At 41.8% G+C, this 57,437-nt stretch carries 57 protein-coding genes, 2 pseudogenes and 1 riboswitch (1 of these 60 running past the window's edge); of the genes and pseudogenes, 43 read left to right on the top strand and 16 right to left on the bottom strand.

What is annotated here, in order from left to right:
* Nucleotides 1-1,766, top strand: partial view of an MMPL family transporter gene (locus AAHB12_RS20080; protein ID WP_342046727.1) — the 3' portion only. Its footprint begins 433 nt before the window's first position; the window shows 1,766 of its 2,199 coding nt (coding positions 434-2,199); its start codon lies beyond the left edge, outside the window; it ends in the stop codon at nt 1,764-1,766.
* Between the two features lie 272 nt (nt 1,767-2,038).
* A complete protein-coding gene (locus AAHB12_RS20075; protein WP_342046711.1) occupies nt 2,039-2,470 on the top strand; it encodes a histidinol dehydrogenase in 432 nt (143 codons plus the stop codon).
* 558 nt (nt 2,471-3,028) lie between these two features.
* Here the strand turns inward: AAHB12_RS20075 and AAHB12_RS20070 are convergent.
* Nucleotides 3,029-3,646: a YitT family protein gene (locus AAHB12_RS20070; RefSeq protein ID WP_246040221.1), complete on the bottom strand. Its 618-nt coding sequence runs from the start codon at nt 3,644-3,646 to the stop codon at nt 3,029-3,031.
* 530 nt (nt 3,647-4,176) lie between these two features.
* Here AAHB12_RS20070 and adhE point away from each other — a divergent pair.
* The 4 genes from adhE (at nt 4,177) to AAHB12_RS20050 (ending at nt 8,954) form a co-directional block, all read left to right on the top strand.
* On the top strand, nt 4,177-6,780 hold the full coding sequence (gene adhE / locus AAHB12_RS20065; RefSeq protein ID WP_342046709.1) for a bifunctional acetaldehyde-CoA/alcohol dehydrogenase: 2,604 nt from the start codon (nt 4,177-4,179) through the stop codon (nt 6,778-6,780).
* A 121-nt stretch (nt 6,781-6,901) separates the two neighbouring features.
* Nucleotides 6,902-7,240, top strand: a complete 339-nt coding sequence (locus AAHB12_RS20060) for a YmaF family protein (protein ID WP_342046707.1) — start codon at nt 6,902-6,904, stop codon at nt 7,238-7,240.
* A gap of 103 nt (nt 7,241-7,343) precedes the next feature.
* Nucleotides 7,344-8,240, top strand: coding sequence for an RluA family pseudouridine synthase (locus tag AAHB12_RS20055; RefSeq protein WP_342046705.1), 897 nt, complete (start codon nt 7,344-7,346; stop codon nt 8,238-8,240).
* A gap of 87 nt (nt 8,241-8,327) precedes the next feature.
* On the top strand, nt 8,328-8,954 hold the full coding sequence (locus AAHB12_RS20050) for a DUF1648 domain-containing protein (protein ID WP_342046703.1): 627 nt from the start codon (nt 8,328-8,330) through the stop codon (nt 8,952-8,954).
* Nucleotides 8,955-9,059: 105 nt separating this feature from the next.
* Here the strand turns inward: AAHB12_RS20050 and AAHB12_RS20045 are convergent, their stop codons facing one another.
* The gene (locus AAHB12_RS20045) at nt 9,060-9,911 is read right to left on the bottom strand and encodes a CAP domain-containing protein (protein WP_246040222.1); all 852 of its coding nucleotides are present in this window, start codon (nt 9,909-9,911) and stop codon (nt 9,060-9,062) included.
* A gap of 220 nt (nt 9,912-10,131) precedes the next feature.
* Nucleotides 10,132-10,998, bottom strand: a complete 867-nt coding sequence (locus tag AAHB12_RS20040; RefSeq protein ID WP_342046701.1) for a CAP domain-containing protein — start codon at nt 10,996-10,998, stop codon at nt 10,132-10,134.
* A gap of 662 nt (nt 10,999-11,660) precedes the next feature.
* Here AAHB12_RS20040 and AAHB12_RS20035 point away from each other — a divergent pair.
* The 7 genes from AAHB12_RS20035 (at nt 11,661) to AAHB12_RS20005 (ending at nt 18,631) form a co-directional block, all read left to right on the top strand.
* Entirely contained in the window at nt 11,661-12,620 is a 960-nt protein-coding gene (locus AAHB12_RS20035; RefSeq protein ID WP_342046699.1) for a YncE family protein, read from the top strand.
* Nucleotides 12,620-13,288, top strand: coding sequence for a response regulator transcription factor (locus AAHB12_RS20030; protein WP_129727973.1), 669 nt, complete (start codon nt 12,620-12,622; stop codon nt 13,286-13,288). Before AAHB12_RS20035 ends, AAHB12_RS20030 begins: the two co-directional genes overlap by 1 nt.
* 2 nt (nt 13,289-13,290) lie before the next feature.
* A complete protein-coding gene (locus AAHB12_RS20025; protein WP_342046697.1) occupies nt 13,291-14,679 on the top strand; it encodes a sensor histidine kinase in 1,389 nt (462 codons plus the stop codon).
* 203 nt (nt 14,680-14,882) lie between these two features.
* Nucleotides 14,883-15,575 carry a FadR/GntR family transcriptional regulator gene (locus tag AAHB12_RS20020; RefSeq protein WP_342046724.1) on the top strand — a complete coding sequence of 231 codons (693 nt, stop codon included), beginning with the start codon at nt 14,883-14,885 and terminating at the stop codon, nt 15,573-15,575.
* 187 nt (nt 15,576-15,762) lie between these two features.
* A complete protein-coding gene (locus AAHB12_RS20015; protein ID WP_342046696.1) occupies nt 15,763-16,479 on the top strand; it encodes a (Fe-S)-binding protein in 717 nt (238 codons plus the stop codon).
* 14 nt (nt 16,480-16,493) lie between these two features.
* A complete protein-coding gene (locus AAHB12_RS20010; protein ID WP_342046695.1) occupies nt 16,494-17,918 on the top strand; it encodes a LutB/LldF family L-lactate oxidation iron-sulfur protein in 1,425 nt (474 codons plus the stop codon).
* The gene (locus AAHB12_RS20005) at nt 17,918-18,631 is read left to right on the top strand and encodes a LutC/YkgG family protein (protein WP_129727977.1); all 714 of its coding nucleotides are present in this window, start codon (nt 17,918-17,920) and stop codon (nt 18,629-18,631) included. Before AAHB12_RS20010 ends, AAHB12_RS20005 begins: the two co-directional genes overlap by 1 nt.
* Nucleotides 18,632-18,781: 150 nt before the next feature.
* Here AAHB12_RS20005 and AAHB12_RS20000 read toward each other — a convergent pair whose 3' ends face one another.
* The gene (locus AAHB12_RS20000; RefSeq protein WP_342046693.1) at nt 18,782-20,482 is read right to left on the bottom strand and encodes a pyruvate oxidase; all 1,701 of its coding nucleotides are present in this window, start codon (nt 20,480-20,482) and stop codon (nt 18,782-18,784) included.
* Nucleotides 20,483-20,677: 195 nt separating this feature from the next.
* On the opposite strand from AAHB12_RS20000, the gene AAHB12_RS19995 reads away from it, so the two are divergent.
* Nucleotides 20,678-21,430, top strand: coding sequence for a prepilin peptidase (locus AAHB12_RS19995; RefSeq protein ID WP_342046691.1), 753 nt, complete (start codon nt 20,678-20,680; stop codon nt 21,428-21,430).
* A 284-nt stretch (nt 21,431-21,714) separates the two neighbouring features.
* On the opposite strand, the gene AAHB12_RS19990 is transcribed toward AAHB12_RS19995, so the two are convergent.
* From AAHB12_RS19990 to phaQ, 4 genes are all read right to left on the bottom strand, one after another.
* Nucleotides 21,715-21,900, bottom strand: coding sequence for an alpha/beta-type small acid-soluble spore protein (locus AAHB12_RS19990; protein ID WP_129727980.1), 186 nt, complete (start codon nt 21,898-21,900; stop codon nt 21,715-21,717).
* Nucleotides 21,901-22,052: 152 nt separating this feature from the next.
* Nucleotides 22,053-22,496, bottom strand: coding sequence for a MaoC family dehydratase (locus AAHB12_RS19985; protein WP_129727981.1), 444 nt, complete (start codon nt 22,494-22,496; stop codon nt 22,053-22,055).
* Nucleotides 22,497-22,595: 99 nt separating this feature from the next.
* On the bottom strand, nt 22,596-23,120 hold the full coding sequence (phaP, locus tag AAHB12_RS19980; RefSeq protein ID WP_129727982.1) for a polyhydroxyalkanoic acid inclusion protein PhaP: 525 nt from the start codon (nt 23,118-23,120) through the stop codon (nt 22,596-22,598).
* A 42-nt stretch (nt 23,121-23,162) separates the two neighbouring features.
* Nucleotides 23,163-23,612, bottom strand: coding sequence for a poly-beta-hydroxybutyrate-responsive repressor (phaQ, locus tag AAHB12_RS19975; protein ID WP_129727983.1), 450 nt, complete (start codon nt 23,610-23,612; stop codon nt 23,163-23,165).
* Nucleotides 23,613-23,856: 244 nt separating this feature from the next.
* Here phaQ and phaR point away from each other — a divergent pair, with 244 nt between their 5' ends.
* The 3 genes from phaR to phaC all read left to right on the top strand — a co-directional run bounded on the left by phaR (nt 23,857) and on the right by phaC (nt 26,260).
* On the top strand, nt 23,857-24,312 hold the full coding sequence (phaR, locus tag AAHB12_RS19970) for a polyhydroxyalkanoic acid synthase subunit PhaR (RefSeq protein WP_129727984.1): 456 nt from the start codon (nt 23,857-23,859) through the stop codon (nt 24,310-24,312).
* A 52-nt stretch (nt 24,313-24,364) separates the two neighbouring features.
* The gene (locus AAHB12_RS19965) at nt 24,365-25,108 is read left to right on the top strand and encodes a 3-oxoacyl-ACP reductase (protein WP_129727985.1); all 744 of its coding nucleotides are present in this window, start codon (nt 24,365-24,367) and stop codon (nt 25,106-25,108) included.
* Nucleotides 25,109-25,174: 66 nt separating this feature from the next.
* Complete coding sequence (gene phaC, locus AAHB12_RS19960) at nt 25,175-26,260, top strand: class III poly(R)-hydroxyalkanoic acid synthase subunit PhaC (protein ID WP_129727986.1); 1,086 nt, start codon at nt 25,175-25,177, stop codon at nt 26,258-26,260.
* A gap of 39 nt (nt 26,261-26,299) precedes the next feature.
* On the opposite strand, the gene AAHB12_RS19955 is transcribed toward phaC, so the two are convergent.
* Complete coding sequence (locus tag AAHB12_RS19955; protein ID WP_342046689.1) at nt 26,300-26,644, bottom strand: DUF3905 domain-containing protein; 345 nt, start codon at nt 26,642-26,644, stop codon at nt 26,300-26,302.
* 132 nt (nt 26,645-26,776) lie between these two features.
* On the opposite strand from AAHB12_RS19955, the gene AAHB12_RS19950 reads away from it, so the two are divergent.
* A complete protein-coding gene (locus tag AAHB12_RS19950; protein WP_165350754.1) occupies nt 26,777-26,944 on the top strand; it encodes a hypothetical protein in 168 nt (55 codons plus the stop codon).
* Nucleotides 26,945-27,048: 104 nt separating this feature from the next.
* Here the strand turns inward: AAHB12_RS19950 and AAHB12_RS19945 are convergent, their stop codons facing one another.
* Both AAHB12_RS19945 and AAHB12_RS19940 read right to left on the bottom strand, forming a co-directional pair.
* Nucleotides 27,049-27,270: an NINE protein gene (locus AAHB12_RS19945; RefSeq protein ID WP_165350755.1), complete on the bottom strand. Its 222-nt coding sequence runs from the start codon at nt 27,268-27,270 to the stop codon at nt 27,049-27,051.
* 192 nt (nt 27,271-27,462) lie between these two features.
* Nucleotides 27,463-29,229, bottom strand: coding sequence for a B12-binding domain-containing radical SAM protein (locus tag AAHB12_RS19940; protein WP_342046687.1), 1,767 nt, complete (start codon nt 29,227-29,229; stop codon nt 27,463-27,465).
* Nucleotides 29,230-29,389: 160 nt separating this feature from the next.
* Between AAHB12_RS19940 and AAHB12_RS19935 the strand changes: the two genes are divergently transcribed.
* The gene (locus AAHB12_RS19935; RefSeq protein ID WP_281278888.1) at nt 29,390-29,524 is read left to right on the top strand and encodes a hypothetical protein; all 135 of its coding nucleotides are present in this window, start codon (nt 29,390-29,392) and stop codon (nt 29,522-29,524) included.
* A 283-nt stretch (nt 29,525-29,807) separates the two neighbouring features.
* Complete coding sequence (locus tag AAHB12_RS19930; protein ID WP_342046685.1) at nt 29,808-30,437, top strand: class II aldolase/adducin family protein; 630 nt, start codon at nt 29,808-29,810, stop codon at nt 30,435-30,437.
* Between the two features lie 212 nt (nt 30,438-30,649).
* Here the strand turns inward: AAHB12_RS19930 and AAHB12_RS19925 are convergent, their stop codons facing one another.
* The gene (locus tag AAHB12_RS19925; RefSeq protein WP_129727991.1) at nt 30,650-31,411 is read right to left on the bottom strand and encodes a divergent polysaccharide deacetylase family protein; all 762 of its coding nucleotides are present in this window, start codon (nt 31,409-31,411) and stop codon (nt 30,650-30,652) included.
* Nucleotides 31,412-31,751: 340 nt separating this feature from the next.
* Here AAHB12_RS19925 and AAHB12_RS19920 point away from each other — a divergent pair, with 340 nt between their 5' ends.
* From AAHB12_RS19920 to queF, 6 genes are all read left to right on the top strand, one after another.
* Entirely contained in the window at nt 31,752-32,015 is a 264-nt protein-coding gene (locus AAHB12_RS19920) for a Spo0E family sporulation regulatory protein-aspartic acid phosphatase (protein ID WP_410776948.1), read from the top strand.
* 591 nt (nt 32,016-32,606) lie between these two features.
* The gene (locus tag AAHB12_RS19915) at nt 32,607-32,729 is read left to right on the top strand and encodes a DUF6254 family protein (RefSeq protein ID WP_246040226.1); all 123 of its coding nucleotides are present in this window, start codon (nt 32,607-32,609) and stop codon (nt 32,727-32,729) included.
* Between the two features lie 355 nt (nt 32,730-33,084).
* A riboswitch (PreQ1 riboswitch) is annotated at nt 33,085-33,128 on the top strand.
* 98 nt (nt 33,129-33,226) lie between these two features.
* Nucleotides 33,227-33,889 carry a 7-cyano-7-deazaguanine synthase QueC gene (queC, locus tag AAHB12_RS19910; RefSeq protein WP_342046683.1) on the top strand — a complete coding sequence of 221 codons (663 nt, stop codon included), beginning with the start codon at nt 33,227-33,229 and terminating at the stop codon, nt 33,887-33,889.
* The gene (gene queD, locus AAHB12_RS19905; protein WP_342046681.1) at nt 33,889-34,380 is read left to right on the top strand and encodes a 6-carboxytetrahydropterin synthase QueD; all 492 of its coding nucleotides are present in this window, start codon (nt 33,889-33,891) and stop codon (nt 34,378-34,380) included. Before queC ends, queD begins: the two co-directional genes overlap by 1 nt.
* A complete protein-coding gene (gene queE / locus AAHB12_RS19900; RefSeq protein ID WP_342046679.1) occupies nt 34,373-35,089 on the top strand; it encodes a 7-carboxy-7-deazaguanine synthase QueE in 717 nt (238 codons plus the stop codon). The genes queD and queE overlap by 8 nt, the downstream gene beginning before the upstream one ends.
* Nucleotides 35,090-35,108: 19 nt before the next feature.
* Nucleotides 35,109-35,606, top strand: coding sequence for a preQ(1) synthase (gene queF / locus AAHB12_RS19895; RefSeq protein WP_129727996.1), 498 nt, complete (start codon nt 35,109-35,111; stop codon nt 35,604-35,606).
* A 115-nt stretch (nt 35,607-35,721) separates the two neighbouring features.
* Here queF and AAHB12_RS19890 read toward each other — a convergent pair whose 3' ends face one another.
* A complete protein-coding gene (locus AAHB12_RS19890) occupies nt 35,722-35,907 on the bottom strand; it encodes a YkvS family protein (protein ID WP_129727997.1) in 186 nt (61 codons plus the stop codon).
* 317 nt (nt 35,908-36,224) lie between these two features.
* Between AAHB12_RS19890 and AAHB12_RS19885 the strand changes: the two genes are divergently transcribed.
* From AAHB12_RS19885 to AAHB12_RS19870, 4 genes are all read left to right on the top strand, one after another.
* Nucleotides 36,225-36,398, top strand: a complete 174-nt coding sequence (locus AAHB12_RS19885) for a hypothetical protein (protein ID WP_342046677.1) — start codon at nt 36,225-36,227, stop codon at nt 36,396-36,398.
* Between the two features lie 693 nt (nt 36,399-37,091).
* Nucleotides 37,092-37,757, top strand: a complete 666-nt coding sequence (locus tag AAHB12_RS19880) for a histidine phosphatase family protein (protein ID WP_342046675.1) — start codon at nt 37,092-37,094, stop codon at nt 37,755-37,757.
* 292 nt (nt 37,758-38,049) lie between these two features.
* The gene (locus AAHB12_RS19875) at nt 38,050-38,244 is read left to right on the top strand and encodes an abortive phage infection protein (protein ID WP_129727999.1); all 195 of its coding nucleotides are present in this window, start codon (nt 38,050-38,052) and stop codon (nt 38,242-38,244) included.
* 58 nt (nt 38,245-38,302) lie between these two features.
* The gene (locus AAHB12_RS19870; protein WP_342046674.1) at nt 38,303-38,653 is read left to right on the top strand and encodes a hypothetical protein; all 351 of its coding nucleotides are present in this window, start codon (nt 38,303-38,305) and stop codon (nt 38,651-38,653) included.
* Between the two features lie 228 nt (nt 38,654-38,881).
* Here the strand turns inward: AAHB12_RS19870 and AAHB12_RS19865 are convergent, their stop codons facing one another.
* Entirely contained in the window at nt 38,882-39,034 is a 153-nt protein-coding gene (locus AAHB12_RS19865) for a hypothetical protein (protein WP_342046672.1), read from the bottom strand.
* 141 nt (nt 39,035-39,175) lie between these two features.
* On the opposite strand from AAHB12_RS19865, the gene AAHB12_RS19860 reads away from it, so the two are divergent.
* The 8 genes and pseudogenes from AAHB12_RS19860 (at nt 39,176) to AAHB12_RS19825 (ending at nt 49,205) form a co-directional block, all read left to right on the top strand.
* Nucleotides 39,176-40,018, top strand: coding sequence for an SPFH domain-containing protein (locus AAHB12_RS19860; protein ID WP_342046670.1), 843 nt, complete (start codon nt 39,176-39,178; stop codon nt 40,016-40,018).
* A gap of 1,198 nt (nt 40,019-41,216) precedes the next feature.
* Nucleotides 41,217-41,576: a class Ib ribonucleoside-diphosphate reductase assembly flavoprotein NrdI gene (gene nrdI / locus AAHB12_RS19855; protein WP_129728002.1), complete on the top strand. Its 360-nt coding sequence runs from the start codon at nt 41,217-41,219 to the stop codon at nt 41,574-41,576.
* Nucleotides 41,563-42,135 (top strand): annotated as a pseudogene (locus tag AAHB12_RS19850) (ribonucleotide reductase N-terminal alpha domain-containing protein); the annotation flags it as partial. The gene nrdI and the pseudogene AAHB12_RS19850, both read left to right, overlap by 14 nt.
* A gap of 135 nt (nt 42,136-42,270) precedes the next feature.
* Nucleotides 42,271-43,410 carry an NUMOD1 domain-containing DNA-binding protein gene (locus tag AAHB12_RS19845; protein WP_342046667.1) on the top strand — a complete coding sequence of 380 codons (1,140 nt, stop codon included), beginning with the start codon at nt 42,271-42,273 and terminating at the stop codon, nt 43,408-43,410.
* A 196-nt stretch (nt 43,411-43,606) separates the two neighbouring features.
* A pseudogene (gene nrdE, locus AAHB12_RS19840) lies at nt 43,607-45,118 on the top strand (class 1b ribonucleoside-diphosphate reductase subunit alpha); the annotation flags it as partial.
* Nucleotides 45,119-45,146: 28 nt separating this feature from the next.
* Nucleotides 45,147-46,115 (top strand): class 1b ribonucleoside-diphosphate reductase subunit beta, encoded by a 969-nt coding sequence (nrdF, locus tag AAHB12_RS19835; protein ID WP_342046666.1) that lies wholly within the window; start codon nt 45,147-45,149, stop codon nt 46,113-46,115.
* A gap of 315 nt (nt 46,116-46,430) precedes the next feature.
* Nucleotides 46,431-47,621 carry an MFS transporter gene (locus tag AAHB12_RS19830; RefSeq protein WP_342046664.1) on the top strand — a complete coding sequence of 397 codons (1,191 nt, stop codon included), beginning with the start codon at nt 46,431-46,433 and terminating at the stop codon, nt 47,619-47,621.
* A 261-nt stretch (nt 47,622-47,882) separates the two neighbouring features.
* Nucleotides 47,883-49,205 carry an alkaline phosphatase gene (locus AAHB12_RS19825; protein WP_342046663.1) on the top strand — a complete coding sequence of 441 codons (1,323 nt, stop codon included), beginning with the start codon at nt 47,883-47,885 and terminating at the stop codon, nt 49,203-49,205.
* Between the two features lie 163 nt (nt 49,206-49,368).
* Here AAHB12_RS19825 and AAHB12_RS19820 read toward each other — a convergent pair whose 3' ends face one another.
* The gene (locus tag AAHB12_RS19820; RefSeq protein ID WP_342046662.1) at nt 49,369-50,136 is read right to left on the bottom strand and encodes a class I SAM-dependent methyltransferase; all 768 of its coding nucleotides are present in this window, start codon (nt 50,134-50,136) and stop codon (nt 49,369-49,371) included.
* A gap of 281 nt (nt 50,137-50,417) precedes the next feature.
* Here AAHB12_RS19820 and nirB point away from each other — a divergent pair, with 281 nt between their 5' ends.
* From nirB to AAHB12_RS19800, 4 genes are all read left to right on the top strand, one after another.
* The gene (gene nirB, locus AAHB12_RS19815) at nt 50,418-52,820 is read left to right on the top strand and encodes a nitrite reductase large subunit NirB (RefSeq protein ID WP_342046660.1); all 2,403 of its coding nucleotides are present in this window, start codon (nt 50,418-50,420) and stop codon (nt 52,818-52,820) included.
* Between the two features lie 94 nt (nt 52,821-52,914).
* On the top strand, nt 52,915-53,235 hold the full coding sequence (gene nirD / locus AAHB12_RS19810) for a nitrite reductase small subunit NirD (RefSeq protein WP_342046659.1): 321 nt from the start codon (nt 52,915-52,917) through the stop codon (nt 53,233-53,235).
* A 10-nt stretch (nt 53,236-53,245) separates the two neighbouring features.
* Nucleotides 53,246-54,691 (top strand): uroporphyrinogen-III C-methyltransferase, encoded by a 1,446-nt coding sequence (gene cobA, locus AAHB12_RS19805; protein ID WP_342046657.1) that lies wholly within the window; start codon nt 53,246-53,248, stop codon nt 54,689-54,691.
* Nucleotides 54,692-54,854: 163 nt separating this feature from the next.
* Nucleotides 54,855-56,489: a M20/M25/M40 family metallo-hydrolase gene (locus tag AAHB12_RS19800; protein ID WP_342046656.1), complete on the top strand. Its 1,635-nt coding sequence runs from the start codon at nt 54,855-54,857 to the stop codon at nt 56,487-56,489.
* A gap of 28 nt (nt 56,490-56,517) precedes the next feature.
* Here the strand turns inward: AAHB12_RS19800 and AAHB12_RS19795 are convergent, their stop codons facing one another.
* Entirely contained in the window at nt 56,518-56,700 is a 183-nt protein-coding gene (locus tag AAHB12_RS19795) for a DUF3913 family protein (protein ID WP_129728010.1), read from the bottom strand.
* A gap of 234 nt (nt 56,701-56,934) precedes the next feature.
* Between AAHB12_RS19795 and AAHB12_RS19790 the strand changes: the two genes are divergently transcribed.
* Nucleotides 56,935-57,141 carry a hypothetical protein gene (locus AAHB12_RS19790; protein WP_129728011.1) on the top strand — a complete coding sequence of 69 codons (207 nt, stop codon included), beginning with the start codon at nt 56,935-56,937 and terminating at the stop codon, nt 57,139-57,141.
* Nucleotides 57,142-57,437: the final 296 nt, after the last annotated feature.

The following is a 57,437-nucleotide window of genomic DNA, read 5'->3' as shown; positions in this document are numbered from 1 at the left end:
TCGCTTTTGCTAAGCGCATTCAAAAGGAAAGCAATAGTGCGGTGCAAGTATCCCCAACAGGCTTTCCGGGGATTAATCATGAAATTAATGCGCGCAGTCAAAGTGACCTAAAGAAGGCGGAAATGATTGGGCTTCCGATTGCATTTCTGGTGTTGCTAATGTCATTTGGAAATCTTATGGCATCGATTTTGCCGATACTTAACGGCGGACTGAGCGTTGCGGCAACGATGGGAATCTTATATATGATTGGCCAGCAAACGGAGCTGTCCATTTTTGTGCTGAATGTGACCCCGATGGTCGGGTTTGCCTTGTCAATTGATTTTGCCTTGCTGTTTGTGAATCGTTTTCGCGAAGAGCTGGAGCAGCGCGAGGTAGCAGAAGCCATTGCGGCAACATATCAAACTGCTGGACGAGCCATTTTATTTTCTGGCTTATGCGTATTTGTCGGCTTGTCGGGTTTATTCTTTTTTCGAATTGAATATATGCAGTCCATTGCGTTAAGCGGCATGATTGTTGTGATTATGAGCATTCTGTTTTCACTTACGCTGCTTCCGGCTGTACTTTCTCTGATGGGTAAGCGTTTGAAGCAGCTGGGGCAAAAGCGAAAATCGGCTGCATTTTGGCGTGCCTTTGCTCATTTTGTGATGAAACGATCCGTGATGATGACGGCTGTTGTACTGATTGGGATTGCGCTATGCCTGCTGCCGCTGCGGGGAGCGAAGTTTGAGTTTCCCGGCATTGAATCCCTCCCAAAGTATAGCGATACCCGCATTGCTTATGAACGGTACGAAACAGAGTTCAATCCTTTGCTGAAGCATCATGCGGATGTAACGATTCTTGTTGAAATGAAGCAAAGCATGACAGAGAGAAAGAGCTTGGAGAAGCTAGAAGCGATCGTGAAAGAGCTGAGCGCGGACCCAGATGTATACAAAGTAACGAGCGCTTATAGTATGCTCGGTAACATGCCAAGCGGTCAGTTGTATGCACTGCTACAATCACAGCAACAGCAGGTGCTTCCTGCGTTGCAGGCATATACACACGGTAATCGGGCACTCGTTCAGGTTATGCTGCAAGCAAAGCCAAAGGGTGAGCAGGCAAAGCAATGGGTGCGAAATTTTAAAGATAGGTATAAGCAGCCGGATGTTACATATTTGCTCGGCGGCATGACAACGTTTGAGCAGGAATTGCAGGATGAGGTGATGGCGCGTGTCGCTATCGCGATGACCGTTATTTTCGGATCCACATTTCTGATTTTAATGATTGCGTTCCGCTCACTCATTATTCCGCTGAAAGCCATTGTGATGAACGTGCTAAGTCTGAGTGCAACAATTGGGATTATCGTATGGCTGTTTCAAGGAGGCCGGTTCGGACTTGAGCAAAGTACCATTATGTTTGTCCTGCCTATTTTCATTTTCGGGCTTGTATTTGGCCTCAGCATGGATTATGAAGTCTTTCTTATTTCAAGAATATATGAACTGTACAAGGAAACGAAAAACAATGATACGGCAACGTTGGAAGGTCTTGTATCTACGGGCCGTATTATTACGTCCGCAGCGCTTATTATGATTGTAGTTACGGGGGCTTTTGTCTTTACCGATATTTTACCGGTGAAGCAAATGGGGCTAGGGGTTGCGCTCGCTATTTTTCTTGACGCCACCGTGATTCGGCTATTGCTTGTGCCAAGCTTAATGAAAATGCTCGGGGATTGGAATTGGTGGTTTTTTACGAAGTGGAATCTTCATAAAGAAGCTAAAGGCGGTGTATAGTCGGTATCCTGTAGAGGATTCCGGCTTTTTTTATCCTGTAAGAAAGGATACATTTCCAGCTGGAAGACTATTCGACGTCGTTAGAAATTTTAGGAATACCGTGTAAGGGCAACTACGCCTCTGTCTTCGCCCAAGATTGGGGCTCGCCAATCGGCAAGTTTTCTTTATAGGCCTTATATCTATTTCCTTGCTATATGCAGTTAGAATGCATAGATTTGTCTATCTTTTGACAAAGTATGTCATAAAGAGATTATGATTGAGGTGAGGACAAAATGTTTCGATACTTCAAGTTTAGGCTCAATGATACAGTACAGTTTGCCGAGAATGACGGACATATTTATCGAATTGTCGGTTATCGGCTGGAAAAAGGCTATGGTGTGGAAGGCAATGAAGATTGGACGCACATCGTATATGAATTGCTTCGTGAATTTGACGGTTACATGATGGATGCAGAGGAATATGAACTGGTGAAAATCGTGCAGGTTGAGGATGAGTATTACAAAATACAGGATATGTGCGGTTATCGTTATCCGGTAAAAGCAAAGGTGACGAAACAGCCGCCGAAACTCCCGGCCCGCCAGCATGTAGATGAATTGTTGGATGCCTATAATGACTACCGAAGATTGGCCTCCTTATTCAATGATGTATCATACGAACGAAAGGCTGAAGAATTGCTCGGGAAGTTAAAAGAATTTAGTTCGTAGCAGGGATGTACAAAATACCTGGTTTGAGCAAAAGCTCTTCACTATGACTGCGGGAAGCGGAGCGCTGAAGTGAGACAAGCCTAGAAGCTATACTTTCTAATGTAATAAAGAAAACTCGCCGATTGGCGAGCCCTGCCCTTGGGCGAAGACAGAGGCGTAGTTGCACTTATACTGTATTCCTAAAATTTCTCGCTACGTCGAATGGGCTTCCAGCTAGAAATTGATACTTTTACAGTGTAAAGAAAACTCGCCGACTGGCGAGCCCTGCCCTTGGGCGAAGACAGAGGCGTAGTTGCACTTATACTGTATTCCTAAAATTTCTGACTACATCGAATGGGCTTCCAGCTAGAAATTGATACTTTTACAGTGTAAAGAAAACTCGCCGATTGGCGAGCCCTGCCCTTGGGCGAAGACAGAGGCGTAGTTGCACTTACACTGTATTCCTAAAATTTCTCGCTACGTCGAATGGGCTTCCGGCTAGAAATTGATACTTTTTAAAGTGCAATAAGAGGCTATGCAACAGGAATTACCTTCCTTTCGCATAGCCTCTTTTTCATCTTATATATAGGCTGATTCCGTTTTCTTTCGTCTATGGTATGTCATCACCCAATCCGTTATATATGCGCACACCGTCACCGAAAATCCGGTGTAGGCGACTTGATCCCACGACAAGTATACGAGTGACAAAATGAGAACAAGCACATCGAAAATAAAATACACTTTACCAACAGATAGGCGTGACACTTTGCTTATGAGTATCGACAAAATATCGTCTCCACCCGTTGCGCCTCCGTATCGTAAAATAAGTCCAAGTCCAAAGCCGACAAGAACGCCTCCAAGCAGCGCTGCGAAAAATAGATGCTGCGAAAGGTTAATTTGAAACGGAGAATATCGCTCCATGAGAGAATAAAAAACGGAGAAGGAGGTTGCGCCAATGATGGTCTTAAACGCTAATTGCCTTCCTAATATCTTCGAGCCCAGTAAAATTAATGGAATATCTAATAAAAGAGTTGTGATGGACGGAGAAATATGGAATAACGCTTGTACCAGCAAAGCGATTCCGATAAAGCCGCCCTCTGCTAAATTATTTTGTACGTGAATATGATAAAATGCAGCTGCTAAAACAAATGAACCAAACAAAATCATCAAAAACTCTTGCCAACGAATCCTTTTCATGGTTATTCCTCTTTCGTAGTTAGTTTTTTCGGGAAAATCCTGATAGAAAACTAACTACTGCATATACAGCATAAGAGCGCCTTGCTCTTTTGTAGTTAGTTTTCTAAAAAACTAACTACGCTATATATAACAGAAGGAATAACGGGGTCGTTGATCCAACATACTTTCGCCCACTTTCGTTTTGTTTCCGTAGACAAACACTGTCTAACGAAAAAAGACGCTAAGTGTACGACAAATCTTGACGTTTCCAGATGCTCCTTCGAGCAACCATGGTTTCAAATCCCTTCATTATAAAGTATGTTCTTATTATAGCATATGTTTTCGCAGAATAAAAAATAAATGTATATTATTTACATTTTCATTACAAATAATACATATTTTGTCGAAAAAATATATATGAAATAGTTCACAAATGCTTCACACACTTTTTTTCCAATTATGCAGTATAGTATGAGTGTAGAGATTGTGATTAATTTCACAAAATTAAACAGGACTAGACATCATTGTTAGTCCACTAAGGAGGAGCAAACATGGCAGTGAAAGAACAAATGGCGCAGCAGGTGCAAGACACAAGTGCAATGATTCATGAGCTCGTACAAAACGGGCAAAAGGCATTACAGCAGCTCTCGACCTTTACACAGGAACAAATTGATACAATTGTTCACGAAATGGCCCTCGCCGGTTTGGATCAGCATATGCCGCTTGCAAAGCTTGCGGTAGAAGAGACGGGCCGCGGTATTTATGAAGATAAAATTACAAAAAATATATTTGCAACAGAGTACATCTGGCATAGCATTAAACACAATAAAACTGTCGGTATTATTTATGAGGACGAGCAAGCTGGCATCATTGAAATTGCAGAGCCAGTCGGTGTAGTAGCCGGAGTAACCCCTGTAACAAACCCGACATCCACAACCATGTTCAAAGCATTAATTGCGATCAAAACGAGAAATCCAATTATTTTTGCATTCCATCCGTCCGCACAGCGATGCTCTGCGCAAGCTGCACGTGTTTTATATGAAGCAGCTGTCAAGGCAGGAGCGCCAGAATCCTGCATTCAATGGATCGAACAGCCTTCTGTCGAAGCAACGAAGCTTCTTATGAATGATCCGGGAGTAGCGCTTGTGTTGGCCACAGGGGGAGCAGGTATGGTGAAATCTGCATATAGCACAGGAAAGCCGGCTCTCGGTGTAGGTCCTGGTAACGTTCCTTGCTATATTGAGAAAACAGCGAAGGTGAAGCGTGCCGTGAATGATGTTATTCTCTCTAAGACATTTGATAATGGCATGATTTGTGCATCTGAGCAAGCAGTTATTGTAGATGAAGAAGTACATAAAGAAGTAAAGGCAGAAATGATTGCAAATGGCTGCTATTTCGTTACAAAAGAAGAGCAGAAGCTGCTGGAGAAGCTTGTCATTCGTGAAGACACCTGCGCTGTAAATCCTGACATTGTTGGTAAATCTCCTGAAGATATTGCCAATCTTGCCGGCTTTACAGTGCCAGAGAAAACGAAAATTCTCGTGGCAGAGATTCTTGGAGCAGGTGCGAAATATCCGCTATCCCGTGAAAAATTAAGCCCGGTTCTTGCTTATATTCGTGTGAAAAATATCGAAGAAGGCTTCCAGCAATGCGAGAATATGCTGAACCTTGGCGGACTCGGCCATACAGCGGTCATCCACTCTACGAATGAAGCGCTGCAACGAGAGTTTGCCCTTCGCATGAAGGCTTGCCGCATTGTTGCAAATGCACCGGCTGCTCAAGGGGGAATCGGTGATGTCTATAATGCTTTCTTGCCGTCCTTAACACTTGGCTGCGGATCCTACGGCAAAAACTCTGTTTCTGCTAACGTAACAGCCGTACACTTATTAAACGTAAAGCGGATGGCGCGCCGTAATAATAATATGCAATGGTTTAAGCTGCCTCCCAAAATCTATTTTGAAAAAAACGCAACACAATATTTAGCTAAAATGCCGAAGATTTCCCGTGCATTCATTGTAACCGATCCAGGGATGGTCAAATTGAATTACGTTGATATTATCACACATTACCTAAATCAAAATCCTAACAATGTACAGGTTGAAATTTTCTCTGATGTCGAGCCGGACCCATCTGACGTAACAGTATTTAAAGGAGCGGAGATGATGCGCGCGTTCCAGCCGGACGTTATTATCGCCCTTGGCGGCGGTTCTGCGATGGATGCCGCAAAAGGAATGTGGCTCTTCTATGAGCATCCAGAAACAAGCTTTCACGGCTTAAAGCAAAAGTTTCTTGATATTCGCAAGCGTACATTCAAGTACCCAGAGCTTGGCCACAAAGCACAATTCGTTGCGATTCCAACAACGTCTGGTACAGGGTCAGAGGTTACACCGTTTGCGGTTATTACGGATAAACAGAACAATATTAAATATCCGTTAGCAGATTACGAATTAACACCTGACGTTGCCATCGTCGATCCACAATTTGTGATGACGGTACCGCCGCATATTACAGCTGATACAGGAATGGACGTATTAACGCATGCGATTGAGGCATATGTGTCTGTTTTAGCTAATGATTATACAGATGGCTTAGCGTTAAAGGCAATTCAGTTAGTCTTTGAGTACTTGCCAAGAGCATATAAAAATGGCAGCGATGCAGAAGCCCGCGAAAAAATGCACAACGCTTCCGCTATTGCCGGTATGGCGTTCGCCAATGCGTTCTTAGGTATTAACCACAGCCTTGCACATAAGCTTGGTGCAGCATTCCATATCGCACATGGCCGTTCAAACGCGATCTTACTGCCGCATGTGATTCGTTACAATGCGAAAAAACCGTATAAGCATGCATTGTTTCCGAAATATGAGCACTTCGTTGCGGATGAGCGTTACACACACATTGCCCGTGTTCTCGGCTTGCCTGCCCGCACTGTGGAAGAAGGAGTAGAGAGCCTAGTGCAAGCGATCATCAAGCTTGGCAAAGAACTGGACATTCCGATGAGTATTGCTGCCCAACAGGTAAACAAAGAAGTGTTTGAAAGCCAAGTGATGGAGCTGGCAGAGCGTGCATTTGAAGACCAATGTACACCTGCCAATCCAAAGCTGCCGCTCGTGACAGAACTTGCGGAGATTTATCGTCAAGCATATGAAGGTGTGTAATTAGAGCCAACGGCACTCGGCTTGCAGAAAATACTCATCCTTCATTTCAGGAAGGACTACCTCTGTTGTTCTGTGCATATATGTTTATAAGACATACTCTTATAAACAAGGAGTGAGCTGCTTGAATAAAGTAGGGAAAGATGATTTTGTTCCTGGATTCGTCCCAAAGCATAACCATGGATCTGTCGATTATACATCTACCGAAGCAGGGCATGTACATCAATGCCTAGACGTAACATCTCCTCCGATTCCAACACAGGATGGCGGGCACATTCATTATACAGAAGGCTATGTTATGTTCGAGAATGGTCATACTCATTACTACAAGGCGTACTCAGGACCTGCCATTCCTGTGGGAAATGGCAGGCATGTCCACTATTACGACTTTTATACGACGGAAGATGATGGGCATAAGCATCATGTTAAAGGAGTAGACCAGTCTGCACCAGGTACAAAATAAAAACTTCACGATTTTTCCAAATATTTTCTATGTTAAGGCAAAGAACCTGTGACCATTTGGAAACAGGTTCTTTTTCGTTTACAATATAATGTGGTGATGAAATATGTACATGGTAAAAAAAGGAGAATGGTGCGAAATAATCGTACCTGCACATTGGAGCTGCACAATCGAGCAGCTATTAAAGGACAGATGGCAAGTACCAAAGAAGCTTCTTCATCAATATCGAATGGAGAAGAGTGTGATTGTAAATGGCGAGGCAAAACGCTGGGGTGAAGAATTGCAGGCAGGAGATGTGCTGCGCGTTCGCATGTTTCTTGAAGAAGACCTTGGGGTTGTGCCCGAATACATGAACGTAGATATTTTATATGAAGACGACCATATTTTAATTGTAAACAAACCGATTGGTATGGATACACATCCGGCAGATAAGGGAGGCAAGCATACGTTAGCTAATGGAGTCGCTTATTATTTGCAAGCTGCGGGAGTTACCACAAAGGTGCGGCATATTCATCGCTTAGATAAGGACACATCAGGTGCTGTCGTATTTGCGAAGCATGCGCTCGCAGGAGCCATCATGGATCGCCTGTTGCATGAGCGAAGGATTAAACGAACGTATATGGCGCTTGTGGAAGGAAAGCTGAAGGAGAAGAAGGGTGTGATTGATGCTCCAATTGGACGAGATCGTCATCATGCGGTACGTCGAAGAGTATCACCTAAAGGGGATCGTGCTGTTACGCATTATGAACTGATACGCTATATGCCGAAGGAACGTCTATCCTTAGTAGAACTGCAGCTGGAAACCGGACGCACGCATCAGATTCGCGTACATATGAGCTATATCGGCCATCCTCTTGCCGGGGATCATTTATATGGCAGCCGTACTTCATTTATAACACGCCAAGCGCTGCACGCGAGGCAAATTCGACTTCTTCATCCGATTACCGAGGAAATGGTTGAAATTTCTGCACCAGTTCCTGCTGATATTACAAATTTATTATAAATTGTTACGAATGATGTAGAGGGAAGGATTTCTATGGAGGAAAAGCGAATGATGTAACTCACGAAACACGAAAAGGAAGGTGGAAAGATGCTATTACTTCGTAAAGTCTCCGTATACCTTTGTCTATTTTCGCTATGTATGAGTGTTGCTTTATACCCGCTTTTGCCAAGTCAGGTTGCTACACATTGGAATATTAATGGAACAGCAGATGAACATACGACAAAAATAATGGCAGGTTTCCTTATCCCGGTGCTAATGGTATTTCTATTTAAAGTTTCTGACTTTACAATGCGCTATATATATGGAACAAGTAAACGAAACTGCACGGTGCATGCGATTGCCACAAATACTGTTTTATCCTTTTTATTATTTATTCATGTCCTTATTTTGCTAATAGGGACCGGGATTTTTATTGATTTTCAGATGTGTCTGTTAGCGGCGGCAGGAGCGTTCTTCCTCGTGTTAAGCTGGTGCTTTGCGAAAATACAGACGCGTGAACCTGTTACCGCCCCGTTCGTATCAACAGAAACCGTATTTCAAAAAATGCAAATGCATACTGTCCGAACATTTTGTTTTATTGGATTCGGTTTATTGGTTAGTCTTATCCTGCCGCAGCAATGGCAAGTATATACAGCTATATGTATGATTGGCTTTGGAGGAATTTTTATCATTATCATGACGTTGTATTACTATACAATAGAAAATCGAAATTAAGATAAGAGGACGAAATCCGGCTTGTCGATGAAGCACTTTTCCGTTGCCGCAATTCCACTTTTAATCCTTCCCAACAAAAAATCGGCCGAAACGGCCGATTTTTTGTTATTTTTTACCGATGAACATTTGTGTCCAATAATCCTGCGAGCTTGTATGCCCGATTCCGATATGAGTATAGTTGCCGTTTAGGATGTTAGCACGGTGACCAGGACTGTTCATCCACGCTGTCACTACTTCATCAGCAGAACGTTGTCCTTTGGCGATGTTTTCTCCCGCATAAGAATAAGATATCCCAAAGCTTCTCATCATATCAAAAGGAGAACCATATGTTGGACTTGTATGTGAGAAATAGTTTTTACTTAGCATATCATTGGATTTTGCTTGTGCCACGTTTGCTAACGAATTATCGACTTGTAAATCGCGCAAACCATTTTTTCTTCGCTCTGCATTTGTTAATTCCACGACACGTGCTTCTGTTGCATCAAGTGTACCGCCGGTTGCTTGAGTACCCGGTGCTGTAGTGGTACCTGGCGTTGTCGTTTTTGGCGTTGTCGTTGTTGTACCTGGTGTTGTTGTATTTGGTGTTGCTTGGTTCGGACAAGGACAGAGACGCGTATAGCCGCCAGTTGGTGTAAAGGATACAGGATTTGGCGAAATGTAGCCTCTGGCATTTCTTGCAGGCAAAGCATTGTCAGGATTTGTTCGCAAACCAACATTGCGATCATTACGATCTGGCCATAAGCCATTATCACGATTTATACGTAAGTCACCGTTACGATCCGTTCCTACTGTGCGTAGATCAGTACGGTCTGTTCGTCCCATATCATTTGTAGATACGTTGTGGCGATTCACTGTATTATCATTTAAAGCTGTGTCTCGATTAGTACCACATCCACTAACTGTAAGCAATGAGAGAGAAAGAACGGTAGCGGTCGTAAAAATACGGAATTTCCTCATCTTAAACCCCTCCTCGATAGCATTCAACTGAAAGGAACTCCTTTCTCTTGTATTGTTCCTTTATGCTTCAGAGAGATGCTTGGTAATTACTCGTAAGTGAGGGAGTTTCAAGAGGAAAAGAATAGCAATAGGAATTTAGTCTATACTAGATAGAACAGCAAGAATGACACTATCTGTATAACATATAATAGCCCTCCCGGTATCGGGAAGGCTATTCGTATTATTTCGAGATAAATTGCTGAGTCCAAATGTTTTTGCCAGCAACATATCCAACACCTATATGTGTATAGGTCGTATTTAAAATATTAGCGCGGTGACCTGCACTGTTCATCCATGCCTGTACCACTTCTTCAGGTGTTTTTTGACCCATTGCAATGTTTTCCCCTGCTGTACGGTACGAAATACCAAATTGTTTCATCATATCAAATGGTGATCCGTACGTTGGGCTCGTATGGGAAAAATAATTTGCGTTGTACATATCCTGAGATTTAGCTTTTGCAACCTTACTTAAAGCGCTATCTACCTGCAGTGCTGGCAATCCTTGCTTAGCTCGCTCTTGGTTTGTTAATGTTACAACTTTTTGTTCGTATGCACTTAATGTGCCTGTTGAAGGAGCAGGTGCTGGCTGAGTCGGTTTTGTTGTTGTCGGCTGGGCCGGTGTTGCCGTTGTCGGCTGAGCTGGTTTTGTTGTTGTTGGCTGAGCCGGTGTTGCTGTTGTCGGCTGAGCTGGTTTTGTTGTTGTTGGCTGAGCCGGTGTTGCTGTTGTTGGCTGAGCCGGTGTTGCTGTTGTCGGCTGAGCTGGTTTTGTTGTTGGCTGAGTCGGTGTTACTGTTGTTGGCTGAGCTGGATTTTGTGTTGTTTCTAGAGGGACATTAAATAATTGCCACTCCGTGTAGGTATGATACAAAGAAGCAAACATCTTTGCCCATGCTGTTTGGTCCTCTGCATTCCATTGAAGTGGAGAGACATAGATTACTTTTTCATACGATACAGGCTGCTGAACGGTTTCTGCTTTTGCATTTGTGGATGATGCTCCAAATGTAAGAGCCGCAGCAGCTGCAAGAGATAGTAATGTTGTTTTCTTCATCCTTATAACCCCCTAAGTAGAAGTGTCTATACATATGTCAACATGTCGAGTCATGCTAATATTGGCGCCGTTATTTGACACATTCATAGTAACATAGCTTTAGAGGGAGGTAATTTGGAAATATTTTCATAGATATAAACTTTTCCATTTATATCCTCTTTTGAAAAATCCTTATGTTTGGCGAAAAAAGCAGATAATGTGTTGGGATTGTAATCTGCTCAAGAGGGATTGCGAAATTTAGAAAAAATGATATACGAAAAAAAGTCAGATGAATAATTAGATAATATTGGAAGATTCGAAAGCAGAAAATGCAGCTATTTCAAGAAAAACACGAAATTGAATAGGATAAATATAGAAACTATTTAACACAACTGTAACAATATTGTTCGATAATATTTATATACAGTTCATAAAAGAAATCTTATCGGTGAGTTTGGTTTACAATACAATAAGGTATAAATCTCCATATGGGATCCCATTCGACGTAGGGAGAAATTTTAGGAAGAAAGTATAAGTGCAACTATGCCTCTGTCTTCGCCCAAGAACAGGGCTTGCCAATCGGCGAGTTTTCTTTACAACCTAACAAAGCATTTCATACTTTTCTCACAATTTTTTGGTATTCTACAATGGAGATAATAAGCTGTGGCCATTGAGGTGATGATTTGAAGAACTTCATTTTACTTCTGTTTACTGTATGGCTTGTAACAGGATGCAGTCGGGAGATGTATAAAGCAATTCCTAAAAATAAAGATGTTGTCATTGTAACAAATCAAAAGGATGGCAGCCTTAGCTTTATAGATGCAGCTAACAAGAAGATGATCGCTTCCTGGCCGATTCGTAAGGCGGTCATGGGGACAGCTGTGCTCCCGGATCATGATACGATTGCTGTATATGGCCAGAATTTGGAAGTTGTCTATTTGTATTCCCTCAGCAAAGGAACGGAAGTCGGGGAATGGAAAACGGGTAAAGGAATTACCAATATCATTGTATCATCAAGCGGAAAAGATATACTGCTTGCGGATGGACAAAGCAATACTGTACGTCTATACAATAAAAATGGGACGGAAATAGCAGCGATTCCAGTTGGAAAGCGGCCAATGACAATGGTAGAGCGGAACAATCAGTTATATGTGTTAAATTTTAACGATACTGTTTTATCCGTTGTGGGTCTTAAGGAAAAGCGGGTGATAAATACGATTTCTACTCCGCAATCTTCCCTTGGTGCCGTTATATATGGGAACGAACTATGGATTGGCGGTCACGGAAGCGGAGCGGAAATAAATGAGAATGTCTATATATATGAAGGTCGTTCCCTGAAACAAAAGGTGTCTGCGCCGCAAATGCCAGTAAGCTTTGCCAGTGATAATGAATTTATCTATGTTCTCAGTCACGGATCTGGCGTGTTGCGAAAAATAGATGGAAACACGCACAAGGATATAGCGGCCATTGAGGTAGGTGCTAATCCATTTGCAGTATGGCTGAGCGGAACAGCGTTGTATGTTGCAAGCTATGATAGCGATGAAATATACGTCATACCTACAGATACAATGAAAATGGGGACAAGCATCAAGGTAGGAAAGGGACCGTTTCATATGACCGAACGGAAAGGAGAGGAGCATTAATGACGTATAAGGTACTAATAGTGGATGATGAGAGTGATATGCGGCAGCTTGTCGGGATGTACTTAGAGAACGCAGGATATAAGTGGGATGAGGCTCCTGACGGCAAAACGGCTCTTGAGATGATTAAGCGTGAGAATTTTGATTTGCTTATTTTAGATATTATGATGCCGGAGTTAGACGGGATTTCTGTATGCAAAGAACTTCGCAAAACCTCTGATATTCCTGTGATTTTTTTGACGGCAAAGGGAGAGGAATGGAATCGGGTAAACGGACTGCGGAGCGGCGGCGATGATTATATTGTGAAGCCGTTTAGTCCAGGTGAGCTTGTTGCGCGGATGGAGGCGGTGCTGCGCCGATATGTAAAAACCGGACCAAAGGATAGTGTTTCGTATGGTGAGCTTGTGATTAACGAAGCAGGCCGCCGCGTTGAGCTAAGCGGGAAAACTGTAGTATTAACGGTGAAGGAGTTCGATTTGCTTACATTCCTTTGTTATCATAAAGAGCAGGTATTTAGCCGTGAACAGCTGCTCGAAAGCGTATGGGGTTATGATTACGCGGGCGGTACAAGAACGGTTGACACACATATAAAAACAATCCGGCTGAAGCTCGGTTCCTACGGTAGCCATCTTAGCACAGTATGGGGCGTCGGCTACAAATTTGAGGTGTAATTATGCCACGTCTTACTATGGTACAAAAGCTTTGGCTTACAATTAGCTGCGCTGTGCTGCTTACCGTTTCCTTGTTATATTTAATTTCCATATATTCCTATCAAAAGCTATATGTACAGCATATAGAAGATACACTGCAAACGGAGGGGCGGCAGCTTGCAGCTGAATATAAAGGATCGCTTCCGGATTTTGAACAGAAGGTACAGTGGTTTAATTCGATTTCGAAGACGGAGCTGCTGTTTGTAAGTAACCCGCGTGATTTGAGCGCTTGCTTGCCGTTTGATGTGCAATACAATAATGCCATTATCACTGAAGAGGACCGACAGGAGCTGCTGAATGGAAATACTGTTACAAAGGTAGGATTTGAGGAACGGTTTCATCGTCAGATTATGGGCGTAATTATTCCGGTATTAGAAAAGAAAAAATTAATAGGTATCGTATATTCCTACATTCCGCTCAAAAGCATTAAAGATTTAATTCTTGATTTAGCCTTCGTACTGGCACCTCTTGCTATTGGTTTAATCTTGCTTATGGCATGGGTGGGCCGCAAAATTGTCATTGCCATTACAAAGCCGCTTTCACAAATGGAGCGTGTTTCCTATCAAATGTCAAAGGGAGACTTTACCGAAAGGATCCCGATTACAACAAATGATGAAATTGGCCTCCTTGCCTCTGCATTTAATAGTATGGCGCATGTTTTACAAAAAGAGGATTTGCAGCGTAAAGAGTTTTTAGCTAACATCTCGCATGAGCTTCGCACTCCCCTTAGCTATATAAAAGGCTACAGCGAGGCTATACTGGACGGTATTAGCAAGCCGGAGCAGCAGGTGAAGTTTATTCGTTTAATTCATAAAGAGGCAGGACGTATGCAGCGGCTCGTACATGATTTATTAGACTTAGCGCAGCTCGAGGGTGATTTATTCCCTCTCAATAAACAGCCGACCGCGTTTGCACAGCTCGTAGAGGATACATTGGAAACATATGAACAAGGCCTGTTGGAAAAGAGGATCCTGCTCAAAACAGAACTGAACCCGGAGATTATTGCTTATATCGACGAAGATCGCATGCGGCAGGTGATTCACAACGTGATGGATAATGCGATTCGCTACACACCCGAGGGCGGTACGATTTCTGTTGTGCTGCTTCAGCAGGAAAAGATGTGCGTGCTTCGTATATCCGATACAGGAAAAGGGATTCCAGCGCATCATGTACAGAGACTGGGTGAGCGATTTTACCGCGTCGATAAAGCGCGCAGCCGCCAAAATGGGGGAACGGGTCTCGGCTTGGCGATTGTGAAGCAAATTGTCGAGGTTCACGGAGGGGCATTATGCATTACGAGCAAAGAAGATCAGGGAACAACGATTGCGATTACGCTTCCGATGGCAGAGTAGGAAGGAGGGAGCTCCGTTTATCCGTTCATATCAGCTGTTTCCCCAGTCAAGCTTTATAAATTGTTTGAGGTTTATATAAATTGCGGCTACAATAAGAGATACAATTCAAAACTTTCCTTTACCGGTGCAGCAAAACATTTGCTGCTGCCGGATGGATACCGAGGTGGTACAAGCTGAGTTATAAATCAATTCGACCAAAGAAAATATATGAAGAAGTAGCGGAAGCTATTTTAGCTATGATTAAAAACGGGACATTAAAGCCAGGAGACAAGCTGCTCGCCGTTCACCTGCTGGCAGAGCAATTTCAGGTTGGGCGTTCCGCTGTACGCGAGGCCCTAAGCGCGCTTCGGGCAATGGGGCTTATCGAAATGCGCCAGGGGGAAGGTACGTATGTCAAGAGCTTTGATGCTTCAGCAGTAGCAGCTCCTTTAAACTCTGTTTTACTAATGAAACAAGAAGACATCATCAATTTGCTTGAGGTGCGGAAGGTCCTTGAGGCTGGAGCGGTTCAGGCAGCTGCTTTAAAACGGACAAATGAGGATTTACTGGAAATCGAACATTGGCTAGAAGAAATGGAGCGCGGTGCAGGAGACGAAAAGGCGGGGGAAACAGCTGATTTTCAGTTTCATATGGCCATTGCTAAAGCTGCCCACAACCCGATGCTGCTTGAGCTCATGAATCATGTGTCCAGTATGACTGCTGAAACGATTGGAGAAACGCGAAGATTGATTTTATACGGTGAGCAAACAACAGCAGAGCGGCTTGCAGAGCAGCATAGCATCATTTTTCAAGCCATTGTGCAGCAGGATGCAGAGGCTGCTAGAGATGCGATTGTTAATCACTTAACACACATCGAGGAAATGCTCGACGCTGTTTGGCGTAAAACAAAAATATGAAGCCTTGTTGATAATTTTTCTTTTAAAATTCAAAATTTCTGTTAGAATAATAAGCAAACGCTTTCGTTTTTTTCATGTTCAGGAGAAAAGGGAATATTCCAGAAGAGGATATTCATTTCTTTTTTACCAAGTCATCAGATGACCTGATAATTAAAAAGACGGTGTTACGGAAGAGGAGAGAGATAGAATGAAGGTTACATTGTTTGTTACATGTCTAATTGATACATTTCAGCCGAACGTCGGAAAAGCAACAGTAGAACTGCTTGAACGTCTGGGCTGCGAGATCGAGTTTCCAGAATCACAAGTATGCTGCGGGCAGCCAGCTTATAATAGCGGATATGTATCAGAAGCAAAGGAAGTAGCGAAAAATATGATTCGCACATTTGAGAATGCGGAATATATCGTTACGCCATCTGGTTCCTGCGCTACAATGTTTCAGGAGTATCCGCACATTTTTCACGGAGATGCTAAGTGGGAAGGACGGGCAAAGCGGCTTGCGGAAAAAACGTACGAACTCACGCAATTTATTGTAGAAGTATTACAAGTAACTGATGTCGGTGCGCGCTTAGATGGGAAGGCGACATACCATACATCATGCCATATGACGCGCTTGCTTGGCGTGAAGGAAGCTCCTTTTACATTACTTTCCAACGTAAAGGGTTTGGAGGTTGAGAATTTGCCAAATGCTCAAAATTGCTGCGGCTTCGGTGGAACATTCTCTGTCAAAATGATGCAAATTTCCGAGCAGATGGTCGATGAAAAGGTGCAAAGCGTGGAACAAACAGGAGCGGATTATTTAATTGGAGCGGATTGCGGCTGTTTAATGAATATTGGGGGACGCATTGAACGTTTAGGAAAAGAAGTAAAGGTGCTTCACATTGCGGAAGTATTAAACAGCCGATAAGGGGGAAATGAACAATGAGCATGAAAATTAGCGATAAAAAGTTTAATGAACGTGTAGGTGAAGGGATTCAGGATTCTACAATGCGCGGTGCGGTTTCTGCTGCGCAGGAGCGGCTGTATACACGCCGTTTAACGGCTGCGGATGAACTAGGGAATTGGGAGAAATGGCGTGATCTCGGAGAACAAATTCGCCAGCATACGCTTGAGAACTTAGACTATTATTTAATGCAGCTAAGCGAAAGCGTAATGCAGCGAGGCGGTCACGTATTTTTTGCGAAAACAAAGGAAGAAGCGGCTCAGTATATTCAAGATGTAGCGAAGCAAAAGCAAGCGAAAAAAGTTGTGAAATCAAAGTCGATGGTTACGGAAGAAATCGAGATGAACAAGGCGTTAGAAAGCATTGGCTGTGAGGTTGTAGAGAGTGACCTTGGCGAATACATTCTTCAGGTCGACGACCATGAGCCGCCATCTCATATCGTGGCGCCGGCACTTCATATGACAAAAGAACAAATCCGTGATGTATTTGAAGAAAAGCTAGGCTACGAACAAACAGAAGATCCATATGAGATGACAAAGTTTGTCCGCAAAATTCTTCGCCAAAAGTTTGTCGAAGCTGAAATCGGTGTAACTGGCTGTAACTTTGCGGTTGCAAATACAGGATCTATTTGTTTAGTCACGAACGAAGGAAATGCTGACCTTGTCACAGCGATTCCAAAAACACAGATCGCCGTGATGGGAATGGAGCGTCTTGTTCCGACTATGGAGGAGCTGGATGTATTAGTCGGATTGCTGTGCCGCAGTGCAGTGGGGCAGAAGCTGACAAGCTATATTACAGCAGTTGGTCCAAAGCATGAAGGGGAAGCAGACGGTCCGGAGGAATTTCATCTTGTGATCGTAGATAATGGCCGTTCGGAAATTTTAGGGTCAGAATTTCGTCAGGTGCTGCAATGTATCCGTTGTGCCGCATGCATTAATGTCTGTCCTGTATACCGTCATATCGGCGGCCACTCATACGGCTCTATTTACCCAGGACCAATTGGCGCGGTTTTATCCCCGCTGTTAGGCGGATACGATGACTATAAAGAGCTGCCTTATGCATCGAGCCTTTGTGGGGCATGTACAGACGCTTGTCCGGTAAAAATTCCGCTGCATGAGCTGCTGCTCAAGCATCGTCAGGTGATTGTTGAGAAGGAAGGACGGGCCCCGCTAGCAGAAAAGCTGGCTATGAAAATGTTTGAAATGGGTGCTTCCTCCTCTGCATTGTATAAATTAGGAACAAAAATCGCACCAACTGCGATGATGCCAATCACATCTGGAGGCCGCGTATCTAAAGGAGTCGGTCCGCTGAAAAACTGGACGGATATTCGCGAATTCCCAGCGCCAAGCAAGGAGCGCTTCCGTGATTGGTACAAAGATCATAAGAAAGGAGGAAATCACTAATGCAAGGAACTGTTCAAAATCGTGAAGCATTTTTAGACAATCTAGCGAAGCAGCTCGGACGCGAGCGACGCACAAGCGGTGTGACGCGTCCAGCATGGAAGCATGATGTGAATGAGGAAGTCATGAAGGGATTTACACAGGAAGAATTGCTGCACGCATTCCGAGAGCACTGTAATAAAATTCATACGACTGTTTTGGAAGCTACAAAAGAAAATCTGGCTTCTGTGCTGAAGCAAGTGATTACTGAAAACGGCGGGGGACCTATTATTACATCACAGGATGCACGTTTTGCTGCATATGGCTTGGAGCAGCTGTTGACGACAGAATTACCAAGCCAAGGGATGAAGGTGCAGGCTTGGGATGCAGAGAAAGGCCGTGAGGAGAACCATGCGTTTGCAGAACAAGCTAATTTCGGGATTGTATTTAGTGATTATGCGCTGGCAGAATCCGGGACAATTGTTGTGCAAGCACATAAAGGGCAGGGGCGCGCATTGCATTTCTTGCCAACGATTTACGTTGTAATTATTCCCCGTGAAACGCTCGTGCCACGCATTACACAGGCCGTGCACAGCCTGCAGGAACGTGTGGAGCAAGGAGAAACGGTTGCTTCCTGTATTAACTTCATTTCCGGCCCGAGCAACTCTGCCGATATTGAGATGAATCTCGTCGTCGGTGTACATGGTCCGTTAAAAGCATATTATATCGTTGTGTAAAGAAACTCGCCAATCGGCGAGCTTCTTTCACACTGTTGAAAACCAACTTCGTCAATAGATAGATCCCCTCCTTTTTACGATAGAAAGAGGAGGGGTTTTTATATGTATTACATAGAACAGAATCTAACTATATGAAGCAGCCTCCCTCTCTTATAAAGGAGGCAAGTCAAGCTTTCCTTCCTCAAATAGCTCCTTGAACATATGCTTACTATATCCCGCTGCTTGTGCAAATGTAATTTTTGCTGGCATCGGCGCTTCCTGTACATCTACTATAACATCTATAATGCACGGCTTGTTTTGCTGAACGGCCTTTTGCAGCGCCGGCAGAAGTTCCTCCGGCTTTTCAACCCGATATCCTACCCCGCCGCAAATATTAGCGTAATCAGCAAAGTTAGGATTGAATAAATCTGTTCCGAACTCGATATTTCCCATCACTTCTTGTTCGAACTTAATCATTGCAATCTTATGGTTGTTCAGCACAATGACTATGATTGGCAAATCGTATTTTACTGCAGTAACAAAGTCCGCCATTGTCATGGCAAATCCCCCGTCACCGCAAATAGCAAATACCTGCTTTTTTGGATAGGCAATCTTTCCTGCAATTGCGCCAGGCAGTCCGCAGCCGAGAGTCGCAAGCCAGCTTGAGATGATAAACTGCTGATTGGTCATACGGAAGTGTCGTGCCGCCCAAACGGTAACATTTCCGACATCTACAGATAATACGGCGTCATCATGAGCAACTTGCTGCAAAGCATGTATCACACGCTGTGGTTTAATTGGAACCGATTCATCATCCTCTTGACGGTTTAGACGGTCCCACCACTTTTGCATTCTTTCTTGACTTCGCTCTAAGAAAGTGCGATTATCATTGCGACTCACATGCTGTGAAAGCCATTCTAATGTTTTTCCCGCCTCTCCAGCCAAACCGACATCGACCGGATAGCGTTTTCCGATTTGTGCAGGGTCAATATCAATATGAATAGTTTTCGCCTTCTTCGGCAAAAATCCAGTAAACGGATAAGAAGTCCCTATCATGATGAGAGTATCTGTCTCCTGCATCGCTTCATAAGCAGCCTTTGTGCCAATTAATCCTAAGCCGCCTAAGCAGTATGGATGTTCATCAGCAATAGCCCCTTTTCCTGGCAGAGTCAAAACAATAGGAGCTGCAATGTGCTCAGCAAATGCTAACAGCGTTTCACGTACGCCGTGTACACCTCTGCCTGCAAGGATGACGGGACTCTCAGCATTCTCTAAAACTTCCTTAGCTTGCTGAAGATCCTCTGTAGACGGAAGAATTTCTTGCTTTACGACAAGACTGGATGTTATGCGTGCTTCTGCTTCTACTTCAAAGCGGGGAATGTCATCAGGAATAGTAAGCACAGCCACTCCTTTTTTCGTATAAGCAGTTCGAATAGCTTGGTTGACAACAGCCGGAAGCTGTTCAGCAGACATAATTCGCTGATTGTAGACTGCCACATCATCAAACATTCTTTCCAGGTTTACTTCCTGAAAGAAATCCGTTCCGATTAAATCTGATTCTATTTGTCCTGTAATAGCCAGCACTGGCACCTTATCAAGCTTAGCATCATATAATCCATTCAATAAATGAATGGCACCAGGGCCAGCAATAGCCATGCATACCCCCAGTTTCCCAGTTAATTTTGCATATGAAGCCGCAGCCAAAGCCCCTGCTTCTTCATGTCTCACTTGAATAAACTTGATTTTATCTTGTTTTTTACGAAGAGGTTCAATAATGGAATTGATGGAATCTCCGGGCATACCATAGATATGGTCAACCCCCCATTCAATTAATAAATCAATCAATTTTTCGCCTGCCGTTTTTTTAAACATCACACATCTCCTTTTCAAATATGCCTGTTTGTAGTTTGGCACATATATCCAGAACTTAATCAATAAAAGACTCCTAATCAACAAGCATTGATGCCCAGAATTCCCCTTGCATTTTCCCCTTCTTTATATACAATGGAACAAAAGGGGCACTTTGTACTCTTTTTGTTCTGTAAAATAAATGAAAAGGCGGGATGCATGATTGGTTTAATTGTGTATTTGTTTCTTGTCGGTCTTGTTCTTGGCTCCTTTTATAATGTTGTTGGTCTGCGTATCCCCGCAGGACAATCTATTATCCATCCTCGTTCCTTTTGTCCGTCCTGCTTACGGACAATTAGAATCCGGGAACTCATTCCTGTTTGTTCGTACATATGGCAAAAAGGGAAATGCCGTGGCTGTGATGTACGAATTCCTCTCTTATATCCATCTCTAGAGCTAATTCACGGTTTGCTGTTCGTTTTAGCATTTCAGTTATTCGGCTGGAGCGGTGAAACGATTGTCGCTTGGACCTTGTTAGCGCTCCTCACGGTTATCGTAGCTTCTGATTTAGGCTATATGCTGATTCCTAATAAGATTTTATTATTTTTCCTTCCAGTACTTGTAATAGAGCGTATATTTGTTCCGCTTCAGCCTTGGTGGAGCGGGATAGCAGGAGCATGTATTAGCTTCCTCTTTTTATTCATGATAGCGATATTGAGCAAAGGCGGGATAGGCGGGGGAGATGTAAAGCTTTTTGCACTGCTTGGCTTTGTCCTAGGAATAAAAGGTGTGCTCCTCGCTTTTTTTCTGGCCTCGTTTTTAGGGACTGTTTTTGGAATAGGGGGGATCCTAGCTGGAGCAATGAAGCGTCAATCAGCAATTCCGTTTGGACCATTTATTGCGCTGGGAACGATTATATCCTACTTCTTTGAACCGAATGTACTGAGATATTATTTTTTGCTATTTCCATAAACGGCATTGCTATAAGAAAGACAGCGGGTGCATAGAATATTTGTTTAGAACCACGTGTTTTTCATTGCCCTTTAAGAAAGCATAAATTTCTAGCAGGGAGATCACTCGACGTAGTGAGAAATTTTAGGAACAAAGTGTAAGGGCAACTACGCTTCTGTCTTCACCTAACGTCTCGCCAATCAGCGAGTTTTCTTTATTGTGGAACGGCTCTGTGTGAATATGGATTATCGGCAAAAAGCAAGGAGGATGGAAATTTCCATCCTCCTTCAGCCATTGTTATGAAGTTATCCGCGTAATTGTTGTTGCGCAAGAGCGACTAAACGCTTTGTAATTTCTCCTCCAACAGAACCGTTAGAACGAGAAGCTGAATCGGAACCGAGATTTACACCAAATTCACTTGCAATTTCGTATTTGAATTGATCCAAGGCTTGTTCACAGCCTGGAACAAGAAGTTGATTTCTATTAGGCATTTTGCACTACTCCTTTGTTTTCTGTATTCCAGCTTTCGTAAGCTGGTGTTATTAGAGTGTGCTGTTTTGCAGGGGACATACTCGGAAGTAGCAGGAGGGTATAGCAGTTCTTGGATGAAAAGGAAAAGAAAAAAAGAGCAGCCATAAGCTAGCTACTCCATTTTCATAACGACTGCTGAACCTGCTACAACAAGCTTTTTATGCTGGTTATAGACATTGGTTTCGAGTGTCATAATTTTTTTATCATCGCGTTTTTGAACAACTTCTGCAATCACGGTCACTGTATCGCCGATTTTCACAGGCGCTTTAAAGGATACGTTTTGCGACAAATAAATCGTGTTTTTTCCCGGGAGCTTTGTGCCTAAAACGGCCGAGATAAGGCTAGCCACGAGCATACCGTGTGCAATGCGCTCTTTAAACATCGTTGTTTGTGCGAACGAATCAAGTAAGTGAACTGGATTTACGTCTCCGGTGAGCTTTGCAAATGCTTGAATGTCTTCGTCTGTGATCGTTTTCGTAAGAGAAGCCTGCTCCCCAATCTGAATCTCTCCATAGGCACGCTCAGGAACAACTTGTGCTTCTTGAAAAAGGTTCATATTATCCTCCTTTTTAGTTACCAGTGTAATAAAGCCGGAAGGATGATAGCGGTTCACCAGACAGACGAGCTCCTTTGACAGCAAGAAGTCGCTATATAATTATTTTACTGCAGTGAATAGAGTTTTAGAGCCTTCTTCGAATTTTTTTACTAAATCCAATTGCATGCCCTTTAATTCCTCAAGAAAACCATTCATCTGCTTTTGGATTTCCTCACGCTGATTTTGATTTTGCGCAACTAATTGTTTCACTGTGTCTTCCAATTGTCCACTTGCTTGTGAAAGGAAAGATACAGAAGCTTTTGCAGGAGAGATAGAGAATTGCTGCATTTGCTGAGCAAACTCATTCCATTTTCCTTGCCATTCTTCGATTTGTGGAGTAAATGGATTGCCTCCTAATTGCTTCACATAACCTGTATATTGAGCATTCAGTTGAGCAGAGTATTGTTTCATCTCTTGCTCCATCGTTCTTACTGCTTCTTCCATCTTCTGAAGCGTTTCTTGCTGTTGCTTCATTGTTTCTAAAGTAAGATGCTCCATTTGTTTTCCAGCGTTAGAGAACATAGAGAGCGATTGAGTCCAATTTTTCCAAAATGCATCCATGATTTCGTACGGTTTCATTTCCATGACTTGACCTCCGATATTTATTTGCATATTTGTGAATGCAGACTACTCTGCAGAATCACCTGATGAAGGTGGTTGCTTTGTTTCCTTACTTCCAGATGAGGAGAAGGGGAAAAAAGCATTTGTGTACAATGTAAAAAATGTGCCTAGCATTTTTTGATATTGCTCAAACGAGTTAACGCAAGATTCCAAATATTTTTCTCCGTATTCTGTTAGAGAATAAATTCGTTTGGCTGGTCCGCCCTCACTCGTATCCCATGTTGATGAAATTAATTTTTCTTTTTCCAGTTTGCGCAGCGTTCGATACACGTTGCCTTGGTCAATAGAAGAAAAGCCAATATCCATCAGCATTTGAATGAGTTTGTAGCCGTGAAGACTCCAATCTTTTAAACATAGAAGCAAAAAAGGCACTAAAAAATTTTTTGGAAGAGCATTTGATACTTTCGCTTGAGGTTCCTCTAGAAGCTCATTGTGTTCAGGTTCCTTACTGTTCATAGTGGCATCACCTCGTAAACAAATACAAAAATAGGAATTTTTTCTCATCTACCTGTAATTTACACCTACCTGTTTTTGTTGTCAATAAAAAGTCCGAAAAATAAAAAAAAAATAAAAGGTCGAAACAGTAAAAAAAAATAAAAAGTCCGAAAAGTAAAAAAAGGGTTGCACGTTTCTTCTAAATGTTACAAAATATAGGATATACTGAATAGTTTTCACGTTAATTCCAAAGGGGTGTGATAATGTGATCGATCAAAAGTTTGACCCATTGAAGGCTTGGAAGGAAGTATACGACCAAACAGAGAAGTTTTGGGGGAAAACGCTAAATGAAACACTAAAGTCTGAGGAGTACTCCGCATGGACTGGAAGTGTTCTGGATTTGAATTTGTTTTACCAAAAAATGCTGAATGATATCACAAAAGGATATCTAGAGAAGATGAATGTTCCAACACAAGAGGATGTTGCAAGAATTGCATCTTTAATTATCAATCTAGAAAACAAAGTTGATAACATTGAGGAATTTTTGGAAGATAAATTAGAAAATATGGAACAAGCTCCTGGAGCAAAGCGTGATATTACGAAGGTGAAGCAAGATATCCGCCTCCTTGAAAATAAAATTGATCAAGTTTTAGAATATTTGCAAAAGCAGCAGGAATTAGTAGCAGCTGCGTCGAAAACATCTAGAGAAGAGAAGCAATAAGCTTTTTATTCTATACAAACTATGCTATATCATATTTTAGGGGGAAATTGAAATGGTTCAGTTAGATGGCAAAGTAGCAATCGTTACAGGTGGCGCAAAAGGAATCGGCAAATCGATTACGGAGGCGCTTGCTAAACAAGGGGTAAAAGTCGTCATCAATTATAACAGCAGTGCGACAGCTGCTGATGAGCTTGTAAACGCATTAGCAGAGCAAGGATCTGAAGCTTATGCATGCCAAGCTGACGTTTCTAAATTAGAAGATGCTAAGCGTCTTGTAGAGGAAACTGTACAACGCTATGGCAGAGTAGACTTCCTTGTTAACAATGCGGGTATCACAAGAGACCGTTCATTCAAGAAGCTTAGCCGCGAGGACTGGGATCAAGTAATTGACGTTAACCTAAGCAGTGTTTACAACACGGTCAGCGCAGCGCTTCCTTACATAGCGGAGTCTGATAACGGCCGAATCATCAATATTTCCTCAATTATTGGTCAAACTGGAGGATTCGGACAAACGAATTACTCTGCTGCTAAAGCGGGTATGATTGGCTTTACGAAATCATTAGCTCTTGAGCTTGCAAGAACGAATGTAACTGTTAACGCAATTTGCCCTGGATTTATTGAGACAGATATGGTTGCGGAAATTCCACAAAACGTTTTAGATCAAATCGTTGCTAAAATCCCGAAAAAACGCTTAGGATCAGCCGAAGAAATCGCAAATGGTGTTCTATACCTATGCCGTGACGGTGCATATGTAACAGGACAGCAATTGAATATTAACGGCGGCTTGTACATGTAATTTTCGGTATGTTCGAAGGTGCATGGTATACATGCACCTTCTTTTAAAAAGAAGGAGGAAACCGAAATGGCATCCATGTTAACCGAGTGGGAAAAACAGCTCGATTTTTATCCTGAGGAATATAAAAATTCATATAATCGCTTCAAGCGAGCAAGTGAGGTTCTATATCGCGAACCAGAGCCGCAGGTTGGGCTTACCCCTAAAGAAGTGATTTGGACAAAAAATAAAGCAAAACTATATCGTTATGTTCGCAAGCAAGAGAACACTCATGCAACGCCTCTCCTGCTCATTTATGCGTTAATTAACAAACCTTATATAATGGACCTAACACCTGGCAGCAGTCTCGTCGAATATTTGGTGGACCGCGGTTTTGATGTATACTTGCTCGATTGGGGTACATTCGGACCTGAGGACAGCCACTTGAAATTCGACGACTTTGTTATGGACTATATTGGGAAAGCAGTTAAAAAGGTACTACGGGTTTCCGGAGCGGAGGATATCTCTCTTCTTGGCTACTGCATGGGCGGAACTATGACATCCATCTATGCTGCTTTGCACCCACATATGCCAATTCGTAATCTAGTATTTATGACAAGTCCATTTGACTTCTCTGATACTGGCTTATATGGTGTTGTGCTTGATGAGCGCTACTTCAATCTTGATAAAGCGGTAGATACTTTAGGTAATATTCCAGCAGAAATGATCGATTTTGGAAATAAGATGCTAAAGCCGATTACAAACTTTGCTGGACCTTACGTAAGTTTATTTGATCGCTCTGACAACCAACGCTTTGTAGAAAGCTGGAAGCTTATGCAAAAGTGGGTAGGCGATGGTACACCGTTCCCGGGTGAAGCTTATCGTCAATGGATTCGCGAATTTTACCAAAACAACAAATTGGTAAAAGGCGAGCTTGTTATTCGCGGTCAACAGGTAAAGCTTGAAAATATTAAAGCAAATGTGCTAAATCTTTCAGCGCAGCGTGATCACATTGCGCTTCCTTGTCAGGTAGAAGCATTGCTTGAGCATATTTCCAGCACAGATAAAGAGTACGTTTCCATCCCTACAGGTCATGTGTCTATCGTATACGGAGGCACAGCTGTTAAGCAAACGTATCCGACAATTGGGGATTGGCTTGAAAAACGTTCCCAATAATGAAGAAAACTCGCCAAATCGGCGAGTTTTCTTTACTTTTTAATCATTTATACCACGCTCAGGATGCATAAATACATCGTCATTGTTGCTTTGCTTTGGGCTTCGTTCCTTCTCAAGCAGTTCTTGGTTCTCCGGTGCAATCCAGCCAATATCATTGGTTGGATGAACCCATTCATCTCCGGACATAACGGCTGGATCCGTATCTTCGCTCCAGTGGTTGAGCGGGCTATTCTCTGAATTATATTTACTGTCCCCTATGATCACCCCGTGCTTGTTTACAAAAGGAGGCTCCATCTTAATCCCTGTTCCTTTAAAGGAAGGAAAGCCAGCTTGATGGGGGATTGTTTCATCTAAAACGGGCGAAGAAAGTTTGGGCTCTTTCATATGCATGCTCCTTTGCTTTTTGTTATTATTGTACCCATCACATCTCCTTTTCCAAGCGTTAAAAGTTGCCACTCATAGATAGAACCGTTTGCTTTATACTAAGCATACAGCTTATTTATGGAGGGAACATACATGGTTAAACGAAAAGTAGGCTATAATGCAGCTTCAACAAATAATCAAACACCGAAGGAAAGCTTGCCTGGGGGGCAAATGGCAATGGAGTTTGCAAGTGAGAATGTAGCTAAATATGCCAATCGAAATTCTAAAAAGGGGAAAAAGAATTCCTCTTCTGAGTTGTAAACCCTAAAATTTCCGCCTGCGCTGAAGTGACTTCCAGCTGGAAATTTATACTTTCCTACAATGTAAAATAGGGCCAACCCTTTAAGGTTAGCCCTATTGTTTGTCTAAAGAGAGGCCTTATATCTCCTATTTGCTTCATCAATCCATTTTTTGATTAGAAAGACATCTACTAGCCAAAGAAGGCCGATTGTAACCATACAAGCGAGCCAATACCAGAGGATTACACTTACCTTTTCCTTCACATAAATACGATGTACTCCAATGCCGCCAAGAAAGAACCATAGTATAATTGCTAAACCGAAAGATTTACGTTCCGATACGCTCATCTTCATCCCTCCCTTCCTTAACTGTATGAGGAAGGGGAAGGAATCAGAATCTAAAGAACTGGCAAGCCTTGCCCACCGGCGAAGACAGAGGCGCAGTTGCATTTACAGTATATTCCTAAAATTCCCCACTACGTCAAATGACCTTCTAGCTGGAAATGTATACTCCTGCCGTGTAAAAAGCAGACATGATCCTTAGTTTGCTGTTACAGTAAGCTGAGCCGGGGCAGAGTAAATCGTGCATTGTAATGTTTTCGGATCAAAATAAGCTAATAAGAGAGACGGCTGCATCGTTATTGCTCCGGTCTGCTCAAAGCCTGCAAAATCAAACGGTACAAACTCTAAAATGGTATGCTTATACAACTCTTTTTCTGTCAAAGAAAGCGAAACAAACTCTTCTCCTAAAAGAGAGGGTTGCTCCAAAATAACTTTATAATAAAGCGAGAGCTGTTCTTTTGGGACGATTTCATCCCACCATGGTTTGCGCGGACGATATTTATGTCCTTGTAAATAGTCGGCTTTCATTAACCCTTGGATTACCTCAAGATGCCGAGCTTGCGTTCCTTCTAAAAATTGATAGAGCCGCTTGAATAAGTCCTCAAGCTGATGACCGATGCGAACCCATCCCTGTTCATCCCAATAGGAGCCGAACTCTTGGAAGAAGTCGAATGGCGTTTCAAAGGTGCTTGATACTAGATATTCAAGAGTGCGATCCATACGATGGGCATTCCAGTATTTCTCCAACACGTCCTCCACCTGCTTAATACGCACAATATCATCAAATGGGAGGATATCGTTTCCGAGAATCTCATATGGAGCATGATCCATATATACATAGCTATGATCTTTGGAGCGAATGCGCAGACCAGTACCGCGCAGCATCTTTAAAAAGCCTAATTGCAGTTCTTCCGGACGAAGTGCAAATACATCGTTAAAGGTCTTTTTGAAGGAATCATAGTTCTCCTCTGGCAAGCCGGCAATTAAATCTAAATGCTGATCGATTTTTCCGCCTTCTTTTACCATCGTCACGGTACGAGTAAGTTTTGCAAAGTTTTGACGTCTCATGACAAGATCATTTGTACGATCATTGGTTGACTGAACACCGATTTCAAAACGGAATAACCCTGGAGGGGCCTCTTGATTGAGAAATTCAATGACCTCGGGGCGCATAATATCCGCTGTGATTTCAAACTGAAATACAGTGCCGGGAAGGTGCTCATCAATTAGAAATCGAAACATCTCCATCGCATAGCTGCGGCTAATGTTAAAGGTACGGTCTACGAACTTAATGACTCTCGCACCATGCTTCATTAAGTAACGGATATCATCCTTAATGCGTTCGCGGTCAAAATAACGAACTCCCGTTTCTATAGAAGAAAGACAAAATTGACAGCTAAACGGACAGCCGCGGCTTGTTTCTATATAAGTGATGCGTTTACTTAAATGCGGAATATCTTCAGGAAAGCGATACGGTGATGGAATTGTTTTTAAGTCGAGCTTTTCACGCTGCGGTTTAATTACATATGTTCCATCTTCCTTTACAAAACCGATACCATCAAGTGTTTCGTATTGCTTGTTTCCTTGTATTTCAACAAGTAATTTTTTTACAGAAACTTCACCTTCACCGATGATAATAAAATCAACTTCTGGAATGCGCTCTAACCAATATTTTGTATCATAGCTTACTTCTGGTCCGCCAATAAACACAATAAGGCTAGGATTGATTTTTTTCAGCATTTGAATCACTTGAATTGTTTCCTCAATATTCCAAATATAGCAGCTGAAACCGACTACATCAGGTTGGCGGCGATACAAGTCCGTCACAATGTTCATTGCTGGATCTTTAATTGTATATTCTGCCATCTCCAAATCAAATTCTGGCGCAGCATATGCTTTTAAATAACGTAAGGCTAAATTTGTATGAATATATTTTGCATTTAGTGTACTTACAACAATCTTCATTTGTTTGAACCTCAAATCTATTTTTAGTCATAGTGTAGACACTCTCCTAGTATAGGCATACTCCTAAGAAAACTCAATGGAGACTATACACATTCTTGTACTTTCATCATATAATTTACCAAGACAAAAAAAGTTGACTTAAGGAAAGAGAGGGACGAACATGAATAAACGGACGAACGGAAAAACAGAGTGGTATGCACATTTGCTGCAAAAGCTTCATATTATATCTGAACAAGAGAAACAGCAAATTATCAAGACACTTCACAAGAACAAAAAAGATAAGTATTTCTCGTAAAGAAAACTCGCCGATTGTGGGACAGAGGCGCAGCGGCACCTAAAATTTCCGGCTACTTCGATTAATTTCTAGCTGGAAATTTATACTTTCAGGAACTGTAAAAAATATTGGAATAAGCTTCCATGATATATAGAAAAGTTATTGACAAAACAGTTATTTTCATGTGATAATTTGATTAAATTTTAAGAATTATCAAATAATTAAGGAAGAATGAACGTTCATATATAGCCAACTGTACTGAACAAATCCAGTAAAGAATGCGAGATTATACGGAGGTGAAAGAATGTTATTTTTCTTAAAAAAATGGAAAGAACTGCGCGATATTAAGATGGAACTGGCCTTACGGGATTGGTTTTATGGAACAAAGATAAGCATGTCTATGAGAGTGTCTCAGGATCCGCTTACATTTCTAGTGAATGTAGAAGGAAAAGATAAAGGAATATTCTCCGAAGATGATTTTATTGTCGTGAATGCTTCCTGCGAGTCGGTTTTTCAGCTAGAAGCACAACCAGCCTCAGAATCTCCTCTCCATGCCCATACCTATAAACAAACAGGTGCTGATTGTATTTTGCAAGTACAAACTGTAGATAGTCACCTCGTTTCAGAATTATATAGTCAGCAAAGAGAAGTAACATTTGACGAAAAGAATGTGAGCCGTGTATTTGGAAAAGAAGGTATTGAGAACATTACTATTCCTATCGTAGATAACGAACGGCAATTTATTGAACTGCTAAATGGAGAAACAAGTGCATTTACGCCCGAACGCGGCGCTGTTCTCGTACATGACTATGGGTTAATTGTCTGGGCCTCTTCACCAGAGGAAACGAAGAAGTGGTTGGAAGGACTTGAGTACTTAATGAACTATCACGTGAAACTGCTCATGATTAAAGGAGCGAAAAGTTCTGTCATTTGATAGATCAAGCATGATGAGTTTTTCATACTGCGAAGGGCTCACTTGCTCCACAAAATAAATGTAAGCGTTTTATTTATAGGTAAAGGCTTCAGCTTCAAGCCTGTCTTTGGGTGAAGACAGAGGCGTAAGTGTAAAAAAGATCACTAACACTCAAATGAGAGAGGGGGGACCTCTCTCATTTGAGTGTTAGTTGGCTATTTTCTGAGCTTTTCCTAATGAAAAGGAAGCAAGGAGCGTTGCTGCACAAGTTGAGAGAGAAATACAAATTGGGCATGTTCCTTGAGCGCCGGCATGCTGGAACGAATTACGCTAGAAGTGATTTCCCCAGGGGGGCCGACATGACCAATTGCAATTGTAACCGGTTTCTCTTTTACTCTGCTTAGCAGGAGAATTGCTTGCTTTGTAATATGTGCTGACGTATATATATCATCAAAAAACAAATGGTTTTCAACCACTGGAACATTCAGTTCTTTTGCAACTTTTCCCGCAACACTTTTTGAATTTGTTTTGCTGTCTAAATAAAACAAGCCGTGTTTTTTGCAAACGGATAAGATAATACGCATCACTCGTTCATCTGCTGTAACCTTTGACCCCATATGGTTATTCATTCCCACAGCATGCGGAACATCTGCCACTGCAAGCTCTACACGTTTACGAATTTCTTCATCACTTAAGTCCGTTGTAATAGCATTCGGACCTAGCCAGCTTCTTTTCCCCCTAATCGGCTCCATTGGCATATGGATGATAACCTCATACCCTTTTTGATGAGCTGCTTTCGCATCCGCCTTTGTGGATGGAAGAAACGGCATCACAGCAATTGTGAGGGGAATGGGGAGTGAGAGCATTTGCTCTGTTCCTTTCATATTGTTGCCAAAATCATCAATGACGATGGCTACTTTATGTTTTTCAGCAGCTATAGCTGACGGAAGAAACATAAGGTAGAAAGCAAAAAACATCAAAGTCCACTTTTTCATCTCTAACACCCTTTTTAATTATAGTAGCTTGTCATTATGTTTTGCGATTTATGACGAAAATAATCGGATAAATAGTCGAATCAAGCGTATATAAAAATTTCAAACGTTGAAAACATTGGACTTTACAGAAAAATAAAAAAAAATACAGAGAAAAAAATGTCTATTATTGCGAATGTGTTTACAAATATAGAATTATTTGTAATAATTCCTAAAGTAAGATAAAGATTTTGTAAATATTAGAGAAAACATATAAAAAGCAGACAAAGTGCAGGGAGAGGAACGCGCAAGAGAGAGAGATGAGGGGGAGACTGATGTGCAAGCTATAAAGAGAAAGCATGCAATGGACAAGCTGTTGCTTGATATACATTTAAAACGTGAAGAAATGATTGCCAGTGGGCTAGAAAGCGGATTTTCCAGCTCAGAAACATTGCAAATAAGCCAAGAATTGGATATGTTGATTTTGAAATATCAAAAGCATAAAGAACAATTGGACAAGCCCAGTTCATTCCAAACTGTAATAAATCTCGATTTTTTAAAGAAATTAAAGGCGCAGCTTTCTAAAACATCCATCGTGGTAGTGGTGTTATCTTATCTTCATTACTAAAATAATGTATATTCCTTTCTAGTCTCTTGCAACGCTGTTCCAAAAAAGACGCCCCCTCCTTTTCTAACAGGGAGGGAGCAGCGGACAGAATCATATCTAAGGCGGTATCATCTTGCTAGCATCTTAATCAGTTTGAGCTTTTTCCATTTGTTTTGTCTGCGTTCAAGCCTTGTTCGTCTTTGTAGCTCAGCATATTGAACATATATATATAATGATACGCGTTCGGTAAGTAAAAAAATCATACGTTTCCAGCTAGAAGTTATTCGACGTGACTGGAAACTTTAGAAACATAGTGTAAGCGCAAATGCACTTTTGTCTGCGCTTGACGGTGAGTTTTCTTTATACTCCCCCTAAGAAAATCAAGAAGCTGTTTATGTTCCTTAGACACATTCTCTCTTTACCTGGCTATGGAAGAGCAATCTGCACATAATAGGAATCATGATACGTGTTAACAATGTATGTCATGGCAGGACCTTTACAAATTAACATTCCAAACGATGTTGCGAATGCTGATGGAACTCTTTTACAGACATAACTCCTTTTATGTTAGAGCACCCTAAAAAAGAAGAAACATGTAAGGAGAGGTGCGCAATGTCTCATCAAAAACGTCAAAAGGAACGACTTTGGAGAACGAGAAAAGAAAGCCAACAGCAACATCCTCATGGAAAAGTAAAAACGTTTGAGCAGCTGGCAGAAGAAGCAGGTAAGCAGTAAGAAAACAGAATAAGCTCATTTTACCCGCAATGTGAACAGTTCTCCAAACACAAAGGAGAAGCTTTTTCTTTTATTGCTCTGGGTACAGCGAGCTAGTGGATGAAGTTAGACAATGATTTAAAACAGATGTCCTTTGTCTTTAAAGTAAAAAACGTGAGGGTTTATGTCCCATCACGTTTTTTCTATATATCCAAGCATGTAGACCTTACGCTGGAAATTTATACTCTCTTAAAGAGTAAACCATGCATATGCCTGATCAGGTTGATTCATCTATTCGTTTTCTAAAGCTTCCTTGCTGCACGAATATATGTTAGAATAATGTGCGATTAACTTCAGAAGAAATTCCATGCACTGCATGGGAGAGGTTCGCGAACTCCCTCTATAAAAAACTAAGGCATGACAATATCTATTTTTGGTATTGTTTTGTTTTTATCTATATGACAGTTCAAGAACGCTGCTTCTTCGTATACTTTCTTAATGAAAAAGGAGAATGAATAATGAAGAATGAAAAAGCGGTTGTTGTATTTAGCGGCGGTCAAGATAGTACAACGTGTCTATTTTGGGCACTTGATCATTTCGCGGAGGTTGAGACAGTTACGTTCAATTACAATCAACGGCATAGCCTAGAAATTGATTGTGCAGCCTCTATTGCGGAAGAACTTGGCGTTAAGCATACCGTACTAGATATGAGTCTATTAAACCAATTGGCGCCAAATGCGTTAACACGCGGCGATATTGAGATTGAACATAAAGAAGGAGAGCTTCCGTCAACCTTTGTGGACGGACGCAATTTGCTTTTCTTGTCATTTGCGGCGGTTTTGGCGAAGCAAGTCGGCGCGCGCCACATCATCACAGGCGTATGTGAAACAGATTTTAGCGGCTATCCGGATTGCCGGGACGTATTTGTAAAATCATTGAATGTGACATTGAATTTGGCAATGGACTATCAATTTGTAATTCATACACCTCTTATGTGGATCGATAAGGCAGAAACATGGAAGTTGGCAGATGAGCTCGGGGCATTTAATTTCGTGCGCGAAAAAACACTCACTTGCTATAACGGGATCATCGGCGACGGCTGCGGGGAATGCCCGGCATGTAAGCTTCGTGCAGCTGGTTTAGCTGAATATGTAGCAGAGCGAAAAGGAGCGGGCGCATAATGGACAACTTCTTTGGTTTTCGCATTGTAGAGAATCTACAAAAAATAGACAAGGATATTCGTCGTGAGCAGCTCAAGTACCATAACAAACGGGTTATGGTGAGTAAGGAGTTTACATTTGATGCAGCGCACCATCTGCATTGCTACGAAGGAAAGTGTAAAAACCTTCATGGCCACACATATAAAGTTGTTTTTGGCATTAGCGGCTATGTAAATGAAATCGGTTTGGCAATTGATTTTGGTGACATTAAAGAAATTTGGAAGCAAGAGATTGAGATTTATCTTGATCATCGTTATTTAAATGAAACGTTGCCACCGATGAATACAACAGCAGAAAATATGGTTGTGTGGATTTTCGAAAAAATGGAAGATGCATTGCAGCAAGACGAGCGTCAGCTGCAGTATAAAGGTGCGCGCGTAGAATTCGTTCGCTTGTACGAAACACCAACGAGCTATGCTGAAATGAGACGGGAGTGGATGGAGCTTGACTAATATTCCCGTGTTAGAAATATTCGGACCGACCATTCAAGGAGAAGGAATGGTGATTGGACAAAAAACGATGTTTGTCCGTACTGCTGGCTGTGACTATCGTTGCACATGGTGCGATTCTGCTTTTACATGGGACGGTACAGCAAAGGATTTGATTCGGCAGATGAGCGCAGAAGACATTTGGCAGGAGCTAAAGCAAATCGGCGGGGACAATTTTTCGCATGTAACGATTTCAGGCGGCAATCCTGCTCTGTTGAGCTCCTTAGGAGAACTTGTCCTTCTATTGAAAGAAAATGGCGTTACAACGGCGATAGAAACGCAAGGAAGCAAATGGCAGGATTGGCTTCTCGCTATCGATGAAGTAACCGTGTCTCCAAAGCCGCCAAGTTCTGGGATGGAGACAAATTTTACAATGCTTAGCACAGTGCTAACCAATCTAAAAGATAGTCGTGTAAGCCTTAAGGTTGTTGTATTTGATGATACTGATTTTGCTTACGCAAAAGACATTCATGCCCGTTATCCGTATATCCCATTCTTTGTGCAGGTCGGCAATGACGATGTGCATACAACTGACGATACGCTGCTTATCTCACGGTTATTACGTAAATATGAATGGCTGATTGAGAAGGCAGTAAGCTGCAAGGAAATGAATGATGCAAAGGTGCTGCCGCAGCTTCATGCGTTAGTGTGGGGAAATAAGCGCGGCGTTTAAAATAGGAAGGGGATTTATCATGACAGGACGTAAAGACGAGGAGCTAAAGGATGTTACGCTGCTCGGCAATCAAAACACAAAATATTTATTTGAATATTCACCAAGCATTTTAGAAACTTTTGATAATAATCACCCAAGCCGGGATTATTTCGTAAAATTAAATTGTCCGGAATTCACAAGTCTTTGTCCGAAGACAGGACAACCAGACTTTGCGACGATTTACATTAGCTATATCCCAGAGATTAAGATGGTAGAAAGCAAGTCACTTAAGCTTTATTTATTTAGCTTCCGCAACCACGGTGACTTTCATGAAGATTGTATGAATATTATTATGAACGATTTGATTGAATTAATGGATCCTCGATATATCGAAGTGTGGGGCAAATTTACACCGCGCGGAGGTATCTCAATCGACCCGTACTGCAACTATGGACGCCCGGGGACAAAGTATGAGAAAATGGCGGAGTATCGTTTGATGAATCACGATTTATATCCGGAGAAAATTGATAACCGTTAAGAGAAAGCTTGTAATATAAAAGAGTCTATGAAAAACAAAAGGATGTACGGAAGCAGTACTGTATGCTGCTTCTGTACATCCTTTTTGCTTCCAAATGATATTTCTGCTAGCTTCATTATGCCTGCTGCGCTACAATCGTATAATTTTTATGGTTAACAACGGTAAGAGGCTCCAAATCCAGTTCTCTATAATTCTCCATAATTGTTATATCTACAATGACGGAGTTTTTATTCACTTTCTGCACACGCCCTTGCAAACCATTTTTAAATTCTACTACATCTCCAGCTTCTGCAATAATCATATGCACTCTCTCCCCATAAAAAAATTGGATAAGAAGACCTTGCTCAGTAGTCCTCTTTTGTTGTTTTCTCTATTTTGAACTATATTTACTAATTTGTAAATGTTTTCATACTCATTTCAAAAAAAGATTTTTCATTTGTCAAGAAAAAAGAAGATTTTTGTCGAAAAAAAATAGATATTGACAATAAGATATAGATTGATTCATAGAAAGTATCAGTATATTTTACCTTTTAAGGAAATATATATCAATCATACATTTGCCCATATACCGTTTATCTCTTAGCGGTATGAGGAACTAGGTCGGGAAGGAGAGACTTTATGGAGGTCTGGATTATCTTAGGTGTTTTAGTCATAATAGCATTGATATTTTGGGTGGCATCGTCTTCGAGAAAAGGAAAGCGTCATCATAGTGATTCTTCCTATACGAATGATTATGATAATGATTCCTCCGATGCTGGAGATAGCGGTGGAGATGGAGGTGGAGGAGACTGACAGACAGCTGTGACACGCTGTCTTTTTTGCATTGTAGGAGAAGCTGGAAGCGAATGTATCAGTGTAACTATGCCGCTGTTTTCGCTTAAAGGCTCGCCAATCGGCGAGTTTTCTTTACACTGTAGGGAGGTATAAATTTCTAGCTGGACGTCAATTCGACGTAGTGAGAAATTTTAGGAATACAGTATAAGAGCAACTACGCCTCTGTCTTCGCCCAAAAGCAGGGCTCGCCAATCGGCGAGTTTTCTTTACACTGTAGGAAAGTATAAATTTCTAGCTGGATGTCAATTCGACGTAGTAAGAAATTTTAGGAATACAGTATAAGGGCAACTACGCCTCTGTCTTCGCCCAAAAGCAGGGCTCGCCAATCGGCGAGTTTTCTTTACACTGTAGGGAAGTATAAATTTCTAGCTGGATGTCAATTCGACGTAGTGAGAAATTTTAGGAATACAGTATAAGGGCAACTACGCCTCTGTCTTCGCCCAAGTGCAGGGCTTGCCAATCGGCGAGTTTTCTTTACACTGTAGGGAAGTATAAATTTCTAGCTGGATGTCAATTCGACGTAGTGAGAAATTTTAGGAATACAGTATAAGGGCAACTACGCCTCTGTCTTCGCCCAAAAGCAGGGCTCGCCAATCGGCGAGTTTTCTTTATTTTTTGTTTATCATTGCATGATATAATAGAACGATAAGTATGATAAGAACAGGAAGTTTTCAAAAACGGAGAGTGAATGAGGTGCAAATCTCGTTGATTACGCACGGTCCTGTCAACGTCCCTTCTTATTTTATGAGTACAACAGCATTTCATTTATGGTGGGAACAATACAAGCAGGCAGAACTGGTTCTGAATAGCACATTCCCAACAAAAACGACTGACATAGTACGTCAGGCAAAGCGAGTGGTCACGAGCGATGCAACGTGTGCGGTTCAATCTGCAGCATCGTTCATTTCTTCACTTTCTTTTGTACAAAACAACTTGTTTCGCGAAATATCCGTGCCTAGATGCTTGCCAACTGTACCTTGGCTGAAATTAAAGCCATCGGCATGGATGATGCTTAGTCGAGCGCTTTGGCTTGCAGACTGTAGTAATAACAGTGATTATACAGAATCATACAAGCAGGCGGAGCAACGCGCCCAGCAGGCAGCTGATTTGCTAATAGGCTATGCGCTGTGCGACTCTAAAATTGTCTTAATTGGTCATGCCTTCTTCAATGCTATGATTGCGAAGGAGTTAAGAAAAAAAGGTTGGACAGGACCTTTATGGACAGACAGTCGTAACTGGGGATGCACAACATATCGTTATTCCAAGGTATTTGCAGGAAAATCACTTGAATATAAAGTAGGGTTTACACCTAGTTAAAGAAAGTTCATCGATTGGCGAGCCATCAGGCGAAGACAGGGGCGTAGTTGCACTTACACTGTACTCCTAAAGTTTCCGGCTACGTCGAATGACTTCTAGCTGGAAATGTATAATTTCTGGTGCAAATAAAAACGCAATCCCATGCAGAAGGATTGCGTTTTTGTCTGCTAGAACTTTCATGCAGGTTGCTTGACTACGAGAACAAAGCTGATCAATTCCACTTTTCTTGTAAACAGGCTCTTGTCGGTTTCTGGAAATAACGGTACAATAAGTACTTGCAGAGGTGAAGGCTATGGATCAATCAATAGTTAATGAGATTTTAGATAAATTAAAGAGCGGTGAGCTGCATGAATATACTGTAACCAAAGAGGTATTTTACTCCTTTCGGGAAGTGTTGGTGAATAGACCGGATTTTAAGCATTTTCGCGGTGTTGCCCAGCATGGAGGAATTGTGGTGTACACATACATGGAAACACCGCGTTCCTAAACAATGATAGGGAACTGCAGCTAATATTATAAAAACAATAGATGGGGAGGGAATGAGCTTGGGAGAATTTAAGCAAAAGCGTCTCACACATTGGGATTATATGTGGAAGGATGAACAAGGCAGACGGTTTATGGGGATGGTGCTTTTGCCTGCAAATCGTAAAAGAGCGGGGCGCTATTTATGGGAATTGAAAAAACAGCTTGCTGATGCATACAAAAGTAAGCTCTATGTTCCGATTACCATTTTACATCAAGATTCCTTCTTAGATATAGATGGGCGTATTTGTGCGGTAAGCGATGATGAAAATATGATAACCATTCAAGATTTGTCTGGTAGCTACTATACAGTGCGAATTAGCGATGTCTTGCATATTGAGTATAAGAATGAAGGCGGAAACAGCTCAGAGTAGGGCTGTTTTTTGCATTTTAGAAAAGCGTACCTTTCCAGCTAGCAGCGAATGCGACGTAGAGAAGATTTTAGGACCAAAGTATAAAGACAACTGCGCTTCTATCTTCGCCTAACGGCTCGCCAATGATAGCGGGTTTTCAGAGAAATACTAAGGATTATCTGATATAGCAACAAATTGGATATAGTGCACGCACAGATGAAATTTTGTCTTTACTAAGGTCAGCCCCCTTTATATTTGCCGATCTGAATCTTCTTTTGTCTGCTGCGTTTGCTGATGTTTACGATAATTGGCGCACTTTTCTTTAAAGCAAACTGTTTTTGTTCCCATGGGAAGCTGCGCCTTATATTTTTCATAGCACCAGCATATTTCTTTATTTTCCATTGTACACACTCCCTTCTCAATCAGTGTAGCAAAGAAAGAATAAGAATGGCTAAATAATTTAAAAAAGGATTGTTGAAAGCCACTGGGCGTTGTAACATAGAATTAGTAAGGATTTCCAAAATCAAAAGGGAGGAGATAGCTGTGAAAGAGCAGGCAGCTTGGAAGATAAATGGTTTTATTGGATTGTTATTATTGCTTGTGATTCTTATATTCGCCGCGTACTTTAGTATTGTGCAATACAATCCTTTATACCTCATTTTTGCCGCGGTTCTGGCCATATTCGTATTAACTGGGCTGACAATTGTGCAGCCGAACGATTCTGTAGCCGTAATATTTTTCGGAAAGTATATGGGGACCATTCGGGAAGATGGTTTCTTCATTACAATTCCTTCCATCCGCAAACGTGTTTCTTTGCGCGTGCGCAACTTTAATAGTGATACGTTGAAGGTTAACGATGTAGACGGGAATCCCATTGAAATTGCTGCGGTTGTCGTATTTAAAGTAACAGATACAGCTAAAGCATTGTTTGATGTGGAAAACTATCGAGAATTCGTACGTATCCAAAGTGAAACTGCACTTCGTCATGTAGCGACAAAGTATCCGTATGATACGGATACTGAGAAAGCGTGGTCACTTCGCGGAAATGCAGAGGAAATTGCAGAAGAGTTGGCCCGTGAGCTGCAAGTGCGTTTGAATGTATCCGGTGTAAAAGTGCTAGAGGCACGCCTTACTCATTTAGCATATGCCCCTGAAATCGCAAGTGCTATGCTGCAGCGTCAACAGGCAACAGCTGTCGTGGCGGCGCGTCAAAAAATTGTAGAGGGTGCAGTCGGAATGGTCGAGGCGGCGCTTGAACAGCTGGATCAGAGACAAGTCGTACAGCTAAGCGAAGATATGAAGGCACAAATGGTAAGCAATCTGATGGTCGCGATCGTATCAGAAAAAGGAACACAGCCCGTGATGAATGCTGGGACCTTGAAATAGGCCTGCCTAAAGAGAAACGAGAAAGATTTTTTCTACTATGCAGCTATTTCAGTCCTTCTCTCTTAATATACTAGTTTGGAAATGTTAGCCGTTTGAAACATTTATAAGGTGCTTGTAACAATCAAATGTTTCTTTGCTTGAGATATCAGCCTGTAAGCTGGCATTTTTGTGGCTCTATAAAGAGAGTATATCTAGTATAATAAAGGGAGAAAAGCGAGAAAAAAAGAGGGTTTCCGTTGATTTATGTAGGTTATTTCCCAGGAAAACCAGAATATTGACGGGAAATAATACCTTTACACGCACATTATATAATGAAGTCTGCTCTTTCGAATATGTGACGTTTGTAACAATTATGCTACAAGGATCTATATGAATAAACCGGAGTTGATTTTACAAAAAAACTATTTCTTTGTAAAATGCCTCTAGACACATCGCCGCAGGCAACAGAAAGGAGAGAGAAAAACGAGGTAATGCCTCGCTGGTACCTTGTTTCATGGGACATCATGCCTTAAGGCAAAACACAAACTTTATATGTAGTGCACTTGTTCGCGCCAAAGCTTATCGGCTAAACCCCGTAAAACTCAAAGCATGCGCGAGAAATAAGTAGCCAAGCCTCTCGGGTCCCAGGAGGCTTCTTTTTTTTGCATGGCAGAGTTATAATTTTCCAGTTAGAAGCAAGTTCGATGTAGCAGGAAATTTTAGGAACAAAGTGTAAGTGCAACTACGCTTCTGTCTTCGCCTAACTGTTCGCCACTCAGCGAGTTTTCTCTATAGAAAAGCGTATCTTCCGCGCTCAAGGATGTTTATCCTGTGTGCTCTCTTTGTTTCCTCACAAATCTTGCCTTGGATGTTCTTTCTTCAATTTTCTTCTTATGTTGCATAAATTGTCGCTTCCCTTAAAACATTTCTGCAAATTCCCTTCTTTTTCTCCATATTCATACATTTAATCTTTAGAATGAACTAGAAAATACATTGACAAGTTCTCGTAAATACACTGTATTGACATGCTATTTATAATGTAGTTTCATATGTTTTGTACGTCTTTTTGGAACGGCTCTTTCTTTGTCGAAAAACAAATTCTTTTGCTCAAAATAAATCTGTGCATATATCTTGTGTCTGCTCGAAAAACATAATACAATATGTAGGCAGATAAAAATATGAAGAATTTGGTTATGGTTAGGAAATGGAGGAGTTAGGAATGCTGATTGTATATGATTCAATGACAGGAAATGTGAAAAGGTTTATTCAAAAACTCAATATGCCCGCGGTGCAAATTCATGACGAATTACTGCTGGATAAGGAGTATGTCCTTGTCACATATACAACAGGATTCGGGAAAGTGCCAGAGCGTGTAGCAAAATTTCTGGAGCGAAACTACGATCGCTTAAAAGGTGTAGCAGCGAGCGGAAATCGTAACTGGGGAGACAAGTTTGGCGCCAGCGCAGACCACATTGCCAAAGCATACGAAGTGCCAGTTTTGTCTAAGTTTGAAATGGCTGGGACAAATAAAGATATAGAATTTTTCAAAGAAAGGGTGCTGGGGCTTGCGACATATTGAGCTCAATAATGAAATTACACAAATGGCAGATGGCTTCTATCAATTGGAGAAAGACCAAGAAGCATTGCAGGAATTTTTGAAAGAGGCGCGCGAAAACACACTACCGTTTAGCAACGTACGTGAGCGCATCGCCTATATGATGGAGCAAGATTATTACTACAATGTGTTACAGGAGTATTCTCTAGAAGAGATTGAGGAAGTGTATGCTACTACATACGAAGAAAACTTCCAATTTCAATCCTACATGGCGGTATCAAAGTTTTATAAGGATTACGCGTTAAAAACAAATGATGGAAAGCAGTATTTGGAAAGCTATGAAGATCGCATTGCAATCGTCAGCTTATACTTGGGCCGTGGTAACGCGGAAAAAGCAAAGAAATATGCACAACAAATGATCAAGCAAAACTATCAACCAGCGACACCAACCTTTTTGAATGCAGGACGAAGCAGAAGAGGGGAAATGGTGAGCTGTTTTCTTTTGGAAATGGATGATAGCTTAAACTCGATTGGATTTAATATTAATACGGCGATGCAGCTAAGTAAGATTGGCGGAGGCGTTAACCAATGAGCGCCAACTAGCAGAGATGCTGGTTATAAGAACCCTGCTAATTCGGTGGAACTCTTGCTTTGACAAGACAATACCGAGCCAAGTTATCTAATTGGTCAAATGAAGTAATGCGAAGGGGTGCAGACTTTGCAGTTTGTATATAAGATTGTGAATATCCAAAGTGGTAAGTTTTACGTGGGACGAACCGGAAACTTGACTGAAAGGTACACAACTCATAAGCGACTTTTGCAAAGTGGAAAACATCACTGTATACACCTTCAAAGAGCCTGGTCAAAATATGGTGAACAGTTGTTTAGAATTGATGTTATAAGTGTCTTTGATACAGGGAATGAAGAGGAAGATCTACGCCTTGCAAAGAACCTAGAGCAGTTGATTTTAGACAATTTGTTTGCTACAAGTATACTTTATAATGTATCTTCTTCTTCTGAAACGGGTGTACTAAAAGGAAGTAATCATCCTTTTTATAAGATGCATCCAATTCAATGGATTGGGAAGGATGCTTACAACAGAGCAATGGATACACTCAAGAAAAAGATAGGAAGCAAAAATCACTTCTACAAAAAACAACATACAGAAGCTGTTATCCAGCTTCTGAGGAAAAAATGTGCCATGTACGGTACAGATAATCCCTTTTTTGGAAAAACACATTCTCATGAAACCAGAAAGAGAGTTGCCCAGGGTAGGCGAGGGAAAACAATAGGCAAAAGTCCTACGAATTCCAAAAAAGTGGTTATTGATGACATCGTGTATGAATCCTGTGCCAAGGCAGCAATAGCAATGGGGGTATCAGGTATCACAATTTCTAAGCGGTGTAAAAATGAGCAATATCCAAACTATATGTTCCTAAATTGTCACGAAGAAGTGATAGGTATTTCTTCAAAACCTCAATTTGTGAAAATAGAAGAGGTTTTGTATGAATCTATAGCTACTGCTGCTAGTGCTTTAGGAGTAAGTCGGGAAGCTATAAAAAAGCGATGTAAAAGTGAAGGTTTTCCTGGATATTGTTTTGTAGAAGATGACCAAATATCAGCTTCCAATGCTAGCAAGGTAATTAAGAGGAAACAAAAGTCTCTCAGACACAGCTCTAAGACTAAGAAAAAGCTTTCCCTGATGAGGGGCAGGAAGATTGTTGTTGGTGAGTATATATATAATTCCATACTTGAGGCATCTACTGCACTAGGTGTTTCTACTACAACAATTAGAAATCGCTGTGAGAATGACAAATTTCCAAGTTACCGATTTCTTGACCAAAATTTGACCAATTAGATAAAAGGTGTAACGACCATCGAAATCACGCTGTATCAGCGGAAGAGAGTAGAGTAGGACGCAAGCGTTTGGCGTCCGAAACGCAGGGACTCTTACCAAAAAAAATGGAAGAGTATGATATGGTCTGCTCTTACAGGCGACTGTAAGCTGTCCAAATGGACGCACTAGGTATAGCGAACCTAGTGGAACAGAAGGTGCGCTAAATCTTTCTAAACTACGAGCCAGAGGAGAAGAAATTAAGGGGATTGAAAATGCGGCAAGCGGTGTAATGCCAGTGATGAAGCTGTTAGAGGATTCTTTCTCTTATGCGAATCAGTTGGGACAAAGAAAAGGCGCAGGTGCCGTGTACTTGAACATTTTCCACTGGGATATTATTGAATTCCTTGACTCGAAAAAAATCAACGCCGATGAAAAAACTCGGATCCAATCCCTCTCCATCGGATTAATCGTACCAAGCAAGTTTTTCGAGCTAGCGGAGAAGGATGAACCTCTATACGTATTCGCTCCATATACGGTGTTTAAAGAGTATGGAAAGCACCTAGACGATATGGATATTGATGCGATGTACGAAGAGTTGGTTGCAAATCCGAAAATCAAGAAGAAAAAGCTTGATTTAAGTGCGCGTGACATGCTGATTAAAGTTTCTATGATCCAATTGGAATCAGGATATCCGTACATCATGTTTAAATCAAATGCGAATGAGCAGCACCCGCTTAAGGATATTGGTTCAATCAAAATGTCGAACCTTTGTTCGGAAATTTTCCAACTCCAAGAAACATCAGAAATTAACGATTACGGTGTAGGCGATATTATCCGCCGTGATATTAACTGTAACCTAGGATCTTTAAACATTGTCAACATAATGGAAAACAAAGAACTACGCGAAGCAGTGCATGCCGGCATGGAGGCTCTGACAGCCGTTTCTGATATGACAGTGATTCAAAACGCTCCGACAGTGAAAAAGGCGAATGATGAACTTCATTCTGTCGGCTTAGGTGCAATGAACCTGCACGGTTTCTTGGCAAAAAATAAAATCGCGTACGAAAGCGAAGAAGCGAAGGATTTTGCTCGTACCTTCTTTATGATGTTGAACTACTATTCCATTGAGAAAAGTATGGAAATCGCAAAAGAGCGAGGCGAGACATTTAAAGATTTTGAGAAGTCCGAGTATGCGAAAGGAACATACTTCGAGAAATACGAAGCAACTGACTTTAAACCACGCTTAGACAAGGTGAAAAAGCTGTTTGAAGGCATGCATGTTCCAACGCAGGAAGATTGGAGTAATTTAAAAGATCAGGTGCAAACATACGGATTATACAATGCATATAGACTTGCAATCGCTCCGACGCAATCCATCAGCTACGTTCAAAACGCGACATCTAGCGTAATGCCGATCGTAAGCCAAATCGAGTCTAGAACGTACGCAAATGCAACAACATATTACCCAATGCCGTTCTTATCAAAAGAAACGTTTTGGTACTATAAATCCTCTTATGATATTAATCAATTTAAGCTTATTGACTTAATCGCGGAAATTCAGCAGCACGTAGATCAAGGAATCAGTACGATTTTATACGTGAATAGCGATATTTCCACACGCGAATTGGCGCGTTATTATATCTACGCTCACAAAAAAGGCTTAAAGAGCTTGTATTATACAAGAACACGAAAGCTAAGCGTAGAAGAGTGCGTAGCGTGCGTAGTCTAATTTTTAGAGAGAGAAGGGGTGGTTTATAGTGCGCGCAGTAAACTGGAATAAGCAAGAAGATGATTACAGCTTAATGTTTTGGAAGCAAAATATCGCCCAGTTTTGGACGGAGGAGGAAATTGCTGTTTCCTCTGACAAAAACACTTGGGTACAGTTATCTAAGGAAGAGCAAGTTGCCTACAAGCGAGTTCTCGGCGGCTTGACCTTGCTTGACACGAAACAGGGCGGCGAGGGTATGCCGCTCATCCTCGTGCATGTGAACAATCTGCAGGCAAAAAGCGTGCTGGCGTTTATGGGTGCGATGGAGGAAGTACACGCAAAGTCATACAGTCATATTTTTACGACACTCGCAACAGAAGAAGAAATTGACGGTATTTTTAAATGGGTAGACGAGCATCCTCTTCTAGAGAAAAAAGGAAGCATGATTACGTCTTACTACCGCCGCCTGTTAAAGCCAGAGGTAACGAATAAAGAGCTATATATGGCGATGGTTGCAAGCGTGTTTTTGGAAAGCTATTTATTCTACAGCGGGTTCTTCTATCCGCTTTATCTCGCTGGTCAAGGTAAGATGACAGCAAGTGGTGAAATTATTAACCTGATCATACGTGATGAGTCCATTCACGGTGTGTTCGTTGGCTTATTAGCACAAGAATTATACGCAAAGCTATCAGAAGACGAGCAGCAAGAGGTAAAAGCAGAAATACTTCAGCTCTTAATCGACTTATATGAAAATGAATGTGCATATACAGAAGAAATTTATACGCCAATAGGTCTTGTAGATGAAGTGAACAAATTTGTTCGCTACAATGCAAATAAGGGTTTAATGAATCTTGGTATGGATCCGTATTTTGAGGATGAGGAGATTAATCCAATTGTCTTAAACGGACTTCGTACTGATACGAAAAATCATGATTTCTTCTCGGTTAAAGGAAATGGTTACGTCAAAGCAACAAATGTTGAAAAACTGACAAATGATGATTTTGTGTTTGATTTTTAAGAAGCAGAGGGCTTGATGCTAGCAAGACCTCATTTCTAAGAATCCCTAGAAAAAAGGTATTTACACATTAGACATAACTAATATGTAAATACCTTTTTTATGTATGTGTTTACTATTTCTTTTTTTAGAAGGCCTGTTAGTATAATTATGTTGAAATAACTATTTGTGATTCTGTTATTAAACGTAGTGAATTTTTCATAATATAAAAAGTATATAACGAAACCAAAACAAATGAAGCACCTAGAAGCTAAACTAGTTGCTTTACTTTATCGTGCTATAATCATTTAATACATTTAACAAAAGGAGCCTACCTTCGTGTCAAATACACCACCGTCTTTATGGACTAAAACATTTATTATTATCATGTTAGCCAATGCATTTGCTTTTTTCGCATTTGATATTTTGCTGCCAACTCTCCCGCTTTTTTTGGAAAGGTATGGGGGCCTTGATATATCCAAAATAGGATTGATCATCGGGAGCTTTACTTTTTCTGCTATTATCATTCGTCCGTTTACTGAAATTTTTACTAATAAATTTGGAAGAAAGAAAGTATTAGTTGTCTCTATTCTTATTTGTTTACTCTCAACTCTAGGTTATTATATTGGCACAAGCTTTATCCTTGCACTTTCGATTCGTATTTTGCATGGTTTTGGCTTTGGTCTTGCTGTTACGATTCTTTCTACTTTAGCAGCGGAGATTATTCCGAAAGACAGACGAGGCGAAGGGATGGGAATGATTGGGAATGGCACAACCGTTGCTTTGGCACTATCGCCTTTCGCTGGGATGTGGCTATTTAACTCGTACAATCCAATTATATTATTTGGAGTCGCAGGACTTAGTTTGCTAGTATTTCTTTCTTGCGTTAGCTTCATTTCTTTTCCAGAAAGTGTGGCCAATTCTAATCAAACAGAGAAATCATTCCTCCAGTCAATGATTGAACCTTCCGCTATTTTTCCTTGCTTCCTAATGCTTTTGTTTGGCATATGCATTGGAGGAGTCATTAGTTTTATGGCGCTCTATGCAAAGGAGCTAAATATTGAAGGAGTGGCGTGGTTTTATTTTGTAAATACAGTGAGCGGATTTTTAATCCGTTTTATTTCCGGAAAAGTATTCGACCGAAAAGGGCATGCCTGGGTCTTGATTCCAAGTTCTATCTCCATTACCATTGGATTTGTTTTATTATACCAAGCTACCACTTTAAGTGATTTACTCATTGCTGCGACTTTATATGGTATGGGAACGGGATCATTATTCCCTTCTCTACAAGCCTGGACTTTGAATAATACCAAGCCTGAACAATTCACAAAGGTAACTGCGATGTTCTTTAATTCGTTTGACCTCGGGATCGGGGGAGGTTCGGCTATTCTTGGTTTGATTGCCGTAAAAACAAACTATAGTTCCATTTATTTATTTTCAGCTTTCGTCATGGTATTTTTCCTTCTTGTTTACTGTTCCGTATTATTTATCAATAAACAAAGCTTGGTGAGAACACAGAAAAGAGCATAGATAAACAGAGTATAGTGAGCACCCTCAGAATAGAGGGTGCTCATTTTTATGTACAATAAATGGAAACATCATTCTTTGATGGTACCTAACATAGAAGAGAATATTCATTTTCAGTATTCCAATTAATTTTTGATAACACAGGAAATGATATTACAGTACTGAATGGATCAGGATAAGTTTGTACACAGTTTCCATTTTTCTTTACCATCCCTAGGGATCGGACAGGCTTTTTAGCTAATCATTTTTTAGGGGGCAAATAGAGTGTTCAACACAAGTTTTAAAAAGAAGCTATTCCTTTTTGCAGCTATGTCTTCTATTGCTGTTGGTAGTTTGATGGGCACCTGTGCTTTTTCACCATCATCTGCGGAAGCAGAAACTAACCATGATAACGGGAAGGTAAAAAACGTTATATTTATGATTCCAGATGGTTTTTCTGCGGCGTATGCAACGCACTATCGTTGGTATAAAGGCAAACAATCTCTTTTGGACTCCATGTTCGTCGGTATGCATCGAACATATTCTGCAAGCTCCGCAGTAACAGATTCAGCAGCTGCTGCAACAGCAATGGCGACGGGAGTCAAAACAAATAATGGAATGATTAGCCTTTCACCAAAAGGTAAGACGTTGAAAACGATTCTTGAAGCCGCCGAGGCAACGGGAAAAGCCTCTGGACTAGTCGCTACTGCCACGATTACGCATGCCACTCCTGCTGCATTTGCTTCACATGCTGTTTCACGTACAAGCGAAGCAACTATTGCACCCCAGCTGCTGAACAATGGAGTAGATGTGATTCTAGGAGGCGGAAGGAGGTATTTTCCTGATTCACTTTTAAAGGAGGCACGAGAAAAGGGGTACCAATTGGTCAGCAATCAGGAACAGCTAGCTGCTTCCAAAAAGACTGGGAAGCTAATCGGTTTGTTTGCTGAAGAGGGCTTAGCAGCAGAATTGGATCGGGATGTAACCAACCAGCCTAGCCTAGCTGAGATGAGCAAAGCAGCCCTTGAAGTGCTTCATCAGGAGAAAGACGGATTTTTCTTGCTGATTGAAGGAAGTGAGATTGATTGGGCAGGGCATGTTCACGATGCAGCTTGGGCGATGAAAGATGCCGAAGCATTTGAAGCAGCAGTGGAAAAGGTATTAGAATTCGCCAAAAAGGACAAACATACTTTAGTCGTTGTAGCGGGTGATCATGATACGGGAGGTATGTCCGTTGGTGGTTACGGTAAATATGCTGCAAATATTGAAATGCTTCGCAACGTAACTGCAACAGGCTTCTTTATGGCAAAAAAGCTCAATCCTGCCCGCAGCAATATAAAGGAAGTAGTGAAACACTATGCTAATATAAATCTTACAGATGAAGAAGCTGCAAGAATTAAAGCTGCTCAAACGACGGACATAGCAATTAATGAAGTGATTTCAGAACGTGCATTAGTTGGCTGGACAACTTTTAAGCATACTGGTATGGATGTCCCGGTATATGCATTCGGGCCAGGATCTAACCTGTTCTACGGTTTACACAATAACACAGATCTTCCACAATTAATGGCACAAGTCATGGGAATTTCTTTTCTACCAGCCCGCTAGATGAGGAATTTTAACGCGCAGCGTGTCTAGAAGCGTACTGCGCGTTTATTGTTACACTGTAGAAAATATAAATTCCCACCTGAAAGCTGGGAGACCATTCGATGTAGTGAGAAATTTTAGGAATATAGTATAAAGGCAAGGCTTACCAGTCGGCGAGTTTTCTTTATTTTCTGCACTGTATCAACACAGCTTGCCCTTGAAAGCTGCTGATATGTCCGTCCTGTACCTCAATATGAAAATGCTTCGCTATCTGTTTATCCCCATTCAGCATATACTGCTCCAGCTCTTGTTTCTCCGTTTCCGGCAATCCTGCTTGTTTGCACCATTTTTCAAATTGAAATATTTTTGAGAAGGTCACAAGCTGCTGCACTGTAAATCCTGAACGCTCTAATAGTGAAATCCATTCAGATTTCTTCCAAGCACGGTAGTGGCTATTGTCCCGCTTTTTCTCCACTGTATTGTAAAAGGTATCAAGCTCATCTTGCTCAGGAGCAACGTTATCGATCAGAAGAAACTTCCCGTTTTCTTGGAGCACACGGTAGCTCTCGGCCGCAAAAGCAGCAATGTCCGAGAAATGATGCGGTGCAATGCGGCAAGCCACAATAGAAAATGAAGCATCAGGAAACGGCAGCTGCTCGGCATCGCCCTTCATAAAGGTAACGTTTGTATGTCCATTTCCGCGAATAAATGCTTCCGCTTCCTGCAGCATGTTTTTTGTTAGATCAAGTGCGGTAACCTGATCTACAAGCTGCGCAAAGCCGTTGGCAACATGACCGCCGCCTGTGGCGATATCGAGAACAATATCTTCCTTCTTTGCCTCAGAGAGTGCAAGAAGTACTGCCAGGTCTTTTCCTTTAGCGTGGATTTCGCTTGTTACATAATGAGCTGCATACTTACCGAACTGCTCTTGTACACGCTGTTTGTTATCCATCTATACCATCTCCCTTCTTTTCTACTAGCATAACGCAAAAGGAATCATAAGAATATTTCGTTTTTTTATGAAAACTCGATAAGAAATTCTTATCTTCTTTCTAAATGTTCACAAAATATTAACCGAAAACTGTGATGTTCATCATAGTTTTGGCCCAAAATAAAGGCATTTTTGGCGATTTTTTTACAACTGCCTCGGACTTATATTCTTTTCTAATCCCCTTTGCTACAATGAAGCCAAGATGAATGCTCAAAAATTCACAAAGAAAGAAGGATTTCAAAATGAGTAAACAACGTCTCGTTATGATCGGCAACGGAATGGCCGGTATCCGCTGTATCGAAGAAATTTTAAAACGAAATCCAGAGAAATTTGAAATTACGGTATTTGGTGATGAGCCATATCCTAACTATAATCGTATTGCTTTATCCAATGTGCTGCAGGGCAAAACAACACAAGCTGAAATAGTGATGAATGACTGGAGCTGGTATAAAGAAAATAATATTACTTTATACACAAACGAAAAAGTAACCCATATCGATAGGGGAGCCAAATTTGTTCGTACAGAAAATCATCGCACGGTCGAGTATGACAAGCTCCTCATTGCAACAGGGTCTTCTGCATTCATTTTACCTGTTCCAGGGCATACTCTTTTAGGTGTAACAGGATTCCGTACGATTGATGATTGCAATATGATGATGGAAACCGCGAAAGAATATAAAAAAGCAGTTGTAATTGGCGGCGGCTTACTTGGATTGGAAGCGGCACGCGGTCTATTGAACATGGGCATGGAGGTAGAGGTTGTTCATCTTATGCCGAATTTGATGGAACAGCAGCTTGATGCGCCTGCGGGAGCGTTATTAAAGCGCGATTTAGAAGCGCAGGGCATGCGGTTTTTGATGGAACAGCAAACGGCGGAAATTATTGGCGAGAATCGTGTACAAGGCATTCGCTTTAAGGACGGTTCTGAAACAGCCTGCGATCTAGTTGTAATGGCGGTCGGTATTCGCCCGAATGTATTGCTTGCGAAGGAAGCAGGATTAGAAGTAAATCGCGGTATTGTTGTAAATGACTTTATGCAAACAGCGGATCTTTCCATATATGCGGTGGGAGAATGTGCAGAGCATAATGGAAATGTGTATGGTCTTGTTGCTCCATTGCATGAACAAGGAGCTGTGCTTGCTGAACATATATGCGATCTGGCAACGGAAGGCTATACAGGAAGCTTGCTCTCTACACAATTAAAGGTATCAGGCTGTGACTTGTTTTCTGCCGGACAAATTCATGAGGACGAGGCAACAAAAGCGATTACGGCGCATGACGGTGTAGCAGGGACCTATAAAAAGGTACTGATTCGTGACAACAAAATCGTTGGTATTGTCTTGTACGGTGATGTATCAGATAGCAACCGTTTGTTCCGCTTACTAAAGCAGAAAGCAGATGTTAGCGAATATACCTCTGCCTCTATTCTTCATAAGGGAGCAGACGAAGGCGATGAAAATCTTGTTGCTTCCATGGGACCAGAGGAGACAATTTGCGGCTGTAACGGTGTAACAAAAGGAGCAATTGTACAGGCTATTTTAGAGCAAGACTTAAAAACATTCGAAGAAGTGAAAACATGCACAAAAGCAGGCGGTTCCTGCGGAAAATGTAAGCCTCTTGTTGTCGGAGTACTAGAGCATACACTAGGTGGCGCAATTCAGGAGGAAAAGGCGGGCATTTGTGAATGTACCACATTATCTCACGATGAGCTTACTGAGGAAATTCGCACAAAAGGCTTAAAAACAGCAAAAGAGGTGCGTTATGTGCTTGGCTGGAAGCATGAAGAAGGCTGCGTAAAATGCCGTCCTGCGTTAAACTACTATTTAGGTATGATTTGGCCAGAGGAATATGCAGACGAAAAACAATCTCGTCTTGTAAACGAGCGGATGCATGCAAATATTCAAAAAGACGGAACATACTCAGTTATCCCGCGTATGTATGGCGGTGTTACAGACGTACAGCAGTTGAAAAAACTTGTAGAAGTGGCTGAGAAGTATGAAGTACCTTTAATTAAATTGACAGGCGGTCAGCGCATCGGCTTATATGGCATTAAGAAGGAGGATTTACCAAGCGTCTGGGAGGATCTTGAAATGCCATCTGGATATGCGTACGGCAAGACCCTTCGTACAGTGAAAACTTGTGTAGGTGCAGCATTTTGCCGATTCGGTACACAAGATTCCATGTCCCTCGGTATCGCACTTGAAAAGAAATTTGAGCGCATTGATACACCGCATAAAGTAAAAATGGGCGTATCCGCTTGTCCGCGCAGCTGCGTTGAATCTGGCGTAAAAGACTTTGGGGTAATTGGCGTTGAGAATGGCTTCCAAATTTACATTGGCGGAAATGGCGGAACAGAAGTTAAGGAAGCACAGCTATTATGCACAGTAAAAACAGATGAGGAAGTGCTTCGTTTAGCGGCAGCTTTTGTTCAATATTATCGTGAAACAGGTATGTACTTAGAACGTACAGCTCCTTGGGTCGAGCGTATGGGCTTTGAACATATTAAAGAAACTATGATGGACGAAGTGAAAGTGAACGAGCTGAATGAGCGCTTTGAAACGGCCATCGCAAAGTATCGTGAGCCATGGGAAGAAGTGCTGCAAACACCTCAACTGCGCGCAATGTACGAAGTAAAGCACGTATAAAGGAAATGGGGAAACACTAGAATTTTTAGTTATCAAAAAGGCGGGGGAGATTCCCCCGCTAATAGATAGGGAGAGGGAGAGGGAGAGGAAGAACATGACCATACAGACGCCAAAGAAAGTAAAAGTGATAGAGCTTGAACATTTGCCAATGCAAATTGGTCAAGAGGTAAACATTGAAGGCAAATCGATTGCATTGTTTCGCCTGAGCAGTGGAGATGTAAGGGCAGTGAGCAATGTATGCCCTCATAAAAATGGACCATTGGCAGAAGGTGTTGTGTCAGGAGAGTACGTGTTTTGCGCACTGCATAACTGGAAAATCTCTCTCGTTACTGGAGAAGTGCAGAAGCCAGATGACGGCTGTATACAAACATACGAAACAGAAGTAAAAGACGGGTACGTATATATTACAGTGTAAGGAGGCTAACATGACAAAGCTTGTTGGAAAGGTGTATTTAATAGGAGCGGGACCAGGAGATGCGAAGCTTATCACAGAAAGAGGGAAGGAATGTCTGCAAAAGGCGGATGTCATTTTATACGATCGCCTCGTCAACCCGCGCCTGCTGGAGTATGCAAGCAGCGATTGCGAATTTGTATATTGCGGCAAATTGCCCAAAAGACATATTATGAGGCAGGAACAAATTAATCAAGCGCTTGTGCAGCATGCACTAGAAGGAAAGACGGTCGTTCGCCTAAAAGGCGGCGACCCTTCCGTGTTTGGACGTGTCGGCGAAGAAGCAGCAGAATTGGCTGAGCATGGTATTTCATATGAAATGATCCCAGGCGTCACCTCAAGCATCGCAGCAGCGGCCTACGCGGGGATTCCGGTGACGCATCGCGAGTATAGCAATACCTTCACAATTGCGACAGGTCATTCAAAAGGGGAGCTGGAGCTCGATTTTACAGCGCTTGCCAAAAGTAAAACATGTGCATTTTATATGGGAATTCAAAACTTGCCGTTTATTTGCGAACAGCTCATCGCAAACGGAAGAGGTGAAAGCACACCTGTTGCGGTAATTGAATGGGGAACGACAGGCAGACAAAAGACGGCAACAGGGACGCTGCGGACAATCGTACAAGCGGTGCAGGAAAGTGAAATCGCCAATCCTGCGATGACCGTTGTAGGAGAAGCTGTGCAGCTTCGAGGGCAGCTTGCCTGGTTTGAACGAAAGCCCTATTATGGAAAACGTGTGTTGATTGCGAAATCATCGGCTCAGCAGAGCGGCATTGCCGAGTATTTAGCAGAAAGCGGGGCCGAGGTTTGGGAAATTCCACATTTGAAGAAAGAAACCTTTCCATTTTCTAAAGAAGAGCTAGCAGCGGCATTTCAGGCGGAGCGTCTTGTGTTTACTGCGAATGAAAGTGCAGCCCTATTTATGGAAGCCATTGTCCAGGCTGGTTATGATGTACGTGACCTTCCGCGCCAGATCCAAGGTGTTTCCGAAAAGTCAAGAGCAGAGCTTAATCAATTTGGAGTTCAAGCGCAGGAGGCAATATTATCTTCATGCCGTACAATTTATATCGGGCGTGTCCTGTCTGACACAGAACGCGAAGCCTTATTTGCAGCGTATGGCTGCGGCAAGATGCTATATACGCATGAGATTAAGCAGGATGTGCGCTTTCATGAGGTCACAGAGCGGCTATGGACTGAGTTTTCATGGGATACAGTATTATTTCCAAATCAAGCGGCTATCGCAGCCTTTATGGGAGAAATGGGCCGTTTAGGCGTTAGTGAGGATATATTAGCGTTGCGCTATGCTTACTTAGGGGAACGGACCGGGAAGGCTGCTCGTACATACGGCTTTATGAACCTCGATGAGCAGCTGCAGGAAATGCTCTCATCACGGGAATGGAAAAATAGAACAATATCGTAAAGAAAACTCGCCGACTGGCGAGTTTTTTGCATATATCTTTGTATATTGGCTGCGGCATTCTATCATACTACGAAATCAGTTCCTTTATACAGAAACGGAAGCTCTTGTATAATACATAGGGATGATCAACACATATAACGATATTTTGATTGGAGAGATTTATATGCAGCATACAACAGAGAAATGGCAGTCAAGAGAGGGCTTTTGGAGTCTTGTAAAAGAGCTTATTCGCTGCGGGAGTATTACCGGGTCAGAGCAAGAGGTACAAATCGCACATTATATTGCGGACACTCTGCGGACGCTTCCTTATTTCGAGCAGCATCCAGATGCTGTGCGGCTTCATCCAACGGCAGATAATCGCCTTGTGGTCACAGCTCTTGCTAAAAAAGAGGGAGCAACACAGACTGTTATTTTATTAAATCATTTTGATGTAGTGAATATCGATGATTATGGCAGATGGAAGCACCTTGCTTTTCAGCCTGATGAACTAACAAAGCAGTTTTATGAAAATAAACATCTTCTTCCGGCCGATGCAGTAAAGGATATGGAAAGTGGTGAATGGCTGTTTGGAAGAGGAACGATGGATATGAAGTGCGGAATCGCTGTTGGAATGATGATGCTAGAGCGTGCGACCCGAGGAGCCTTCGATGGCAATGTGCTCATGCTCTCTGTTTGCGATGAAGAAGTAAACTCAGCAGGAATGATTGCAGCTGTGCCCATCTTACTGCAATTGGCAGAGGAGCACGGCTTAACCTATACAGCCTGCATGAATGCTGAACCGATGTTTGCTCGTTATCCAGGAGACAATGCAAAATATATCTATACGGGGTCGTTAGGAAAGGTATTACCAGGCTTTTTTTGCTGTGGAAAGGAGTCTCATGTCGGAGAACCGCTGGCGGGACTAAATGCTAATTTAATGGTATCGCATGTGACATGCGAGATGGAGTTAAATGTAGGCTTTTGCGAGCAATATGGAGATGAAATAACACATCCACCGACAAGCCTGCAGCAATATGATTTAAAACAAGGTTATTCCGTGCAAACGCCGCATAAAGCAGTTGCACTTTTTAATTTATTTTTAATGGAAAGGCCACTTGAAGAGGTTGTAGCCTTGCTGTTGCAAACAGCCAAATCGGCTGCGGCCAATATTGAGCAAACATACCGAACGCAGGCAGCAAGATTCGCAGCGCTGCAGCAGTCCAATCCGCTCGATATTCATATAGAGGTGCTAACATTCGAAGAATTGCTTGCATACGCTAAGGAGCACCATGGAACCCAAGCGGTTGAGCAGATCGAGCGCAACGTACTTCAAACGAGACAAGCAGGGGAAGATGAGCGGGATGTTGTTATTCGATTTATCCATGATCTCACATCGTTATGCAACGAAAAAGGGCCAATGATTGTATTGTTCTTTGCCCCTCCTTATTATCCGGCTGTCAGTTCAAAACGAAATACAGCGGTCCACACTGCTGTAAAAGACGTAATTAACCATGCCTCAGAGCAGCATGGCATTGACTTGCAGCAGCTTGAATATTTTACCGGCTTATGCGACTTAAGCTACATTGGGCCGCAGACGTCCATTTCTTCGATAGCTGCACTTACCGAAAACATGCCGCTTTGGGAACGAGTCTATGAACTGCCTCTTCGTGAAATGGCACAACTGCAGATTCCTGTAATCAACATCGGGCCAGTCGGAAAAGATGCGCACAAATGGACAGAACGACTAAACATTGCCTATGCAGAGGGACCGCTGCCTCAGCTTATGCATCATACAATAGAAAAGCTCTTAGCAAACTAACAAAAAGAGACCATCTCGGTCTCTTTTATTAGTTAATAATAACTTCTACTTTAAAGTTTCCGCCCTTTTTTACATATTTAATATCGGCAACAGTTCGAACTTGATTGACAATTTCCACCTTTTCTCCAATGCGTGGAACAACCGGTACATTATCCCAAAAGCCAAGTAAATCTGCCTCTTTTTTATCCTTTTCATAAAACCAAATTTTCATATGTGTTCTCCTTTCGAAAACCTTGGGTACATTTTTATTCATAATATAACATATTTATTCTTGATTGTGTATATTCTAAATATTTTTTCTTTTTGCTTTTATTGGAAAAATGTAATAGCTCTTAATCTTGCTCTAAGCTGTGCACTTTCAGAAATCTTTCTTTTCTCATATCAAAACATGGAAGCTTGTATTATGATAGTATTAGGAGATGTGAGAAGCAGAAAGGAGAGCTCAATGACAGTACAGATTGATTGTGACATATGGGATGAGCTAAAGCTTTTATATAAAAAGGTTACAGAATGGGAAAAGAAGATCGAGGAAAAGCTTGGAGACTGCCCCTTCTGGGCTTGGCTCAAACATTTCGTGTATGTGTCGTTTATCATCACCCCTGCGCTCATTCTTTTACTTACATTAGGACTCATAATCAATAAAAGTGATTGATACTAAGATAAGGAAAAGCTAAAGTTGTTTTGAAATGCTTTAGCTAGTCGGAATAGAGCTTGATAATAATTTACACGAGATGAAGGAAAAGGGCTTACATCTGAGATTCTTTTTAAGAAACATACATGCAAAAGCGTCGGGTTCATCCGACGCTTTTATTTTAATAATGAAGGAAATTTTCTTTTTTTACGCTTTAAGGATAAGTTTCCAGATAAAAGCGAATGTAACGTAGCAGAAAATTTAGGAATACAGTATAAGGGCAACTACGCCTCTGTCTTCGCCCAAGAGCAGAGCTC

The organism is Bacillus sp. OTU530, from assembly GCF_038440375.1.
The sequence above is the reverse complement of the archived record's forward strand: the minus strand, read 5'-3'. Positions and strand labels throughout refer to the sequence as shown.

What these genes read in the sequence shown, in the direction of transcription:
- AAHB12_RS20005 (WP_129727977.1), top strand. Translation starts at nt 17,918, where the DNA reads ATGCAAGGAACTGTTCAAAATCGTGAAGCATTTTTAGACAATCTAGCG.
- queD (WP_342046681.1), top strand. Translation starts at nt 33,889, where the DNA reads ATGGACAACTTCTTTGGTTTTCGCATTGTAGAGAATCTACAAAAAATA.
- phaQ (WP_129727983.1), bottom strand. Translation starts at nt 23,612, where the DNA reads ATGAACAGTAAGGAACCTGAACACAATGAGCTTCTAGAGGAACCTCAA.
- AAHB12_RS19875 (WP_129727999.1), top strand. Translation starts at nt 38,050, where the DNA reads ATGGATCAATCAATAGTTAATGAGATTTTAGATAAATTAAAGAGCGGT.
- cobA (WP_342046657.1), top strand. Translation starts at nt 53,246, where the DNA reads ATGACAAAGCTTGTTGGAAAGGTGTATTTAATAGGAGCGGGACCAGGA.
- AAHB12_RS19865 (WP_342046672.1), bottom strand. Translation starts at nt 39,034, where the DNA reads ATGGAAAATAAAGAAATATGCTGGTGCTATGAAAAATATAAGGCGCAG.
- AAHB12_RS20075 (WP_342046711.1), top strand. Translation starts at nt 2,039, where the DNA reads ATGTTTCGATACTTCAAGTTTAGGCTCAATGATACAGTACAGTTTGCC.
- AAHB12_RS20045 (WP_246040222.1), bottom strand. Translation starts at nt 9,911, where the DNA reads ATGAGGAAATTCCGTATTTTTACGACCGCTACCGTTCTTTCTCTCTCA.
- AAHB12_RS19945 (WP_165350755.1), bottom strand. Translation starts at nt 27,270, where the DNA reads ATGAGCGTATCGGAACGTAAATCTTTCGGTTTAGCAATTATACTATGG.
- AAHB12_RS19995 (WP_342046691.1), top strand. Translation starts at nt 20,678, where the DNA reads ATGATTGGTTTAATTGTGTATTTGTTTCTTGTCGGTCTTGTTCTTGGC.
- nirB (WP_342046660.1), top strand. Translation starts at nt 50,418, where the DNA reads ATGAGTAAACAACGTCTCGTTATGATCGGCAACGGAATGGCCGGTATC.
- AAHB12_RS20010 (WP_342046695.1), top strand. Translation starts at nt 16,494, where the DNA reads ATGAGCATGAAAATTAGCGATAAAAAGTTTAATGAACGTGTAGGTGAA.
- AAHB12_RS19940 (WP_342046687.1), bottom strand. Translation starts at nt 29,229, where the DNA reads ATGAAGATTGTTGTAAGTACACTAAATGCAAAATATATTCATACAAAT.
- AAHB12_RS19820 (WP_342046662.1), bottom strand. Translation starts at nt 50,136, where the DNA reads ATGGATAACAAACAGCGTGTACAAGAGCAGTTCGGTAAGTATGCAGCT.
- AAHB12_RS20030 (WP_129727973.1), top strand. Translation starts at nt 12,620, where the DNA reads ATGACGTATAAGGTACTAATAGTGGATGATGAGAGTGATATGCGGCAG.
- AAHB12_RS20015 (WP_342046696.1), top strand. Translation starts at nt 15,763, where the DNA reads ATGAAGGTTACATTGTTTGTTACATGTCTAATTGATACATTTCAGCCG.
- AAHB12_RS19880 (WP_342046675.1), top strand. Translation starts at nt 37,092, where the DNA reads ATGATAAGAACAGGAAGTTTTCAAAAACGGAGAGTGAATGAGGTGCAA.
- adhE (WP_342046709.1), top strand. Translation starts at nt 4,177, where the DNA reads ATGGCAGTGAAAGAACAAATGGCGCAGCAGGTGCAAGACACAAGTGCA.
- queC (WP_342046683.1), top strand. Translation starts at nt 33,227, where the DNA reads ATGAAGAATGAAAAAGCGGTTGTTGTATTTAGCGGCGGTCAAGATAGT.
- AAHB12_RS19985 (WP_129727981.1), bottom strand. Translation starts at nt 22,496, where the DNA reads ATGAACCTTTTTCAAGAAGCACAAGTTGTTCCTGAGCGTGCCTATGGA.
- AAHB12_RS19920 (WP_410776948.1), top strand. Translation starts at nt 31,752, where the DNA reads ATGGACAAGCTGTTGCTTGATATACATTTAAAACGTGAAGAAATGATT.
- nrdI (WP_129728002.1), top strand. Translation starts at nt 41,217, where the DNA reads ATGCTGATTGTATATGATTCAATGACAGGAAATGTGAAAAGGTTTATT.
- AAHB12_RS19795 (WP_129728010.1), bottom strand. Translation starts at nt 56,700, where the DNA reads ATGAAAATTTGGTTTTATGAAAAGGATAAAAAAGAGGCAGATTTACTT.
- AAHB12_RS19890 (WP_129727997.1), bottom strand. Translation starts at nt 35,907, where the DNA reads ATGATTATTGCAGAAGCTGGAGATGTAGTAGAATTTAAAAATGGTTTG.
- queF (WP_129727996.1), top strand. Translation starts at nt 35,109, where the DNA reads ATGACAGGACGTAAAGACGAGGAGCTAAAGGATGTTACGCTGCTCGGC.
- AAHB12_RS19790 (WP_129728011.1), top strand. Translation starts at nt 56,935, where the DNA reads ATGACAGTACAGATTGATTGTGACATATGGGATGAGCTAAAGCTTTTA.
- AAHB12_RS20070 (WP_246040221.1), bottom strand. Translation starts at nt 3,646, where the DNA reads ATGAAAAGGATTCGTTGGCAAGAGTTTTTGATGATTTTGTTTGGTTCA.
- AAHB12_RS20000 (WP_342046693.1), bottom strand. Translation starts at nt 20,482, where the DNA reads ATGTTTAAAAAAACGGCAGGCGAAAAATTGATTGATTTATTAATTGAA.
- AAHB12_RS20025 (WP_342046697.1), top strand. Translation starts at nt 13,291, where the DNA reads ATGCCACGTCTTACTATGGTACAAAAGCTTTGGCTTACAATTAGCTGC.
- AAHB12_RS19925 (WP_129727991.1), bottom strand. Translation starts at nt 31,411, where the DNA reads ATGAAAAAGTGGACTTTGATGTTTTTTGCTTTCTACCTTATGTTTCTT.
- AAHB12_RS20040 (WP_342046701.1), bottom strand. Translation starts at nt 10,998, where the DNA reads ATGAAGAAAACAACATTACTATCTCTTGCAGCTGCTGCGGCTCTTACA.
- AAHB12_RS19930 (WP_342046685.1), top strand. Translation starts at nt 29,808, where the DNA reads ATGTTATTTTTCTTAAAAAAATGGAAAGAACTGCGCGATATTAAGATG.
- nirD (WP_342046659.1), top strand. Translation starts at nt 52,915, where the DNA reads ATGACCATACAGACGCCAAAGAAAGTAAAAGTGATAGAGCTTGAACAT.
- AAHB12_RS19965 (WP_129727985.1), top strand. Translation starts at nt 24,365, where the DNA reads ATGGTTCAGTTAGATGGCAAAGTAGCAATCGTTACAGGTGGCGCAAAA.
- AAHB12_RS19885 (WP_342046677.1), top strand. Translation starts at nt 36,225, where the DNA reads ATGGAGGTCTGGATTATCTTAGGTGTTTTAGTCATAATAGCATTGATA.
- AAHB12_RS19935 (WP_281278888.1), top strand. Translation starts at nt 29,390, where the DNA reads ATGAATAAACGGACGAACGGAAAAACAGAGTGGTATGCACATTTGCTG.
- AAHB12_RS19950 (WP_165350754.1), top strand. Translation starts at nt 26,777, where the DNA reads ATGGTTAAACGAAAAGTAGGCTATAATGCAGCTTCAACAAATAATCAA.
- AAHB12_RS19915 (WP_246040226.1), top strand. Translation starts at nt 32,607, where the DNA reads ATGTCTCATCAAAAACGTCAAAAGGAACGACTTTGGAGAACGAGAAAA.
- AAHB12_RS19990 (WP_129727980.1), bottom strand. Translation starts at nt 21,900, where the DNA reads ATGCCTAATAGAAATCAACTTCTTGTTCCAGGCTGTGAACAAGCCTTG.
- phaP (WP_129727982.1), bottom strand. Translation starts at nt 23,120, where the DNA reads ATGGAAATGAAACCGTACGAAATCATGGATGCATTTTGGAAAAATTGG.
- AAHB12_RS20055 (WP_342046705.1), top strand. Translation starts at nt 7,344, where the DNA reads ATGTACATGGTAAAAAAAGGAGAATGGTGCGAAATAATCGTACCTGCA.
- AAHB12_RS19800 (WP_342046656.1), top strand. Translation starts at nt 54,855, where the DNA reads ATGCAGCATACAACAGAGAAATGGCAGTCAAGAGAGGGCTTTTGGAGT.
- phaC (WP_129727986.1), top strand. Translation starts at nt 25,175, where the DNA reads ATGGCATCCATGTTAACCGAGTGGGAAAAACAGCTCGATTTTTATCCT.
- AAHB12_RS19955 (WP_342046689.1), bottom strand. Translation starts at nt 26,644, where the DNA reads ATGAAAGAGCCCAAACTTTCTTCGCCCGTTTTAGATGAAACAATCCCC.
- AAHB12_RS20050 (WP_342046703.1), top strand. Translation starts at nt 8,328, where the DNA reads ATGCTATTACTTCGTAAAGTCTCCGTATACCTTTGTCTATTTTCGCTA.